Origin of the sequence: Streptomyces flavofungini (genome assembly GCF_014650815.1) — a bacterium.
In the GTDB taxonomy this organism is placed as follows: Bacteria; Actinomycetota; Actinomycetes; order Streptomycetales; family Streptomycetaceae; genus Streptomyces; species Streptomyces flavofungini.
The window spans coordinates 1-57,671 of sequence record NZ_BMVR01000014.1; the positions used below are offsets into that span (position 1 = coordinate 1).

36 protein-coding genes and 3 pseudogenes (1 of these 39 running past the window's edge) are annotated in these 57,671 nt (G+C 71.8%); 19 read left to right on the forward strand and 20 right to left on the reverse strand.

Going from position 1 to position 57,671, the window contains the following annotated elements; genetic code table 11:
- The first annotated feature begins 1,144 nt into the window (after positions 1-1,144).
- From IE274_RS30390 to IE274_RS30405, 4 genes are all read left to right on the forward strand, one after another.
- Positions 1,145-1,789, forward strand: a complete 645-nt coding sequence (locus IE274_RS30390; protein ID WP_190119140.1) for an N-acetylmuramoyl-L-alanine amidase — start codon at positions 1,145-1,147, stop codon at positions 1,787-1,789.
- A 181-nt stretch (positions 1,790-1,970) separates the two neighbouring features.
- Positions 1,971-3,251, forward strand: a complete 1,281-nt coding sequence (locus tag IE274_RS30395; protein WP_190119141.1) for a GAF domain-containing protein — start codon at positions 1,971-1,973, stop codon at positions 3,249-3,251.
- Between the two features lie 218 nt (positions 3,252-3,469).
- Positions 3,470-4,993 (forward strand): acetaldehyde dehydrogenase ExaC, encoded by a 1,524-nt coding sequence (gene exaC, locus IE274_RS30400; RefSeq protein ID WP_190119142.1) that lies wholly within the window; start codon positions 3,470-3,472, stop codon positions 4,991-4,993.
- 706 nt (positions 4,994-5,699) lie between these two features.
- Positions 5,700-6,104 (forward strand): FKBP-type peptidyl-prolyl cis-trans isomerase, encoded by a 405-nt coding sequence (locus IE274_RS30405; protein ID WP_190119143.1) that lies wholly within the window; start codon positions 5,700-5,702, stop codon positions 6,102-6,104.
- A gap of 769 nt (positions 6,105-6,873) precedes the next feature.
- Here the strand turns inward: IE274_RS30405 and IE274_RS30410 are convergent.
- Complete coding sequence (locus IE274_RS30410) at positions 6,874-7,752, reverse strand: sigma-70 family RNA polymerase sigma factor (protein WP_190119144.1); 879 nt, start codon at positions 7,750-7,752, stop codon at positions 6,874-6,876.
- Between the two features lie 82 nt (positions 7,753-7,834).
- Between IE274_RS30410 and IE274_RS30415 the strand changes: the two genes are divergently transcribed.
- Positions 7,835-8,284, forward strand: coding sequence for a carboxymuconolactone decarboxylase family protein (locus IE274_RS30415; RefSeq protein ID WP_190119145.1), 450 nt, complete (start codon positions 7,835-7,837; stop codon positions 8,282-8,284).
- 170 nt (positions 8,285-8,454) lie between these two features.
- Complete coding sequence (locus tag IE274_RS30420; RefSeq protein WP_190119146.1) at positions 8,455-8,757, forward strand: hypothetical protein; 303 nt, start codon at positions 8,455-8,457, stop codon at positions 8,755-8,757.
- An 81-nt stretch (positions 8,758-8,838) separates the two neighbouring features.
- Here IE274_RS30420 and IE274_RS30425 read toward each other — a convergent pair whose 3' ends face one another.
- Positions 8,839-10,242, reverse strand: a complete 1,404-nt coding sequence (locus IE274_RS30425) for an MFS transporter (RefSeq protein WP_190119147.1) — start codon at positions 10,240-10,242, stop codon at positions 8,839-8,841.
- Positions 10,243-10,556: 314 nt separating this feature from the next.
- Between IE274_RS30425 and IE274_RS30430 the strand changes: the two genes are divergently transcribed.
- Positions 10,557-12,245: a SulP family inorganic anion transporter gene (locus IE274_RS30430; protein ID WP_229909908.1), complete on the forward strand. Its 1,689-nt coding sequence runs from the start codon at positions 10,557-10,559 to the stop codon at positions 12,243-12,245.
- Between the two features lie 84 nt (positions 12,246-12,329).
- The gene (locus IE274_RS30435; RefSeq protein WP_190119149.1) at positions 12,330-12,827 is read left to right on the forward strand and encodes a DUF7144 family membrane protein; all 498 of its coding nucleotides are present in this window, start codon (positions 12,330-12,332) and stop codon (positions 12,825-12,827) included.
- Here IE274_RS30435 and IE274_RS30440 read toward each other — a convergent pair.
- The 5 genes from IE274_RS30440 to IE274_RS30460 form a co-directional block, all read right to left on the reverse strand.
- Complete coding sequence (locus IE274_RS30440; RefSeq protein WP_190119150.1) at positions 12,809-14,173, reverse strand: diacylglycerol/lipid kinase family protein; 1,365 nt, start codon at positions 14,171-14,173, stop codon at positions 12,809-12,811. The two genes, IE274_RS30435 and IE274_RS30440, sit on opposite strands and share 19 nt — an antisense overlap.
- Complete coding sequence (locus IE274_RS30445) at positions 14,142-15,626, reverse strand: alpha-amylase family protein (protein WP_190119151.1); 1,485 nt, start codon at positions 15,624-15,626, stop codon at positions 14,142-14,144. The genes IE274_RS30440 and IE274_RS30445 overlap by 32 nt, the downstream gene beginning before the upstream one ends.
- Complete coding sequence (locus tag IE274_RS30450) at positions 15,623-18,322, reverse strand: MGH1-like glycoside hydrolase domain-containing protein (protein WP_229909909.1); 2,700 nt, start codon at positions 18,320-18,322, stop codon at positions 15,623-15,625. Before IE274_RS30450 ends, IE274_RS30445 begins: the two co-directional genes overlap by 4 nt.
- 132 nt (positions 18,323-18,454) lie before the next feature.
- Positions 18,455-18,964: a hypothetical protein gene (locus tag IE274_RS30455; protein WP_190119152.1), complete on the reverse strand. Its 510-nt coding sequence runs from the start codon at positions 18,962-18,964 to the stop codon at positions 18,455-18,457.
- Entirely contained in the window at positions 18,961-20,343 is a 1,383-nt protein-coding gene (locus tag IE274_RS30460) for a hypothetical protein (RefSeq protein ID WP_190119153.1), read from the reverse strand. The genes IE274_RS30455 and IE274_RS30460 overlap by 4 nt, the downstream gene beginning before the upstream one ends.
- Before the next feature lie 158 nt (positions 20,344-20,501).
- Between IE274_RS30460 and IE274_RS30465 the strand changes: the two genes are divergently transcribed.
- From IE274_RS30465 to IE274_RS30475, 3 genes are all read left to right on the forward strand, one after another.
- Entirely contained in the window at positions 20,502-21,053 is a 552-nt protein-coding gene (locus IE274_RS30465) for a DUF1269 domain-containing protein (protein WP_190119154.1), read from the forward strand.
- Entirely contained in the window at positions 21,053-21,538 is a 486-nt protein-coding gene (locus tag IE274_RS30470; protein WP_190119155.1) for a DUF1269 domain-containing protein, read from the forward strand. Before IE274_RS30465 ends, IE274_RS30470 begins: the two co-directional genes overlap by 1 nt.
- Before the next feature lie 312 nt (positions 21,539-21,850).
- On the forward strand, positions 21,851-24,028 hold the full coding sequence (locus tag IE274_RS30475) for a winged helix-turn-helix domain-containing protein (RefSeq protein WP_229909910.1): 2,178 nt from the start codon (positions 21,851-21,853) through the stop codon (positions 24,026-24,028).
- Positions 24,029-24,062: 34 nt separating this feature from the next.
- Here IE274_RS30475 and IE274_RS30480 read toward each other — a convergent pair whose 3' ends face one another.
- Positions 24,063-24,524 carry a helix-turn-helix transcriptional regulator gene (locus IE274_RS30480; protein WP_229909911.1) on the reverse strand — a complete coding sequence of 154 codons (462 nt, stop codon included), beginning with the start codon at positions 24,522-24,524 and terminating at the stop codon, positions 24,063-24,065.
- A gap of 132 nt (positions 24,525-24,656) precedes the next feature.
- Positions 24,657-24,908 carry a DUF8691 family protein gene (locus IE274_RS30485; protein ID WP_190119158.1) on the reverse strand — a complete coding sequence of 84 codons (252 nt, stop codon included), beginning with the start codon at positions 24,906-24,908 and terminating at the stop codon, positions 24,657-24,659.
- 138 nt (positions 24,909-25,046) lie between these two features.
- Between IE274_RS30485 and IE274_RS30490 the strand changes: the two genes are divergently transcribed.
- A complete protein-coding gene (locus IE274_RS30490; protein ID WP_190119159.1) occupies positions 25,047-25,457 on the forward strand; it encodes a DUF7144 family membrane protein in 411 nt (136 codons plus the stop codon).
- 20 nt (positions 25,458-25,477) lie between these two features.
- Here the strand turns inward: IE274_RS30490 and IE274_RS30495 are convergent, their stop codons facing one another.
- On the reverse strand, positions 25,478-25,870 hold the full coding sequence (locus IE274_RS30495; protein ID WP_190119160.1) for an SHOCT domain-containing protein: 393 nt from the start codon (positions 25,868-25,870) through the stop codon (positions 25,478-25,480).
- Positions 25,871-26,022: 152 nt separating this feature from the next.
- Here IE274_RS30495 and IE274_RS30500 point away from each other — a divergent pair, with 152 nt between their 5' ends.
- Positions 26,023-27,426 (forward strand): DUF2252 domain-containing protein, encoded by a 1,404-nt coding sequence (locus IE274_RS30500; protein WP_190119161.1) that lies wholly within the window; start codon positions 26,023-26,025, stop codon positions 27,424-27,426.
- Between the two features lie 44 nt (positions 27,427-27,470).
- Here the strand turns inward: IE274_RS30500 and IE274_RS30505 are convergent.
- The 4 genes and pseudogenes from IE274_RS30505 to IE274_RS30520 all read right to left on the reverse strand — a co-directional run.
- A pseudogene (locus IE274_RS30505) lies at positions 27,471-28,445 on the reverse strand (YhjD/YihY/BrkB family envelope integrity protein); the annotation flags it as partial.
- Positions 28,334-28,780 (reverse strand): RDD family protein, encoded by a 447-nt coding sequence (locus tag IE274_RS30510; RefSeq protein WP_190119162.1) that lies wholly within the window; start codon positions 28,778-28,780, stop codon positions 28,334-28,336. The pseudogene IE274_RS30505 and the gene IE274_RS30510, both read right to left, overlap by 112 nt.
- Positions 28,777-29,649: a hypothetical protein gene (locus IE274_RS30515; RefSeq protein WP_190119163.1), complete on the reverse strand. Its 873-nt coding sequence runs from the start codon at positions 29,647-29,649 to the stop codon at positions 28,777-28,779. Before IE274_RS30515 ends, IE274_RS30510 begins: the two co-directional genes overlap by 4 nt.
- A gap of 265 nt (positions 29,650-29,914) precedes the next feature.
- Positions 29,915-32,782, reverse strand: a complete 2,868-nt coding sequence (locus tag IE274_RS30520; RefSeq protein WP_190119164.1) for an AfsR/SARP family transcriptional regulator — start codon at positions 32,780-32,782, stop codon at positions 29,915-29,917.
- A gap of 835 nt (positions 32,783-33,617) precedes the next feature.
- On the opposite strand from IE274_RS30520, the gene IE274_RS30525 reads away from it, so the two are divergent.
- Positions 33,618-34,580 (forward strand): hypothetical protein, encoded by a 963-nt coding sequence (locus tag IE274_RS30525; RefSeq protein WP_198897856.1) that lies wholly within the window; start codon positions 33,618-33,620, stop codon positions 34,578-34,580.
- Positions 34,581-34,688: 108 nt separating this feature from the next.
- On the opposite strand, the gene IE274_RS30530 is transcribed toward IE274_RS30525, so the two are convergent.
- Entirely contained in the window at positions 34,689-36,158 is a 1,470-nt protein-coding gene (locus tag IE274_RS30530; protein WP_190119165.1) for an MFS transporter, read from the reverse strand.
- Between the two features lie 145 nt (positions 36,159-36,303).
- Between IE274_RS30530 and IE274_RS30535 the strand changes: the two genes are divergently transcribed.
- Positions 36,304-36,870 (forward strand): TetR/AcrR family transcriptional regulator, encoded by a 567-nt coding sequence (locus IE274_RS30535; RefSeq protein WP_190119166.1) that lies wholly within the window; start codon positions 36,304-36,306, stop codon positions 36,868-36,870.
- Positions 36,871-36,935: 65 nt separating this feature from the next.
- Here the strand turns inward: IE274_RS30535 and IE274_RS30540 are convergent.
- Positions 36,936-37,259, reverse strand: a pseudogene (locus tag IE274_RS30540) (carboxylesterase family protein); the annotation flags it as partial.
- On the opposite strand from IE274_RS30540, the pseudogene IE274_RS30545 reads away from it, so the two are divergent.
- Together IE274_RS30545 and IE274_RS30550 are read left to right on the forward strand one after the other, a co-directional pair.
- A pseudogene (locus IE274_RS30545) lies at positions 37,234-38,849 on the forward strand (helix-turn-helix transcriptional regulator); the annotation flags it as partial. The pseudogenes IE274_RS30540 and IE274_RS30545 sit on opposite strands and share 26 nt — an antisense overlap.
- A 356-nt stretch (positions 38,850-39,205) precedes the next feature.
- Entirely contained in the window at positions 39,206-40,609 is a 1,404-nt protein-coding gene (locus IE274_RS30550) for a helix-turn-helix domain-containing protein (protein WP_229909912.1), read from the forward strand.
- Positions 40,610-40,696: 87 nt separating this feature from the next.
- Here the strand turns inward: IE274_RS30550 and IE274_RS30555 are convergent, their stop codons facing one another.
- Both IE274_RS30555 and IE274_RS30560 read right to left on the reverse strand, forming a co-directional pair.
- Complete coding sequence (locus IE274_RS30555) at positions 40,697-41,581, reverse strand: NAD(P)H-binding protein (protein ID WP_190119168.1); 885 nt, start codon at positions 41,579-41,581, stop codon at positions 40,697-40,699.
- 126 nt (positions 41,582-41,707) lie between these two features.
- Positions 41,708-42,766, reverse strand: a complete 1,059-nt coding sequence (locus tag IE274_RS30560; RefSeq protein WP_190119169.1) for a YncE family protein — start codon at positions 42,764-42,766, stop codon at positions 41,708-41,710.
- 144 nt (positions 42,767-42,910) lie between these two features.
- On the opposite strand from IE274_RS30560, the gene IE274_RS30565 reads away from it, so the two are divergent.
- Positions 42,911-43,804 carry a LysR family transcriptional regulator gene (locus tag IE274_RS30565; protein ID WP_190119170.1) on the forward strand — a complete coding sequence of 298 codons (894 nt, stop codon included), beginning with the start codon at positions 42,911-42,913 and terminating at the stop codon, positions 43,802-43,804.
- A 57-nt stretch (positions 43,805-43,861) separates the two neighbouring features.
- On the opposite strand, the gene IE274_RS30570 is transcribed toward IE274_RS30565, so the two are convergent.
- Complete coding sequence (locus tag IE274_RS30570) at positions 43,862-44,128, reverse strand: hypothetical protein (RefSeq protein WP_190119171.1); 267 nt, start codon at positions 44,126-44,128, stop codon at positions 43,862-43,864.
- A 532-nt stretch (positions 44,129-44,660) separates the two neighbouring features.
- Here IE274_RS30570 and IE274_RS30575 point away from each other — a divergent pair.
- Positions 44,661-54,536, forward strand: coding sequence for a non-ribosomal peptide synthetase (locus IE274_RS30575; RefSeq protein ID WP_229909913.1), 9,876 nt, complete (start codon positions 44,661-44,663; stop codon positions 54,534-54,536).
- A gap of 133 nt (positions 54,537-54,669) precedes the next feature.
- Here IE274_RS30575 and IE274_RS30580 read toward each other — a convergent pair whose 3' ends face one another.
- Positions 54,670-57,671 carry the final stretch of a non-ribosomal peptide synthetase gene (locus IE274_RS30580; protein WP_190119173.1) on the reverse strand. The gene runs 11,785 nt beyond the window's last position, so the window shows 3,002 of its 14,787 coding nt (coding positions 11,786-14,787); the start codon falls outside the window, past its right edge; it ends in the stop codon at positions 54,670-54,672.

Below are 57,671 nucleotides of genomic sequence, written 5' to 3' on the forward strand. Positions count from 1 at the left end.
CCATCGCCCAGGCCGCCCTTGCCCTCAACAACGCCTGGCGACCTTGAACGTTGCGGAAACCTCAGTGACGGTGCACAGCCGGATCGGCGCCGGATGTCAGCTTCTGCGAAGTCTCATGCACCGTCACGCCCCCGCCCATCCGCATCCGGATGCGCCCGCAGCCGCACACCGCCTGCCTCGCATCTACCGCTTTGACCCGATGAGGTTCCCCCTGCGAACAGACGGTGCACTCGCAGCGGGCCGGGCAAACCGCCGACAGCCGCGGTTACTTCCCGCGTCGCAAGTCGAGCTGCGTCACACCGTTACAGCCGTAGCTACAGAGCCTGTCCGGCACTGCCCTCGGGATTGCCCAGCGGGGCGGGGCGTTTTGTCGTCCGATGCGGACGGCACTCTCCCTCCCTCACCTCTTCGTGCCGCCGTGCCGCAGTCCCGCAGTCCCGCAGTCCCGCAGTCCCGCCGAGTTTGCGCCCTCACCCCTACCTCAAACGAGAACCAACCCCATCGACACTCGCCGGGGAATTCCTTTCGAGCTCACGTGAATGCCACCGGTTTAGCCCAATGGCAGGACTGCGTACGCGCCTTCAGTTCCGCTCCGCCGACAGGGCGACCCGTCCGCTGCGACCGCCGTGGGTGAATGCGGGGTTCCGCTCGCCGCCGCCAATGATTCCGGCGTATCCCCCACACGAGTGGCCGACTTATCCACACTCGCCGTGCCGTGCACAGATGTGGCTCCGGCTCTTCCACCTCAACCGACCAGGCCCGTAACGTAATTCACGTGACGTCACCAGCCCGCCGATGACGGGAGGGGAGCGCGGCCGCACGGACGAAGGCGAACCCACCGGATCACCACATGAGTTCATGCGGGGACGGCTCGGACAAACGAACCCGGACCGCGCACAAACGACTCAGGAAAGGGCCCAGACGAACAACTCAAGACCTACGCGAAACCCAGCACATGCAGCCGAGGAGGGGGCAGGAATTTCGCCTACCTCTCCCTGGACGCCCACCCATTCCCCACTCACACTGTGCATGCGCTGCACCCCGCCCCTCTCCCCAATCCCCCCACCACGGCCCCGCGCGCCACCGCCCTCCACCGAGGAACCGTGCCGTCCAGCTGCTCCCCCCACCGAGAGGCAGAACAGCCATGGATCGAGCAAAAGACCAAGCGAAGGACACGCCACAGGACGAAACACCAGCACGGACACCCGGCCCGGGCAGGCGCCGGATCCTGCAGGGTGCCGCTCTCGCCGCCATCCCCTCCGCACTCCTGACGGCCCGTCCGGCCACCGCACAAGCACGAGCCGTCGACTACCCCCTGGCCGAGTCAGTGCCGGCCAGCACCTCCAACTACACCGCCGCCAACCGTCCCACGACCTATCCAGTCGACTACGTGATCATCCACGTCACGCAGGAGACCTATGCCGACACACTCGCCATCTTCAAGAACCCGGCGAAGAAGGTCTCCGCTCACTATGTCGTCCGCTCGGCGGACGGGCACATCGCGCAGTGCGTCCGCGAACGCAACGTCGCCTGGCACGCCGGAAACTGGAGCTACAACACACGCAGCATCGGCATCGAGCACGAAGGGTGGGTGGACCAGCCGGAGTACTTCACCGACGAGATGTACGAACAGTCCGCAGCCCTGACCGCGTCGATCTGCAAGAAGTACGGCATCCCGAGGGACCGTGAGCACATCATCGGCCACGTCGAGGTTCCGGGCACGGATCACACCGACCCCGGCAAGTACTGGGACTGGTCGCGCTACATACGCCTGGTGAACTTCGCCTGATCGCGCCACCGGCAGCCCGACCGCGCAGCGGCCGACGACAGCAGAGGACCAGCACGGGACCCGGCCGGGGACCCGTCACAGAGTGGTCGAGGATCAGCCGACGTCAGTGCACGGACGCTTGTCGGCTTGAGTTCCCGGGGTGACGATGGCAGCACCGCATCGCCGCCCCGGGAGGACCGAGTTGACCGATCCATGGGTAGCTCTGGAGTTCGGCACCGACCCGGCCGAGCGGGTCCGGACGATGCGGAGCGCACATGAGCGGTTCACGGCGGCGGGCACCGTCACACGCCCCGTGCGCTCCGTGGTGGCCGAGTCCTGGCGCCGCTCGGTGCGGGCGCGGGTCAGCCCGGAGGACACCGGGGCGTCGGTCGAGATGACGGCCGGGGACCTGGGGGCGTATCGGGCGGAGCATCCGCTGTCCCGGGTGATGCCGGTGTTCCGCGAGTTGATGGGCGGCTTCGCCAAGGACGGGGAGCATCTGCTGGCGGTGTGCGACGCGCACGGCAGGCTGCTGTGGGTCGAGGGGCACCCCGCCACCCGACTGCGGGCGGGGCGGATGAACTTCGTCCCGGGCGCGCGGTGGGCGGAGTCGGCGATGGGGACGAACGCGCCGGGGACGGCGGTCGCCGTGGGCCGGCCGGTGCAGGTGTTCGCGGCGGAGCATTTCGTGCGCAGGGTTCAGCCGTGGACATGTGCGGCCGCCCCCGTGCACGACCCCCGCTCCGGCCGACTGCTCGGGGCCGTCGACATCACCGGTGGCGACGGCCTGGCGCACCCGCACAGCCTGGCGTTCGTGCAGGCCGTGGCGCGGGCGGCGGAGTCCCAACTGGCGCTGTTGGCCCCGCCGGTGGAGGCAGACGGCACGCTGGAGCTGAGGGCGCTCGGGCGGGATGAGGCGCTGCTGGTCGCGAGCGGCCGCAAGGTGCGGCTGAGTCGGCGGCACAGCGAGATCGTGGTGCTGCTCGCCCGGCATCCGGAGGGGCTGACGGGTGATGAGTTGCTGTGCGCGCTGTACGAGGACGAGTCGGTGACGCCGGTGACGTTGCGGGCGGAGCTGGCGCGGCTGCGGCAGGTGCTCGGGCCCGAGCTGTTGCGGTCGCGGCCGTACCGCCTGGCGGTGCGGGTCACGTCGGATGTGGATGTGGTGGAGCGGCGGCTGGGGTGCGGGGCGGTGACGGCGGCTGTGTCCGGGTACGCGGGGCCGCTGCTGCCGGGGTCGCAGGCGCCGGCCGTGGTGCGGTTGCGGCGGCGGCTGGCCGACCAGGTGCGGGCGGTGCTCATCGCGCGCGGGGACCCCGACCTCCTGTCGGACTGGGTGCACGCGCCGTGGGGCGAGGACGACGCGGAGGCGTGGCGGGCGCTGGCGGCGGTGCGGCCGACGGCGCCCGTGGTGGCGAGGCTGCGGTCCCTCGACAGCGAGCTGACGGCCGACGCGGCGGACACCACCTGCCGTCGCCCCTAGCCGTGCCCTCAACCTGAGGTCCCGGGCAACGCCCACACCCCCAGGCCCCGCGAGCGAGGGCATCGCCCCTGGGCACAGGGGTAGCGCCAGCGCCCTCGGCACACGTTCGCACCGTGGTGTCTCATCGGTGGCGCGCAACGTACTTGCAACCTCCGTGTCTCTAACCTCCGGCGGAGAGCTGCCCAATGGCGGGCGGCGTGTCCGGGGAGGCAGTCAAGATGGCCCGTTACGCAGCGCCCGGTACGGAGGGCGCAGTCGTCGCCTATGAGGCCCGGTACGACCACTTCATCGGCGGGGAGTATGTGGCGCCGGCGCGGGGGCAGTACTTCGAGAACCCGAGCCCGGTGAACGGGCAGCCGTTCACCGAGATCGCCCGGGGCACGGCCGAGGACGTGGAGCGCGCCCTGGACGCGGCACACGCGGCGGCGCCCGCGTGGGGGCGTACGTCCGTGGGTGAGCGCGCGGCCATCCTGAGGCAGATCGCCGACCGCATGGAGGCCGGTCTCGAAGCCCTCGCGGTGGCGGAGAGCTGGGAGAACGGCAAGCCGGTGCGGGAGACGCTGGCCGCCGACATTCCGCTGGCCATCGACCACTTCCGCTACTTCGCGGGAGTGATCCGCGCGCAGGAGGGCTCGCTCAGCGAGGTCGACGACGACACCATCGCGTACCACTTCCACGAGCCGCTGGGCGTGGTGGCGCAGATCATTCCGTGGAACTTCCCGATCCTGATGGCGACGTGGAAGCTGGCGCCCGCCCTCGCCGCCGGGAACACGGTCGTCCTGAAGCCCGCCGAGCAGACCCCGGCGTCGATCCATGTGTGGCTGAGCCTGGTCAGCGACCTGTTGCCGCCCGGTGTGGTGAACGTCGTCAACGGCTTCGGCGTGGAGGCGGGCAAGCCGCTCGCGTCCAGTCCGCGTGTCGCGAAGGTCGCCTTCACCGGGGAGACGACGACGGGGCGGCTGATCATGCAGTACGCCTCGGAGAACATCAAGCCGGTGACGTTGGAGCTCGGCGGCAAGAGCCCGAACATCTTCTTCGACGACGTGTGGGCCGCCGACGACGACTTCCGCGACAAGGCGCTCGAGGGCTTCACCATGTTCGCGCTCAACCAGGGTGAGGTGTGTACGTGTCCGTCGCGGGCGCTGATCCAGCGCGGTCACTACAGCGAGTTCCTGGAGGCGGCGATCGCCAGGACCGAGGCGATCAAGCCGGGGCACCCGCTCGACACGGGCACGATGATCGGCGCGCAGGCGTCCAACGACCAGTTGGAGAAGATCCTCTCGTACCTGGACATCGGTCAGCAGGAGGGCGCCAAGGTCCTGACGGGCGGACAGCGCATCGAGTACGACGGTGAGTTGGCGGGCGGCTGGTACGTGCAGCCCACCATCTTCGAGGGCGACAACCGGATGCGGATCTTCCAGGAGGAGATCTTCGGCCCGGTCGTCTCGGTCACGTCGTTCAACGACTTCGACGACGCCATCAAGATCGCCAACGACTCGCTGTACGGCCTGGGGGCCGGGGTGTGGACGCGGGACATCAACACCGCGTACCGCGCGGGCCGTTCGATCCAGGCGGGCCGCGTATGGACGAACTGCTACCACGCGTATCCGGCGCACGCGGCATTCGGTGGCTACAAGCAGTCCGGCATCGGCCGTGAGACGCACAAGATGATGCTGGAGCACTACCAGCAGACGAAGAACCTCTTGGTGTCGTACTCGCCGCAGAAACTCGACTTCTTCTAAGGACACGAGAAAAGGCGCCTGACACGGGCTTTTACCCGTCAGGCGCCTTCCGCTCGGCCCGCTCAGCCTAGGGACCGATTTACGTGATAACTCCCAGTTCCCCCACCGTTATCCCGCTCCCGACCAGCTGTTCCGGACCAGTCACGGACCAAGACCCCGGCTCACCCCGCAGGCGCCACGCCCTGGGGCCGTGTTCCGGTTCGATCGCATGCTCCAAGGCCGCTCACCACTGCCTGGCAGTTACGGTACAAGCTCCAGCCAGAGCTTTCCCGACAGACGATCACCAGTTCTGCGGGGCGAGATCGGCCCACGTATGTGGCCGTGTGAGCGCGCCGGGTCGTGTGTGAAGTGAGCCGCACACCAAAGCATCACGTCTGTTTCGACCAGAGCCTCGGCGGGCGAGCGCAGGGAGTCCAGGCGTGCTCGGGACAGCTGAGGATCGGTGGTGAAGGTCTGGCCGTCGTCGAGTTCGGCGGAAGCGTCGGCACTCTGCAACAGCTCATGGCCGCGTTCTGTGACGCGGGGACGAAATCGTCTTCGCTTGGCGCTCGTGGGACGGGGGCACCGAGCGGCGTTGCCAGCAGCATGGGAAGTGGCCTCCAGGCGGATTCGGCATTCCCGGTAGCGTGTCCATCTGCCGCATGGGGTGTCCATGTGTCCGGCCGGCCCGTGCGGAGGGCATTCGGCGGAGAGCGATGAGGATGCAATGAGTGAACTGACGAAGCCCGAGGTCGACGTCCCGGAGGGCGACGCGCCTACCGAGTTGGCCATCCGGGACCTGGTCGTCGGGGACGGGGCCGAGGCGAAGCCGGGCGTGGTGGTCAGGGTCCACTACGTCGGGGTGACCTTCGAGTCCGGGAAGGAGTTCGATGCCTCCTGGGACCGGGGCCAGCCGTTCAAGTTCGCCCTGGGCAGTGGCAGAGTCATCAAGGGCTGGGACCGGGGGGTGAAGGGGATGAGGGTCGGCGGCCGCCGCGAGATCATCATTCCCCCGCGTCTCGGCTACGGCAAACAGTCGCCATCACCGTTGATCCCGGCGGGCTCGACCCTTGTCTTCGTGGTGGACCTGCTGGACTTGTATTCCAGCACAGCCGGGTGGAGCAACACCTAGCTCTCCTGCGCGCGACTGCGCTACCTACGACGTCTGCCGCTTCGTGGATGGCGTTTCGTCTCTCCTGTCGGCAGGCCGTCTCGGCCTCACCGGCACGGAAGGGACCGTCGCATCCTTCCCGGGCGCTTCTCCAGAACCCGCTGGGAGTGGCCGCGCCTGGCGGCACGCTGCCGTCAATGACCACCGCACGGTTTCCCTGCGGGTGTTCCCGCATCAGGGCCAGGTCGACGCCGTCGGCCGTCGGCTTGCTCTGACAGGCCGTGGCGGAGGTTGGCGCGGGTCAGCACCAACTCAGCCGTCGGAATCGAGGCCTCACCCGGGCAGCCGAGGCAGCGGTCACCACTCGGCGGACGCTTGGGGGATTCCGCTGACCCGTGCTTGCCCGACCGGCCCCGCTCCCCCTCTGCGCCCCAAGCCTGCCTTCCCCAGCGCCACACGCGCCAAGATCCGGACCATCTCCGAAACCCCCCGGGAGCCACAGCTACCAGCGATTGTGCCGGTCAGGCCGGGTGCTGCCGCTGTACCGCCAGCACACCAAGTACCTCTTGGTGTCGTACTCGCGCCGCAGAAGCGGAGCTTCTTCTAGGGGCACGTGTCGCGGTTTCTCTCGCGCACCCTCGTGAAGCTCCCGCAAGGGCCTCAAGACCAATCGCGGGACCCGCTCGTCGCCTTCGGCGTCCCCAATCGCCGGACGGGCTCGTTGATGTCGAGCCCGTCCGGCGTTTGGTCTTCAGGCCATCAAGTGCCGGTTGACAAGCGCAGCAGGGACTCACGCAGGATCCGGGAGGTCCATCAGCGTGAGCTTGGCCGGGTCGATCACGGCCGTGATGCCGGTGATCCGGCCGTCGGCGACGGTGAACGCGAGGACCGAGAGCGGGGCACCGTCCTCGCGCCAGGACATGACCCCCGGACGGCCGTTGACGAGCACCGCCCGCCCGTGAGTGGCCGCGTCGGCGGACAGTCGCGCGCCGGTTGCGACCTGGGTGGCGCCGAGGGTGACGACCACGCCGGACGGGGTGTCGACGGTCAGTTTCACCTCGGGGTCGAGGACCCGCAGCAACTCCTCGAAGTCGCCGCGGCGAGCCGCCGCCAGGAAGGCCTGGACCACCTCTCGCTGCTCCCGTCCGACGTCGATCGGTCGCTCGATCGTCCGCACCTTTCTGCGGGCGCGGCTGGCGAGCATCTTGGTGGCGGCGGTGGACCTGCCGAGGATCTGGGCGATTTCGTCGAACGGCACCGCGAACAGGTCGTGCAGCACGAACGCCAGTCGCTCGCTGGGCCGGAGCGACTCCAGGACGACGAGGAGCGCGAGCCCGACCGAGTCAGCGAGCACTGCGTCGTCCTCGGGGGCGGGACCGTCGTCGAGTGTCACCACGAGTTCGGACGAGCCGTCGTCGTAGGAGGCCTCCGGGCGGGCCTGTCGCGACCGCAGGACATCGAGGCTGATCCGGCCGACCACCGTGGTCAGCCAGCCGGCCAGGTTGTGGATGGCCGCCGCGTCCTGGCGGGAGAGCCGCAGCCAGGCCTCCTGGACCACGTCCTCGGCATCCGCGTGCGATCCGAGCATGCGGTGGGCGACCGCGCGCAGCCGCTCGCGCTGGGCCTGGAACGCCTCGGCCATCGGGTCCGTCGGCCTTGTCTCGGACATGTTGTTACCTTCCTCGGGACTGCTCCGTCATGGGGATGACGGGCCCGCACGGGCTCAGGTAACCGATGAAGGAGCAGGACCGATGGAAGCACGCATGACAAGCCCGGCCAATCCCGATGTGATCACGGCAATCCAGCACCTCTACCAGGCGATTCACGCCGGGGGCGTCGACCAGCGGCTGCTGTCGCTGGTCCACCTGCGCGCCAGCCAGATCAACGGCTGCAGCCCCTGCGTATTCGCCACGATCCAGCCGGCGAAGAAGGCCGGTGAGACAGAGGAGCGGCTGCACAACGTGGTCGCGTGGCGCGAGACACCCTTCTACACCGAGCAGGAACGGGCCGCTCTCGCCCTGACCGAGGCCGCCACCCGGATCCAGGACGGCGCACCGGGCGTGACCGACGACATCTGGGACACCGCCGCCGACCACTTCACCCAGGAACAACTGGGCGCGATCACCCTGGAGATCGCGCTGACCAACTTCTTCAACCGGATCAACCGCACGATCCGGGAGCAGGCCGGCAAGACCTGGTGAGCCGGGCGGGGCGTCATCCCTCGGAGGCCGCGCCTGCCCGACGCCAAGGGATGACGCCCCCAAGATGTCGGGACGCTGTAAAGAAGTCGGGACGCCGTTCAGTACGGCCTCGTTCAGTAGTGTGTCAAGTAACCCGATTCGGTGAGCGATCAGTGAGAGGGATGAAGGCGATGAAGGCGTGCACCAGAGGCCAACTGGCTGTCGCAGGAGTCGTCCTGTCCGTCCTCGTGGTGGGCTCGCCCCTGGCTGTGGCCGACTCGAGCGCCCAGGCCAAGTTCTTCACGGGCGGTGGCCGCGGGCCGACAGCCGCTGTGGCGATTCAGAGTGCCGTCTGGGACGCGGAGGCGTCGGCCGGCGCCGAGCAGCTCTACACCTGCACGCTCGCCGGCGAGCCCCTCGTGTTCGAGAGCTTCAACGATCCCCACTTCGGCCACGTGTTCCGCGCCGAGGCGACCGTCGGCTGCACGCCCTGAGCGTCCACGCTCCTACCAGCCGATGCCCGGGATGCCGACTCCCCGGCCCTGACGCACCTCAGCAGTCGCCACGGCCCACCCTCATCGGGACCCCGTCTCCCGGGGAAGCATCGCCGCCGCGACGAACCCGCCGAGTCCGATGACGCCAAGGACGATCAGGGCGGCGGCATACGCGCCGACGGCCGGGTCGGCGACGATGACGGTGCCGGCGACCGCCGTGCCGAGCGCGGAACCAAGGTTGGACACGCTGCGAGAAAGACCTGAGATCTCGCTCTGCTGCTCCTCGGGGAAGCTCGACTGCACCACATTGACCGAAGGGGTCAGCATGACACCGAGTCCCAGACCGACCAGGAGCAGACCGGGCACCAGGGCCCAGGGGCTCGGCGAACCGCTCGCCAGGCCGAGGAGGACGCCGATTCCGCCGACGGTGAGCGCGAAGCCCACCATGATGAGGGACCGCTGCGCATAACGCTTCGCGAGGCGTTCGGCGCCGAGCGACGCCACGAGGAGACCGGCCGTGGCCGCCGTGAAGATCGCCCCGGTGCGGATCGCGTCGTACCCGCGCACCACCTGCAGGTAGGCGGACACCACGAAAGACACCCCCATGAGCACCAGCCATTGGGTGTGCTGGGTGACCAGGCCGAGGTTGGACGTCAGGTCACGGAACAAGCTCGTCGAAAGGAGTGGTTCCACGCCGGAGCGCTCTTTGGCGCGCGTCCACCGGAAGAACCACAGCAGCATCAGCACGCCGATCAGCAGCAGAGCGGCCATGAGCCAGGCGTTGTCGTCGGCCGCGAGGATTCCCATGACGAGGCAGACGAGGCCGACGGCCGAGAGGACCGCTCCACCGGTGTCGAAGTCGCGCGTCGGGTCCGGGGGCAGCGGGTCCTCGATCCGTCGGGCGAGCACGATGATCACTACGATCACGAGTGCCTGGAAGACGAAGGCCGCACGCCAGCTGAGTGCCGAACTGATGAGTCCGCCGATCAGCGGGCCCGCAGCGGCGCCGATGCCGCCGAGGGCCATGATCGCCCCGAACGCACGGGCGCGGGAGACGACTTCGGTGAACAGCAGCGTGGCGAGGATGTAGACGGGCGGGATCAGCAGGGCCGTGCCGATGCCCTCCAGAATCGAGTTGCCGAGGATGAGGACGCCGAGACCGGGCGCGGCGGCGCTGAGCAGGGCGCCGACGCCGTACACGGCGAGACCCGCCATGAGACACCGCTTCCGGCCGTAGCGGTCGGTCAGTTTGCCTCCCGGAATCATCAGCGCCGCCATCACGAGCAGGAAGACGGTGATCGCGATCTGCACCCCTTGCACGGTGGTGTCGAGGTCCTCGCTGATGTCGTTGATCATCACGTTCATGTTGGAACCGGCGAAGCTGCAGATGAACTGCGCCAGGGCGAGCGGTGCGAGCACCTGCCGGGCCGTGCTCGGTGCACGGCCTGAACCGCTTGCTCCAGTGGACGTGGGCGGCACAGTCATCACCTCGTCTCCGCTCGTAGTCGTCAAGACGTATGGAACCGGCCCCCGCCACACGGCACACGGGTGGGCCGGACGCCGTTCATCCTCGTGAGCCGCCGGGCCCGAGTCGTCACCCCCTGAGGGTGACGACTCGGGCCCCCGCCCAGGAGCAGGATCCTCGGACGCAGATGTGCGTCACCACACCAGCCCCGGAGACGGAGGCCCTTCCATGGCCACCATGACCGCGCCACACCGCCGCTCGACGACCCCGCGCGCGGCGACCGCCTGATGTCGGCCACCGGCGCGTGGTGACCGTGCGCGGCACACCGCCCGGCGTGCGGACGCTCTCGGACTACCGCCGTGAGTGGCTCGTCAAGGACGTCGTCGCGGGCGTCGTCCTCACCACTCTGCTGGTGCCGCAGGGCATGGCGTACGCGGAACTGGCGGGCCTGCCTCCGATCACCGGCCTGTACACCTCCGTGCTGTGCCTCCTGGCCTACGCCGTCTTCGGTCCGTCACGGATCCTGGTGCTCGGTCCTGACTCCTCGCTCGGCCCGATGATCGCGGCGACGATCCTGCCCCTGATCGCCGCCGACGGGGACCCCGAACGGGCGGTCGCGCTCGCCTCCGTACTCGCGCTGATGGTCGGGGCGATCACGCTCCTGGCCGGAGTGGCGAAACTTGGCTTCATCGCCGATCTGATCTCCAAGCCCACCATGATCGGTTACATGAACGGCCTGGCCCTGACCATCTTGATCGGCCAGTTGCCGAAGCTGTTCGGCTTCAGCACGGACGCCGACGGGCTGATCGGTGAAGTGGCCGACTTCGCGAGCGGTGTGGCCGACGGGAAGACGGTGCCCGCGGCCGTGACCGTCGGCTCCCTCGGAATCGTGCTGGTCCTGGTGCTGCAGCGCTGGCTGCCGAAGATCCCGGCCGTGCTCGTGATGGTGCTCCTGGCGATGGGCGCGTCGGCGCTCTTCGACCTGGACGACCACGGCGTACGCCTCGTGGGCGAACTGCCGCAGGGCCTGCCGCCGTTGACGATGCCCGACATCCGTTTCGACGACCTCGCCCCGCTGTCGGTCGGGGCGCTCGGCATCGCTCTGGTGTCGCTCGCCGACACGATCTCCAACGCCTCGGCGTTCGCGGCCCGTTCGGGCCAGGAGGTGCGCGGCAGCGAGGAGATGGTCGCGATCGGCTCGGCGAACCTGGCGGCCGGGCTTTTCCAGGGCTTCCCCGTCAGTACGAGCGGGTCACGGACGGCGGTGGCCGAGCGTGCGGGCGCCAGGACTCAACTGACGGGGATCGTGGGGGCGTTGCTGATCGTTCTCATGCTGGTACTGGTCCCTGGTCTCTTCCGCAGCCTGCCGCAGCCCGCGCTCGCCGCCGTGGTCATCACGGCGTCGCTGTCGCTCGCCGACGGCGCGGGGACCAGGCGGCTGTGGCAGCAGCGCAAGGCGGAGTTCCTGCTGTGCATCGCGGCCTTTCTCGGCGTGGCCCTGCTCGGCGTGCTGGCCGGGATCGCGGTCGCGGTCGGTCTCTCCATCCTCAACGTCTTCCGGCGGGCGTGGTGGCCGTACAACGCGGTCCTCGGACGGGTGCCGGGCGTGGAGGGCTATCACGACATCCGCTCCTACCCGGACGCCGAGCAGCTGCCCGGCCTGGTGATCCACCGCTTCGACGCCCCGCTGTTCTTCGCCAACGCCAAGTCCTTCCGGGGCGAGGTGCTGCGCCTTGCCCGCGGTGAGCCGCCACCCCGCTGGATCCTGATCGCAGCCGAGCCCGTGACCGACGTGGACACCACTGCCGCCGACGTGCTGGAGGACCTGGACCGGACGCTCAACGAGCTCGGCATCAACCTGGTGTTCGCCGAGCTCAAGGATCCGGTGCGGCGCAAGGTCGAACGCTACGAGCTGACCCGCACCATCGACCCGGGCCACTTCTTCCCCACCGTCGAAGCGGCCGTCGCGGCGTTCCGCGAGGAGACCGGCACGGACGCGGAGTGGACGCCCGGTCCGCGGTGACCGAAGGAAGCTCATCCTCTGGGGGTGAGCCGCGCGGACAGACCGGACGGGATGCTCTGAGCCCAGAGAACAGGAGGCCCACACATGGCTGAGCAGACTCCCACCGGAAAGACTCCCACCGGACAGTTCCCCCCGAGCTCACGTCGGACCGGCTCCGGCGCACCGGAGCCCGAGCCCCGCGTCCACCTGATCACCATCGGCGGTGTGGTGTTCGCCGTGTGCATCCTGGCCATCATCGGCCTGTTCCACATGATCGCGGGCCTTGCCACGGTCCTCGACCACAACTTCGCCCGCCAACAGGACGACTACACCTACGACTTGGACGTCGCCTGGCGGGGCTGGATCCAGATGGTCTCCGGCGCCGTCGTCCTGGTGGCGGCGTTCCTCATCTTCAGCGGCCGCACCTGGGCGCGCGTGGTCGGCATCGCCGTCGCGGGGCTCAGTGCGCTGGAGAACTTCATCTTCACCCCGTACCACCTGGCGTGGTCCGCGATCCTCATCTTCCTCGACGTCCTGGTGATCTGGTCCCTGGCGGTGTACGGGCACCGAGAGGCCCACAAGGTCTACGGGGCGCCTCTGTAGGCGAGTCGGCCGAGCAGCCGCCAGTCGAGCGGTGGACGGGCCCGGCGCACGCCCGGGCGGCTCCGGGGCACGAGCACCCGTAGAGCCAGCGGCCGTACCTCGCAGCGCACGGGGACGCGCAGCCGCAGAGCCTCACCGTCGAGGCCGACGGGAATCCACTCCCGGTCGGCCTCGACGACGACGTCCGTCGCGGTCGCCCGCGTCGTACCGGTGGACCGTCGGCCCCGCAGCAGCCCCGCGGCCTGCGCGGCGCTGGAGACGCTCACTCCGACGCAGCCCAGCTCACCGCTGTCCAGTCGCGCACGGCGCCCCAGGCCCGCGAAGTCGCCGGTGCCGTACGGGTTGTTGCTCACCAGCAGGGCCTGCGGCGCGGAGAACGTGTGCGCCCCGGCTCGGGCGGTGAGACATGCGCCTTCGTGGCCCTGCAGCAGATCGGGAAGCAGTTCCAGGGTGGTGCGCGTCTTGCCGTCGCGGTAGGCGGGGCTCTGCACGACCTCGGCGTAGGCCCCGAACGACACGTTGTTGACGAACGGCCTGCCGGCCGCGCGGCCGAGGTCGACGCGGAGCTCCACGCCGTCGCGCAGCGCGTCCAGCGCCTTGGCCGGGTCGTCGCGGTCGAGGCCCAGGTCGAGCGCGAAGTGGTTGCGGGTACCCGCCGGGATCACCAGGAAGGGGAGACCGAGCGAGGCGGCCACGTCGGCGACCAGCGCCTGGGTGCCGTCGCCACCGGCGACCCCGAGCAGGTCGGCGCCCTCCGCCGCGGCTTTGCGGGCCGCGTCGGCCACGTCGATCTCGACGGGCCCCTCAAGGAGCAGTACCTCGGCGCCCAGGGCCTCGGCCTTCTCGCGCAGGGCGAACCGGTTGACCTTGCCGCCGCCCGAGCGTGGATTCATGATCAGGAAAGGGTGCCGGACCTCGGACGCCGGATGCTCCGCCATCGGGGCCGACTCGCGCGACGAGGCCGTGGCAGCGGAAGCCGCCCGCCGCATCAGGGCGGCGCGGCCGGTGCCGGCCGCGACCAGCCACAGCGCGCCCGACACCGCCACGACCCACGTCAGATGGGCCCGGGTGTACGCCAGGAGGACCCAGGCCGGGGCGGCGAGCGCGAGGGCCACGGACAGGACGCGCAGCACACCTCGGCGGGTGAGGATCCACCAGACCGCCGCGGCCGTGACCGCCGTTCCGATGAGTCCGACGAGCAACAGCCCGAAGGTCCGTAGTCCCGCGAACGCGACAGGCACCACCACGGCCGCCGCGGCGCCTGCCAGTGACGCGCGCGCGAGCCACCTCGTCGAGCGAGGGGCACCACCCCGCTCAACCACGGCCCGCCTCGACCGAGAAGACATGGCTCCCCCATGCGTCGAGATCGACGTAGAGGCCGGGGGCGAGCAGTTCGTCGCCTTCGCGCTCGTACCGCGCCCCGTCCGCCAGGTCGCTCAACTGCCAGACAGCACCGGACAGTTCCGTCCATGGCAGCCGGATCCTGGCCTGCGCACGCTGGTCGGACAGGTTGACCACGATCACGTGCCGGCCCGCCTCGCCCGACCAGCACCACGCGAGCAACGACCGGTGGGTGGGGTTGTCGGGCCAGCCGTCGCAGCTCAGGAGTCGCCAGTCGCCCGTACGCATACGGCTCTTGTGCACGCGCGCGAGGAGCTGCTCGTGGAAGACCCGCTGCGGGTCGTCCGGCGTCTCGTCGGGACGACGCGTCAGGAAGACGGGCAGGTGGGTGCGGCGCCCGGTGAACTGGCCCTCGTGCCACAGCGTGGCGCCGGGCAGGGTGGCGATCAGTGTGGCCGCGGCCCGTTCCTTGGCGGGGCCGAGGGTCTGGGCGGCGCGTGGTTCGTCGTGGTTCTCCAGGAAGCGGACGAGGTGGCGCTGGTAGTCGATGTCCGCCTGGAGGTGGCCTCGCACCGACTCCGGGCTCTCATGGACGATCCGGTCGTAGAGACGCTTGTCGTAGCAGAAGTCGAAGCCCTGCTCCTTGAGCTGCCATTCGAGGTCCCAGTAGGCCTCGGCGACGAAGGTCATGCCGGGCCGCTGCTCGCGTACGGCGGTGAGGACCGTCGGCCAGAAGTCCCGCGTCGGGACCGGTCCGGCCCGCTCGCCCCAGGTCCTGCCGAAGACGTCGTTCATCATCAGCATCGCCATGTCGCAGCGGACCCCGTCGCAGATGCCGCCGATGCGCCGCAGCACGTCGGTGGTCCCTTCGCGCAACGAGTCGCTGTACGCGTTGAGTTGGACGACGTCGGGCCAGGGCGCGAAGAAGGGGTCACGGCCGCGCGCGTACACGGTGCCGCCGGTTTCGTAGTACGCGGCCGGATCGCGCTCCAGGTCGTCCCGGGTGCCCCGCACGAAGTAGTCGGGGTGCTCGGTGAGCCAAGGGCTGTCCGGTGCCACGTGGTTGGGCACGTAGTCGAGGAGGAGCCCGATGCCGCGCCGGTCCAGTTCCGCCCTCGCCACGGCGAGCCCGTCGGGGCCGCCGATGCGCTCGTCGACGGCGTAGCGGCGGATGCAGTACGGGGATCCGACGATGTCGTCCTCGCCGACGTCCGGCAGCGCGCCGGTGAAGGCGGCCCGGAGTGAGGGGTCGGCAAGGGCGATGCCCAGGCCTTCGGCGCTGCGTTCCCACACGCCCATCAGCCAGACGGCGTCGACGCCGTGCGGGGTGATCTCGTCCCAGGCGTCCTTCGACACATCGCCCAGACCGACGGGACGGCCGGTACGACGCTCCAACTCCTTGAGCCACACCCAGGTGTTGACCTCGTGGATCACGGGTTGCGGCGGCAGCGCGCTCATGATGCCCGCCCTCCGGGTCGAGAGAGAATGTCCTCGGCCGACAGGCGCCCGAAGACAACCATCAGGGTGGCGACCAGGCCGGTCCAGCCGGTCTGGTGGGCGGCGCCGATGCCAGCGCCGTTGTCGCCGTGGAAGTACTCGTGGAAGGCGATCAGGTCCCGCCAGTGCGGGTCGCTCTGGAACTTCTCCTGGCCCCCGTAGACCGGGCGGCGCCCGTCCTCGTCGCGCAGGAAGATGCGGCCGAGCCGGGCGGAGATCTCCTTGGCGACCTCGAAGAGGTTCAGCTGGGTGCCGGATCCTGTCGGGCATTCGACGGTGAAGTCGTCGCCGTAGAAGGCGTAGAGGTTGAGCAGGGCGCGGATGACGAGGGCGTTCATCGGGAACCACACGGGGCCCCGCCAGTTGGAGTTGCCGCCGAACATGCCGGAGTCCGACTCCGCGGGGAGGTAGCCGACGCGCAGCTCCTCGCCGTGCACGTAGAAGCTGTACGGGTGCTCCGCGTGGTAGCGGGAGAGGGCCCTGATGCCGTACGGGCTGAGGAACTCCTCCTCGTCGAGGAGGTGCCCGAGGACCCGGATCAGCTTCTTCTCGTCGACGACCGACAGCAGCCGCGCACCATCCGCCTTGCCCGCCTGTGCCGCCGCGAGGGTCGTGTTCAGGGACGGGTGCCGGCGCCCGAACTCCCGCAGGCGTTCGGTGATGTGGGGGATTCCGCTGAGCTGGTCGGACCGGAACACGGTCGCCGCGCACAGCGGCAGCAGGCCCACCATGGAGCGGACCTTGAGGCGTGTCGCCGAGCCGTCGGGCAGGCGCAGCACGTCGTAGAAGAATCCGTCCTCCTCGTCCCAGAGTTCGTCGCCCTGCTCGCCGATGCGGTCCATGGACGCGGAGATCCACAGGAAGTGTTCGGCGAACTTGACGATGAGTTCCTCGTACGCGGGATCCTCCTGGGCCAGTTCGACGGCGATCTGCAGCATGGTCTGGCAGTAGAGCGCCATCCAGGCCGTGCCGTCGGCCTGTTCGAGCTGGCCACCGGTGGGCAGAGCGGCGCTGCGATCGAAGACGCCGATGTTGTCGAGGCCGAGGAAGCCGCCCTGGAAGACGTTGCGGCCGTTCGGGTCCTTGCGGTTGACCCACCAGGTGAAGTTGGTGAGCAGCTTCTGGAAGGTGCGTGCCAGGAAGGCGTGGTCGGAGTGGCCTGTCAGGCGCTCCTCGATCATGTTCACGAAGTGCGCGGCCCAGGCGTGCACGGGCGGGTTGACGTCCCCGAAGTTCCACTCGTACGCCGGGATCTGGCCGTTGGGGTGCAAGTAGGCGTCGTTGAGGAGCAGTTCGAGCTGCTGCTTGGCGAAGCCCGTGTCGACCACGGCGAGCGCCACGGTGTGGAACGCCAGGTCCCAGGCGGCGAACCAGGGGTACTCCCACTTGTCCGGCATGGACACGATGGAGTCGCTGATCATGTGGAACCACTCGCGGTTGCGGACGCCGTGCGCCTCGGGGCTCCATGGATCGAGGCCGTGCTCGGCCAGCCACTGCTCCAGGTCGAAGTAGTAGTACTGCTTGCTCCACAGCATCCCGGCGAGGGCCTGGCGCAGGACCCGTGCCTCGTCCTCGCCGAGCGAGGGCGGGGTCAGCGCGGCGTAGAAGTCGTCGGCTTCCTTGACACGGTCGCGCAGCACGGAGTCGAATCCACGCCCCAGGGAGATGTCCGCCCCCTCGGGCGCGAGCCGCAGGCGGACGGACGCCGAGCCGCCCGCGGGCACGGTGAGCGTGTAGTGGGCGGCGGCCTTCGTGCCCGTCCGCTCGGGATTCACGGCGCCGCTCTCGCCGTCGACGACGCAGCGGCCGATGCCGTCCTTGACGTACGGCGAGGCGTTGGCCGAGCCGAAGAGCCGCTCGTGGTTGGTCTCGTTCTCGGTGAACAGGAGGGGCACGTCACCCTCGACGTGCAGTTCGTGGACGCCGAGTTCGGGGTGCGTCGCGCGGATGACCGACGTGCCCTCGGCACCCCCGACGGCGGTCAGTTCGGGTTTGGGCGCGCCGTCCGCCCAGGACCAGGTGTTGCGGAACCAGAGCGTCGGCAGCAGGTGGAGCGGGGCGTCTTCGGGGCCGCGGTTCTCGGCGGTGATCCGGATCAGTACGTCGTCGAGGTCCGCCTTGGCGTATTCGACGGTCACGTCGAAGTAGCGGTCGTCGTCGAAGATCCCGGTGTCGAGCAGTTCGTACTCGAACTCCGCACGGCTGCGAGCGCCGTTGGTGGCGAGGAGATCGTCGTACGGGAACTCGCCCTGCGGGTACTTGTACTGGTAGCGCATGTACGAGTGGGTGGGCGTGCTGTCGAGGTAGAAGTAGTACTCCTTGACGTCCTCCCCGTGGTTGCCCTCGCTGTTGGTGAGCCCGTACGCCCGCTCCTTGAGGATCGGGTCGCGGCCGTTCCACAGGGCAAGGGCCAGGCAGAGTCGCTGCTTGTCGTCGCTGATGCCGCCGAGGCCGTCCTCGCCCCAGCGGTAGGCGCGGGAGCGCGCGTGGTCGTGCGGGAAGTAGGACCAGGCGTCGCCGTTGTCGCTGTAGTCCTCGCGGACCGTGCCCCATTGCCGCTCACTGAGGTACGGGCCCCAGCGCCGCCATGCCGCGCCTTCCTGGCCGGTCAGCGCGGTGCGCTGCTGTTCCGTGCGGGCCTTCCTCTGCGCGTTCATTCGGCGTCCTCCCTGCCGGTTGCCTGCGCTGCCTCGTCCTGCGCACGGCCTGTGCGCGGCCCTGCTGGAGCGCAGCTTTCCGCCTCGGCCCGCGCCCTGCCTCACCTGCCGGGGGTGACATCCGCGGGGCCGCTAACCGTGGGTCAGGGATTTGAAGTTGGCGAGCACGACACCGACCGCGGCCGCGGCGGTGCCGGTCAGCAGGGCGTTCGTTCGCGACCGCCCGGAGAGTCCGCGTGCCGCGCAGCAGAACACGAACAGGAGGATCAGCGTGACCCAGCGGGAGAGCGTGAAGGCCAGGCGTTCGGCGAAGAGTCCGAAACCGGCGAGCACGAAGAAGAGGAGGGGCGCGACCACCGCCGTGAACGCGGCGGAGCGCTCCGCGACGGTCCGCCGCCACTCGGCCCGCGTGGGCGGGCGGCCGCGCTCCACTTCCTGCCCGATGAGCGAGGCGAAGGCCTCGGCTGCCACGATGCCGGTGAGCGTGGCCGCGAGGAGCAGCGCGGTCTCGAACGCGGGCGGCGGGTAGTCCTCCAGGGCCAGCAGGATCGACAGGACGACGATGCAGCCGTACACGCCCCGCGCGGCGAGCAGCCCGGCCGTCGCCACGACGAGCCCGCCGCGCCGCCCCCTTGGAGTCACCCCGGGGCTCCCGAGGGGACGCCGGGCTTCTCGACGGTCTCTTCCTGCTCCGTCTCCTCGGGCTCGGCCGAGCGCGCGAGGAGGGTGACGAGCAGGACGTATCCGCCGAGCAGCGCCGCCAGGACGAGCAGGGCGGTCCACGAGGAGAACAGCAGGGCCAGGACGGCGGCCACCACGACGCCCCCGACGCGCAGCGCGTCGACGTGCCGGTGGGCCAACGTCCTCAACCCGCCGCTGGTCGCCACCTGTTGGGTGGTACTAGAGGTGAACCGTCCGGTGGCCTTGGCCCCTTGGGCCGCGTACCGGCGCAGTACCTTGGGCAGGCGCCCCGGACCGACGAGATAGGCGAGGACGGCGAGAACGATGCCGAGCCAGAGCAGCTGGGTGCCCCGTTCGCGCAGGGTGGCGAACACTGTGTACAGGGCGGCCTGCACACCGTCGTGGTAGACGCCCTCCGGGAGCCCCGAGAGGAGCTGGTCCCGTACCGCGCGGATCACGCTGGTCAGCACCGTCACGGAGATGACGAGCCACAGGCCGAGCTGAAGTACCGTGCGGCGGCGGTTCGGTGAGATCCACAGCGCGGCGCCGAGCAGTACGAAGGTGCCGATGACCAGGCCGACCACGCCTCGCTTGAAGAGGAGCACGGCGTCCTGGAGCGGGCCGAGCTTGTCCCGGTCGTACAGGGTGATCTGCCCGAAGTCGGCGGGCAGCGTCACGCCGAGCGCGTTCTCGATCCTGTCGTGCAGGCCCGGCGGGATCTCCCCCGTGCCGATCTCCGGGAGGTCGAGCTTCTTGCCGAAGAGCGTGGGCAGTTGCTCCTCGACGGCCTTCAGGACGTCGTTCATGAGCGGCAACAGGTTCAGCGTCACCGTGGTGCCTTCCACCGACACGTTCTCTGCCCGGTCCTCCAGGACGGCGACGATGCGGTCGTGCGCGGTGCGGTTCGTCCGCTCCCACAGCGACTGGAACTTGTCCGTCCCGAGGAGTTCGGAGACCTTGTCGCGCACGAAGTCCCGTACGGCTCCGTTGACCGGCACGGCCAGGAACGACGCCTTGGGCGGCAGCGCCTCGGACAGGCGCGCCTCGACGTTCAGCTTGCCGTAGACCTCGTCGGTGAGGAACTTCGTCACCGCGGCGTGCACCTCAGGGTCCTGCGGCAGCGGCCCGACCGTCGCGACCCAGCGGTCCGTGTTCAGGGTGGTCCGCGCGCCCCAGACGCCGATCACCGAGGCGACCGTGCAGAAGCCGACCAGGGCGATGAGCACAGCGGCGATGGTCCTGCGGACGGTGAGCCCGAAGCCCCGTCGCCGGGAGCGCGCCGCCGCCTCGGCGCGCAGAACGGCGATTTCCTCCCGCAGTTGCTCCACTTCGCTTGGCATGGCTCCCCCTCTGACGCGGCGCCGAGCGGCTGCGCGCCGTCGGCGGTGCGGTCACCTTCGGGCCTTCGGGCCGCCCGTCCATCACCCCTTGCGGGTGACGCGCGGGCACGCGCGGTGCGACTGGATGAAGGGCGGTACCGACCGGAGGGAGACACACCATGGTCACGATCGGACCGGTTCAGATGCTGGCCGTCGAGTTCGGCCCCGACGCCAAGTTCGCGGGGAAGATCATCGAAGAGCTGGAGAGCTTGGAACGCTTCGGCTTCATCCGTGTCATCGACCTGTTGTTCGTCCAGAAGCAGAAGGACGGCACGCTCGTGAGCCGCGACTACCAGGCCGAAGGCATGGGCACCACGGTCGCGTCCCTGCTCGGCCTGGAGACCCGGACCCTGCGGGAAGTGGAAGCGCTGGAGGAAATGACCGACGAGGGCTATCCGTTCGGCCTCTCCCAGGACGACATCAGGGAGATGGCGTCCGCACTCGACCCCGGGGCCTCCGCGGGGTTCGTCCTGCTCGAGCACGTGTGGGCGAGGACCCTGCGGCGTGTGATCCGCGAGGCCGGAGGCGTGCCCATCGCGGAAGGGTTCCTCACCCCGGAGACCTTCGGTCCGGTGGCCGCCGAGGTCGCCGAGGCGGTGCGGGCGCTGGATGCGGCCGCCGCCGAGGAGACGTCGCAACGCCATGCCCGCAGGCGTCTGGGGAGGCTGTGATGACCGAGCTCGTCGTCCTCGGCTTCTCCGACAAGGAAAAGGCCGAAGCGGTGCTCCGCCTCGGAGCGGACCTGTCGCGTCAGGAACTGCTCGACCTCGAGGACGCCGCGCTCGCCTGGCGGACTCCGGACGGGAAGGTCCACGTCCAGCAGACGCACAGCACCACCGGGGCCGGAGCGGTGACCGGCGCCGTGTGGGGGACGCTGTTCGGCATGCTGTTCCTGATGCCGGTGTTCGGTGCGGCCGTCGGCGCCGCGGCCGGCGCGGCGGCCGGACGGCTCAGGGATGTGGGCATCGACGACGCCTTCATCAAGGAGGTCGCCGCGACGCTGGAGCCCGACCGGGCCGCGGTGTTCGCGCTCGTACGCAAGTCCACGCCCGACCGGGTCCGCCAAGCACTGCGTCCGTTCGGCCCCATCGTGATCCGGACGTCCTTGACCAAGGAGCGCGAGGAGGAGCTCATCGCGGCGCTGCACGGCCTCTGAGGGGCCGTTGTTCCTGGATCGTCGCCCCACTCTCACCCGGGTGAGACCATCCTCACCCGGGTGAGATGGCGGACGCGGACGATGCCGTCCCACCCCCTCCGGTCGCACACTGGTCCTTCGCACGACAGCCTGAGCAGTAGAGGCGGTGCCACGATGGCCGAGCGGTCGGAAGGGGTTCCCTCGTCACCCCTGCCGGGGCGATTCCCGACGCTCCACTCCAAGATCGGCGTACCTCCGCTGCCGACCTGGGCAATTCCCAGGCCACGGCAGACAGAGCGCCTCTACCGAGGGGCGCTCGGCCCGCTGACGGTCGTGACCGGGCCCGCAGGTTCCGGCAAGTCGGCCCTCGTACTGCTCTGGGCGCACACGGGGAGGGTGCCGGGACCCCTGGCCTGGATCTCCTGCGACAGCGGCGACGAACTGCCGGGCGTCTTCTGGCCCTGCGTCCTTGAGGCACTGCGCCATGCCGGCGTCGACGTCACCGCGGCCGGTGCGGCGCCGGTGCGCGGTGACGCCCTCGACTACGTGTTCCTCGCGCGTCTGGCGGCCGGTCTCGGCACGAGGAGCACGCCAGTCGTCCTGGTGCTCGATGACTTCCACCCCGCGGCCGGATCCGTCGTCGCCGAAGGCGTGGCCTATCTGCTCAAGCAGGCCGGGGCCGCGCTGCGCCTGGTCGCCGTGAGCCGCCGGGACCCGCCCCTCCCCCTGCATCGCTCCCGGCTGGTCGGTGAACTCGCCGAGATACGCATGGACGACCTGGCCTTCGACGACCGGGAGACCGCCGCACTCCTCGGCCAGCACGGCGTCTCACTGTCGAGACCGTCGGTGTGTGCCCTCCGGGAGCGCACCGAGGGATGGGCGGCCGGGCTGCGCCTCGCGGCCATGTCGATGGCCGGGCACCGCGACCCCGAGGGCTTCGTGCGGCAGTTCACGGGCGACGACCAGGCCGTGGCGAGCTATCTCCTCGAAGAGGTCCTCGACACCCAGTCGGCCGACATGCGGCGTCTCATGCTGGCGACGAGCGTTCCCGAACGCGTCAACGCCGAGCTGGCCACGGCGCTCGTCGGCCGCGCCACGGGCCGTCTGTTCTCCTCCATGGTCGAACGGAACGCCTTCTTCCGGCCGTTGGGGCACGGCTGGTACCGCTGCCACCAGATGCTCGTCACCTTTCTGCGGCTGCGCCTGCGCCACGAGACGCCCGGCCTCGCGGGCGAACTGCAGCGGAAGGCCGCCACCTGGTTCAGCGAGCAGGGCCTGCTCACGGAGGCCGTGCGCAGTGCGGCCGAGGCCGGGGACTGGCTGTTTGCCAGCCGGTTGATCGTCCATCAGCTGGCGATCGGTCAGGCTCTGGGGCTGACCGACGACCGCCACACCGCCGAACTGTTCCGGCACATGCCGCACCGTGTGGTGACCCGCTCCGCGGCCCGCCACGAACCGGAGCCGGCGCTGCTCCGCGCGGCGGCCGCCCTGTCCCACGGCGACACCGCCGCCTGCGAGGAGGCGCTCGGCCACGCCGAACGGGCCCTCGCGCAGCTGTCGGACGCGGACGGCGAGCACAGCGCGACGATCCGCCTGACGCACGCCGTGATCACGATCCAGCGCACGCGCACCAGCGACGTGCCCGCCGCCGTGAAGGCGGCCAACGCGGTGCAGGTCTGTTTCGGCGAGGTCTCACCCGAAATGCTCGCCGCGCGCCCCGAGTTGAAGGCGCTCGTCCTGTCGACCCGCGGCGGCGACGAGTTGCGCGGCGGGCGCCTGAAGGCGGCCGAGACCACGCTCCTGGCGGGCCTCTCCGCGGCGACCGCGGTCGGCAACACCGGCCTGCGCCGGGACTGCCTGGAGGACCTCGCGCTGCTCCAGGCGCTCCGGGGCCGGTTCCGTGCGGCCGCCGAGTTCGCGGCGAAGGCCGAACATCCCACACTGGCGGCCCGGTCCCGCCCGGACCGCTCCGGAGCCGCGGTGCTCGTGGCCAAGGGGTGGGTGGATCTGGCCGACGACCGGCTCGATGCCGCGGAGTGCGAGCTGAGCAGGGCCGAGACCGCGCTCCAGTCCTCGCCCGACCCGTTCGTCCGGGCGGTTCGCGCGCTGGTCCTGAGCCTGACGAGCATCGCCGAAGGGCGCCGCGACCGCGCGCTGCGCACCTTGGCGAGCAGCCGCGAGCCCGCGCCGGTCCCCTGGCTCGCCCAGCGGCTCGATGCCGCGGAGCGGGAGGCGCACCTCACGCGACCACGCCCCGCGGGCGGCTTCCGCACGGCCGGCGACCGGACGCGGGCAGACACCGAGGCGCCCCAGGTCCTCGGCACCCTCAGCGGGCGTGAACTCGACGTACTCGTCCACCTCGCAGAGATGATGACCACCGAGGAAATCGCCGCCGAGCTGTATCTGTCGGTCAACACGGTCAAGACCCATCTCAAGAGCGTCTACCGCAAGTTGGCCGTGACCCGGCGGACGGCCGCCGTACGGCGGGCACGCGAGATGCGTCTGCTGTGAGCGGCGCGCCCGCACAGGCGGTGCGGGCAGGGCGTCACAGGGCCTGGAGTCCGCGGGCCCTGCTGACCGCCTCACCGCGGGAGGTGACACCGAACTTCCGGTAGATGGACCGCACATGACTCTTCACGGTGTTCACCGAGACGAACAGGTCGGCGGCGATCTCCCGCAGCGACTGCTCACCCTGAAGCCGTTCCAGTACGACCGCCTCGCGCTCGGTGAGCCGGGGGGCGGGCTCCTGCGCCCCCACCCCTCCGGCAGGCGGCCCCGGCTGTCGCACCACCCGCTTCTGCGCAGGTGGCCGGACCGGTCGCACCAATGCCAACAGCGCGAACGCCTCCCCCGTCAACGCGTCGGCGAGCGTCCGGTCGTGCAGCGCGTACGCGATGTCCGCGAGCACATCGGCGACCCAGGACACGGACAGGGAGACGGCCGACTCCACGGCGGGGTGGTCACAGCCGAGCGCGCTGAGCTCCCCGCGCAGCGCGGCGACGCGCACGGAACCGATCTGTGCCCGACTCAACTCTGAGTGACGCACAGGTTGTTGGCATGTCGTAGGCATGTCCTCACCCCTCGAGGGGAATACCGGCATGCCCATATCCTCGGGTCCCTCCGCCCGGCCCGCCAGCGCCTAGGAACCCTCTGTTCCGCCGTCGAGGACCGGTCCGCCGCGACCGGGAAGCCTGCGCACCTCGACGAGTTCGAGCCCGAGCGACTGGATCCGGTCCAGGATCCCGTACAGCGCGGCCTGGTCGAGCGGGGAGCCGCGCAGCACGGTCTCCGCGGGGTGCACCGAGATCGCCAGCTCGCTGAACGCCTCCCGTAGCGACGCGCCCACCCGCCCCTTGATCCGGATCTCGAAGCCGTCGGCCGCCGCGGCCATGGCGTCACCTCCGTCCGGAGCGGGTGGTACGCACCGCATCCTCGTCCGGGCCCGGGGACCGGACATCACCCCGCGTGGGTGAGTGCGCCCGGGGTGCCACGCGGGATGCTCCCCCTCACCTCAAGGGAGGAGCCACTGATGACTCAGCGAACTCTGTCGGAGCAGAATCCGGCAGCCGTCGGATTCTCGGTGCTCGCCGGCAGCCTGATGCTGCTGGCCGGCTCGTACCACGCGCTCGTGGGTCTCGTCGCGCTCATCGACGACGACTTCTACGTGGTCACGCGCAACTACACGTACGAGTTCGACACATCGGCGTGGGGATGGATCCACCTGCTCTCCGGCCTCATCGTCGCGGCCGCCGCCTTCGGCGTCTTCACGGCGCGGGTCTGGGGGCGCGCCATCGGCATGATCCTCGCCGGGGCCAGCGCCATCGAGAGCTTCTTCTTCATCCCGTACTACCCGGTCTGGTCCATCGTCATCATCACCTTGGACGTGATCGTGATCTGGGCCCTCGCGGTGTACGGCAGGAAGCCGTCCGTTCGGACCTGACGGCTGCCGGGGAACCGTACTCAGGAGGCGAGGAACTTGGTCTTCGCCCGCTGGTACTCCTGATCGGTCAGCTCGCCGGTCCGCCGGAGCTCGGCGAGCTGCGCCAGCTCTCCCGCCCCGCCGTTCGCCGATCCGCGGGACGCTTCCCGTACGTGCGCGCGGAACGCGGCGTCACGCGCCTCCACCTCGCGCATGTCCCGTTCGCCCATCGTCCGGCCCCGCACGATGAGGTACACGAATACGCCGATGAAGGGCAGGACGAGGACACAGAGCAGCCAGCCGGTCTTCGCCCAGCCGCTGAGGTCGTGGCTGCGGAAGATGTCGGAGATCATCCTGAACACCAGGATCAGCCACGCCGTCCACAGGAAGAACCAGAGCATGGTGAGGAACAGGTTCAGCAGCGGATAGTCCATCGTGCGCCTCCTTGGCAGTCGGTGAGATGCACCGTGGTGCGCCCGGCTCCGCGTCGCCTCACCCTCGCCGGGTGATGTCCCCCGAGGGCGCCGGAGCGAGAGTCGGCGACACCAGCCCGAAGAGCGGGTGTGCCGAGAGAAGAGGCCTCGCCATGACCGGGAGCCGTACCGCGCAGCTCACTCCGCAGGAGCGGGCCGCCCGTGGCAAGGCGGCCCGTGGCCCCGTGCCGCGCTCCGCCCAGGCGGGATTCGCACCGCGGCCGGACCGCGCGGATCCCGTGGCCGTGCTGGAGGAGCAGTCGGCGTCGCGGCTGCCGGACCTGGTGCCCGTGCGGTACGCACGGATGCTTGAGTCCCCGTTCCGGTTCTACCGGGGCGCCGCCGCGCTCATGGCCGGCGATCTGGCGGGCACGCCGAGCACCGGCATCAAGGTACAGCTGTGCGGAGACGCCCATCTGCTCAACTTCCGGCTGCTCGCTTCCCCGGAGCGCCATCTGATGTTCGACATCAACGACTTCGACGAGACGCTCCCCGGGCCCTGGGAGTGGGACGTCAAGCGGCTCGCGGCGAGCCTGGTCATCGCCGGGCGGAACAACGGCTTCGCCGACGCGCAGCGGTCCGCCGTGGTACGCGGGGCGGTGCGGACGTACCGCGAGTGGATGCGCCGCCTCGCGGCGATGCGCCATCTCGATGTCTGGTACACGAAGGTCGACGCGGACGACCTCTTCCGGCTGCTTGGCGACAGGGGCGAATCCGTGATGCGCAAGAGGGCGGCACTGGCCCTCGCCAAGGCGCGCACCCGCGATCATCTGCACGCGTTCGAGAAGCTCACGCACATGGTCAAGGGCGAGCGCAGGATCACGCCCGACCCCCCGCTGATCGTCCCGGTCGACGACCTCCTCCCCGGTATGGCGCGCGATCAGCTGGAGGAGCAGATCAGGGGGCTGATCGAGCGGTACGCCCAGAGCCTGCCGTCCGACCGAAGGGCCCTGCTCGAACAGTTCCGCCTGGTGGACATGGCCCGCAAGGTCGTAGGCGTCGGCAGCGTGGGTACCCGATGCTGGATCATCCTCATGCTCGGCCGCGACGCGCAGGATCCCCTTCTTCTCCAGGCCAAGGAGGCCCAGCCCTCGGCCCTCGCCGAGTACGTGGGTCCGAGCCGGTACGAGAACCAGGGCGAGCGGGTCGTCTCGGGCCAGCGGCTGATGCAGGCCACGAGTGACATGATGCTCGGCTGGGAGCGGGTCGAAGGCATCGACGGCCGTGAACGTGACTTCTACGTACGCCAGTTGCACGACTGGAAGGGCATCGCCCTGCCCGACACGATGCGCCCGCGGGGCATGGGTCTCTTCGGGCAGGTCTGCGGCGCCACCCTGGCGCGGGCCCACGCCCGCTCGGGGGACCGCATCGCCCTCGCCGCCTACCTCGGTCGCGGCGACAGCTTCGACCGTGCCGTCGCGGACTTCGCCGAGGCGTACGCGGACCAGAACGAGGACGACTTCCGCGCCCTCGGCAAGGCGGTGCGTGCCGGGCGGGTCCGCGCGGATCCGTCCTGACGTGGACTCAACCACCTGTTGAACGGGGGCTGTTGGGCCAGGAGGTACCCCAGGGCGATGCCCACGGTGATGACGACGAAGAGGGCGATGAGCCAGGAGAGCAGCGTGAACACCGAACCGACGGGGCCGTATCGGTGGATGCTCTCGTTCAGGGCACGCGGCAGGTAGAGCCGGGACGTGGCATCGCAGACGGCGATGCCGCATCCGGTGAGCAGGGCTCCGGGCAGCAACGGCCCCCACGGCACTCGTCCGCCCAGCAGGAGGTGTTGAGTCCACCACCACATCAGGACGGTGGTGGCGAGCGCGAGCGGGAATCCGACCAGCGGACCCGCCCCGAAGCCGTCCCGGCAGGCACCGTGGAACACCAGCGAGGCGAGCCACCCGAACAGCCAGATGAGCCACCGCCACGCGGCCAGCCTGCGGCTCGTGGGCGGCAGGTGCCAGGCGCGCTCGCACAGCCGCTGCAGGGTGCGGCTGACGGCGGTGGCCGACAGCAGCGTCATGAGGATGCTGAACACCCCCCACGACTCACGGGGCGGCGTCCGGCCGGTGGTGAACTCCCGCGCCTGGTCGGCCGAGACGCCCGTAAGACCGAGGAACGAGCGCAGCGAGGAGAGCAGTTGCTCGCGCACGACCGGCGGCCCGAAGGAGACCATGACGAAGAGCACCGGCAGCGCGGCGAGAAAGACCTGCGCGGCCAGCCGGGTCGCCGTGTCGAGGACGTTGACGCGCGCCAGCTGCGCCGCCACCCGACGCGCCCCGCCGGACGGCTTCGCCACCGCGTCCCTCAACTCCCCCACCACGGACCGCAGGCGGGCATGCGGCCCCGTCGCACCGGCCCGGCGGTCCCCGTCCGGCTCGGGCTCCGTCGCATCGGCCCGCCGGTCCCCGTCCGGCCCGGGCTCCGTCACCTCGTACCCCAGTCGTAGAGCACCGCGGTGCGCACCAGCAGGTCCTGGAGCGAAGCGTTCCGGCGGCTGACGAGCACCCAGAGGAGCCCGCAGGGGAAGAGCACGCACAGCACGGCACGCAGGGCGGCCCGCCCCGCCGGCAGCGGACGCCCGGAGGCAGCGACCACGCGCAGGCCGGCGAACTGCATCCCCGGCGTACGGCCCGCCACGGCCCAGCCTCCGGCGAGGTATCCGGCGGCGACCAGAGAACCGGCCGCGGCGCCGCCGGGACCAGGAAGACGCGGAAGCTCGAACGGCACGCCGGTCAGCAGATAGTCGCCCAGGCCGTACAGGAGCAGAGCCGCGCCGCAGAGCGCGCCGACGAACCCGAGGTCGAGCGCGCCGGCCGCCGTCCGGGACACGATCCCCGCTCGCTGCCCCTGGGCCGCGGGCGCCCGGCTCACCGCTCCTCCGGCCGGTGTGGCGGTCCCGCCGTGTTCCGCGCGGTGGACCGCGACAGGACCCGGTCGGCGATCCGGCTCAGGATCCGGTCCGCGGTCACTCCCCGGTCCCGGAAGGCGTCCACCGTCTCGACCGCCATGGTGCCGCTGGACTCCCGGACGAGACGGGCGAAGTCGATCTCGTCGAGCACGCGCCGGACCAGATCGGCGAGGTCCAGACGCGCGATCACCGCGTCGAGGTCCGCCCGCGCCACCACCGCGTCGACATCGACGCGTGCGGCGACGCGGTCGACATCGATCCGCGCCGCGACACGGTCGACGTCAAGGCGGCTCGCGACCCGGTCGACGTCGAGACGGTCCGCGGCCAGGTCGAGGTCGAGCCTGCGCACCGCGCGATCGAGGTCGATGCGGTCGGCCGCTCCGTCCAGATCGACCTGGGCCAGTACGCCGGACGCCACCTCCTGGGCGACCGCCCGGACGAACCCCGCGGCCAGGTCCCGGTTGCGCGCCCGCTCCGCCGCCCCTTGTTCTCCCCACCGCACCAGGAGTCGCCACGACGAGACGAACGGCTCATGCGTCACCACCGGCCGCGCGGCTGACGCGATGGCCGCGCCCAACCGGGAACCGACGCCGCTGACCGCCCGCGCGGAGCGTCGCTGGGCGGCGACCCCGAGCGCCACGGCCGCGCAGGGCACCAGGCGGCGAAGTCCGGGCTGCCGCCCCGGTGCCGTGTCGTCGACGTCGACGTCCGTGGGCTCGGGAGGGCCGAGCAGGCGCCGCAGACCGGACCCGGTCAGGTCCAGGAGACCGAGCACCGTCCGTAACGCCTGCTCCGACAGGCCGTCCGGCTCTTCCACCCCGAGTGCACCCATGCGCGAACTCACCGCCTCCGACCACGACACCTTGGAGCAGAATCCGGCCGGGCGCCCTCACCCGTGGCAGGTGATCCTGCGCGGGGCCGTCTCCCGTCCTGCTCGGCGTGAGCGAGGCCGAGGCGGCACGTCCGCCGCGCACAGCGGACCAAGATCCGGACCGGGCGAACCGGCTTTCGGCGCCGGTCTCTGGGGTGGCCACGAGTTGATCATGTCCTGGTTCCCCGAGGCGGGGGGCTCGGTCTTTGTCATCGATGGTCGCGTCTCAGAGCTCCCTGAGGTGCCGCGCGATGTCGTCCGCGTCGGGCAGGCCGAGCTCGCGGAAGACGCCGTGCGCACGGCGGTAGTGCTCCTGGGCCCGGTCGGTGTCGCCCTGGGCCCGGTGGGCGTGGCCGAGCTGGGCGAGGGCGCGGGCGAGGATGCCCGCGTCGCCGCGCGCCTCGGCGATGTCCCGTGCCCGCGTGGCGTGTTCGGCGGCCTCCACAGGCCGTCCCGAGAGGTTGTGGGCCTCGGCGATCGCGCCGAGCAGGAGACCTTCACGGAAGCGGGAGCCGGTCTCACGCCACAGGCGCAGGCTCTCGTGCAGGCTGTCGAGGGACTCGGCTGTCCGCCCGGTCCGCAGGCAGACCTGGGCGAGGTTGTGCAGCGCGTTGGCCCGACCCGCGACGTCCCCGTTCGCCGTGGTGACGGCGACGGCCTCGCGGCAGTGCGCGAGCGCCTCCTCGGGCCGGCCGGTGGCCAGCAGGGCCAGGCCGAGGAAGCCGAGCGCGTACGCCTCGATGCCGCGGCTGGCCAGGGCCCTGCCATGGGTCAGCGCCTCGGCCAGCATGGTGTGCGCGGCGGTGAAGTCGCGCAGGGCAAGGGCGCCTCCGCCCCGGGTTATCAGGACGTGGGCGAGCAGCGTCCGGTCCCCGGCCTCCCGGCACAGCTCGATGGCGCGGTCCAGGGAGGGCGCGCCGAGCCGCATGGCGAAGCGGTGCTGCACGGAGCTGCCCAGCATGTAGAGGGCGCGTGCTTCCGCGGTGCGGTGACCGGCGGCGCGCGCGGCCTCGGCCAGGGTCCGGGCGGCGCGTTCGATGCCGTAGGGCTGCGCGCCGAGGCGGCCGAGCGGGTCCGCGGCGAGCAGCAGGTCCGCACAGACGGTCAGCGACAGGGAGGCGTCGCCCACCGCCTGTTCGACGAGCCCCAGGAGCGACGTCTGCTCGGCGAGCAGCCAGGCGACCGCCTCCTGCGGGCCGGTGAAGTCCAGGCCCTCGCAGCGCAGCGCGGCCACGTGCCCGGGGAACACGTCGTCGGGCAGCGATGCCCGGTGGGCGCCGAGGGCGGTGGCCAGGCTGAACTCGAGCAGGCGGGTGAGTGCGGCGGTTCGCTCGTGGGGCGGCACTTCGGCGTACGCGGTCTGGCGGGCGAAGAGCCGGAGCAGGTCGTGGTAGCGGTAGCGGCCGGGGGCGACCGACTCCAGCAGGCTCAGGTCGACCAGCGACTCGCACAACTCCTCCGCCTCCCGCTCCGGTCGGGCGAGGAGCGCCGCGGCGACGGGTACACCCAGTTCGGGCATCTCGGGCAGGGCAAGCAGCCGGAAGGCGCGGACGTGCTCGGCGTCCAGCAGTTCCATGCCGAGCCGGAAGGTCGTCTCCACGGCGGTGTCCTGCGCCCTCAACGCGCCGAGGCGGCGCCGCTCGTCCGCGAGCAGCGCGGCGGTCCGCGCCAGCGTGTGGTCCGGCCGCGCGACCAGGCGGGAGGCCACGATGCGGATGGCGAGCGGCAGGTGGCCGCAGGTGTCGAGCACCTCGGCGGCGGCCTCCGGCTCGGCGGACACGCTCTCTTCGCCGACGATCCGGGTCAGCAGTTCCAAGGCCTCTGGCCGCGCCATGGGCCGCAGGTCCACCAGGGTGGCCCCGGTCAGGCCGACGAGCCGGGAACGGCTGGTGAGCAGCACCGCGCTGCCGGGCGCGCCGGGCAGCAGGTCGCGCACCTGGGCCGGGTCGCGGGCGTTGTCAAGGACGACGAGGACCTGCCGGGTGGCGAGCAGGGAGCGGTAGAGGGCGGCCCGCTCCTCGGGCAGCCTCGGGACGTGACCGGCGCGGACGCCGAGGACGCGCAGGAAGCGGCCGAGCACCTCCATGGGCTCCGCGGGCCGGGGGTCGGTTCCCCGCAGGTCCGCGTAGAGCTGTCCGTCCGGGAAGCGGTGGCGCATCCGCCGGGCCACGTGGACGGCCAGGGCGGTCTTGCCGATGCCGCCCATCCCGCTGATGGCGCTCAGGGCGACGATCCGGCTCTGGTCCAGCGCGGCGCACAGTCGGTCGGCCTCGTCGTTCCGGCCTGTGAAGTCAGCGACGTCCTGGGGCAGTTGAGTCGGTCCGCAGGACCTGTCCGGAGCCCGGAGCCCGGCCGCGTCGCCCGTCTGCCACCTGGGCCCGTCGGTGAGGATCCGCTGCTGGAGCCGGTCCAGGCCGGGCCCCGGGCGGATGCCCAGCTCGTCGGCGAGCGCACGGCGGACCTGCGCGTGGACGTCGAGTGCGTCGGCCTGCCGTCCGGCGTGGTGCAGCGCTGTCATCAGCAGCTCGTGGACCCGTTCGCGCCACGGGTGTTCGGCGGCCAGCACGCGCAGCGGACCGATCGCGGAGCCGTTTCCACCCAGTGCGATCTCGGCCTCCCAGCGAGCCTCGACCGCCGACAGGCGCAGCTCCTCAAGATGGGTGCGCTGGGCCTCGGCATACGGTCCGGGCACACCGGCGAGGGGCCTGCCGCGCCACAGGTCCAGCGCGGAGACGAACAGTGACCGTGCCCGTTCGATCCGGCCGACGGCCCGGGCCCGCCGCGCCTCGGCCGTACGGAGCTCGAAGGCGCTCAGGTCGACGTCCTCCGGGGCGACGCGCAGAGTGTAGCCGTCGCCCGTCGTCAGCAGTGTGCGCGCGGCGGCGCGGGGTGCCCGGTCGGGCTCAAGGAGCCGACGCAGGGTGAAGGCGTGGGTGCGCAACGACCCCATCGCGCCGGGCGGGGCGGCGTCGCCCCAGACCGCCGCGATCAGTTCCCAGGCCGACACGGGGGTACGCGCCCGTAGCAGCAGGACCGCCAGCACCGCCTGCAGTTGGGGTGCGCCGACGGGCACCGCGGCCGACCCGTCGTACACGCGAAGGGGACCGAGAACGCTGAAGCGGTGGGCGGCGGTTCGCCCGGATTCGCCGGCGGAGGAATGGCCGGGCGAGGCAGTGGGGGGCATGGAGTGTCTCCACATGACGTGCGGACCATTGGGCTTGAGGGGCTTGTGGCGAGAGGTCAGAGGCCAGAGGTCATGGGAGGGGAGATCGCCCGTGACGCCGGTTCTCGCGTGCCGGGTTCGGCACGCGAGGAGAGCGGGCCTTCGGCACGCGAGGAGGGCAGGCCGCACCCGTCAAGAGGACCCGTGCCGGTTCGAACCCGTCCCAGCTCCCGGGCTCGTCGCCGAGCGGGGTGCGCACCCGGCCGAGCAGCACGAACCGCATCCCGGTGTCCCCGGTGACCATCTTCCGCCCCACCCCATTGACGCCTTCAGGCACGTGTGCCGTACGGCGGAACCGGCTCCGTCTTCCGCCGGGCGCTCGGCACGTCGTCCCCACGACGTGCGCCGGCCTGGATCCTACCTGGGCAAACCGTCCTTCAAACGACGCCGGACCGCCATCGGGCATGACCGCCGTGCAGGCGGGCCCGCGCCATCAGCCCCTGGTCAGCGCCCTGTTGCGGCTGCCGCAACGCGGGCCGCCCCGCTCGCCGACCTCGCCGACCGGCTCCCGCGGCCGCGCCGGGCCGCGCCTCGCCACGCCGGGCCGCGCCCCGCCGCCGCAACCAGGCACCCTCACGCGAATGTTATGGGTACATGACAGTAGGCGTGGGGCGTGCGGAGCCCTACCTTGCTTGGCGAGCGACAGGCGGTGCCGCTCCCGGCGCTTGTCGTGCCCCCCACGCGATCGCTTCGAGATGAGGTCCTCGTGAGCCGTAGGTTCTCCGCCCGTCTGCTGACGGCATGTCTTGTCCTGGCCCTGGGGTCGGGCACCGCAGTCGCCTCCGGCCCCCCGTCGGCCGGCCCCTCCGGGGACACCGGACGGAGCCGCCTCCCCGATCCCTACTGCTACGACGAACCGTCGCAGCCCAACGCCGACGTGAGCGACCTCAAGGCCGCCTTTACCTCCTCGAACTGGATGCGGACCCTCCAGGCCGTCTACAAGCGGCGCTGGCCCAGTGGGGAGGCGCTGGCGATCGCCCAGGTCAACGACAAGTACTGGGACCAGTTCGTGGACAAGCGGAGCTTCGACGGGTTCGCCGAGTCGATGATGGTGGCGATCCACGAGGAGACCCACATGTGGGACCTCGACCCGTCCCGGACGCGGTGGGACGTCCACATCGCGTCGTGGATCAACGGCAGTCAGCAGGCCTTGACGGTGCCCGTGCACGGCGGCTTCCCCCGCAAGGAGATCCTGCCGCTGATCAAGGACAAGCTCAGCTCCTCCATGGACGACATCTACCTGCGGGACACGACGCAGGGGGCGTACCGCCTCCAGGGAGTGCTGGCCGAGCAGAACGCCGGGCTGACCGGACTGCCGGCCGTGACGGTGCTCCAGGAGTTCATCAAGGGAGTCGGCGCCAGCAACGCCCGGGACATCGCCGCCACCAACCTGCGGTACCTGCTGCTGTACCTGCGCGTCGCCAAGGACAAGCACCCCGACTACTGGGCCCGCATCAAGGCCGAGCCCAAGCTGCGCGACCTGGTCCTCACCCAGTTCCTGCGCACGGCCTACTGGTTGGAGAAGTCCGCGCCCTACACCGGCAAGCTGGGCAGCAAGGACGCCGACAAGATCACCGCGACGAACTACGCCCCGGTGAACATCGCCGTCCTGGAGGAATTCACCGGCCGCAAGGTGCGCCTGGACGCACAGAAGCACTGCACCGCCTGAGCGGCCGCCACGGATGGTCCGAGCGTCCCTGGCGTTGCAGGACGAGCGGTCGTACGGGCCGGGCGGCGTCCCCGGCGGGACGCCGCCCGGCCAAGCCCGGTGTCGCCGTCAACGGCTGTTCGCGGATGCCTCGTTGGAGGTGGTGACCGCAGCTGGACCGGTGACGCCGCGCGGCACCGCGGAGCCTGGGGCGGGCTTGGACCTCGCCAGCCACAGGCCGGTGAACACGGCGGTGGCCAAGGTGATGGCGCCAGCCGCGACGAAGGCGCTGTTGAGGCCGGTCTCGAAGGAGGCACCGCCGGACTGCCGGGTGCGGACGATGGCTCCGAGTACCGCCACGCCGAGCACCGCGCCGATCTGCCGGGTGGTACTGCTGACGCCCGACGCGAGGCCGCCTTCCTGCGGGCTGACCGCCTGGATGGCGGCTCCCGTCAGGGGGGACATGGTCAGGGCGAAGCCGATGCCGACGACTCCCAGCCGCCACCACACGTTCCCGTAGCCGGTGTCGGCGTGCACCATGCCGAGCGCAAGCAGTCCCAGGCCGGCCAGGGCCAGGCCGGTGGTCACCACGACGCGGAAGCCGTACCGGGCGGCGAGCCGGCCCGCGTACGGGCTGACGACCACCATGGCGAGGGATACCGGCAGGGTCTGCAGGCCGGCGCGCAGGATCGAGCTGCCCTGGACGTACACGAAGAACTGGGAGAAGAAGAACGACGAACCCATGAGCGCGAACCCCACCACGACCATGGCGGTGTTGGACACGGTGAACAGCCGCTGCCGGAACAGTCCCAGCGGCAGCATCGGAGCGGAACGACGCGCTTCGACGGCGAAGAAGGCCCCGAGGAGGATCGCCCCGGCGGTGAAGCCGCCCAGGATCACCGGCGACGTCCAGCCGCGGGCACCACCCTCGATCAGCCCGTAGGTCAGCGCCCCCACCCCCAGAACGGACAGCACCGTCCCCGGGACGTCGATCGCGGGGGCGCTCGGATTGCGGGTCTCCTCAAGGCTGCGCAGACCGACCACCAGCAGGACCACGCCAATGGGCAGATTGACCAGGAAGATGGCGGGCCAGCCGAACGCATCCGTCAGCGCGCCGCCCGCCACGGGGCCCGCGGCAAGACCGATTCCGCTGAGTCCGGCCCAGAGCCCGATCGCCTTGACTCGTTCCTGCGGCACGGGATGGGCGGCGACGAGCAGGGCCAGCGAGGCAGGGCTCAGCGCCGCGGCCCCGATGCCCTGCAGCACCCGGCCGGCGACCAGCCAGCCGACCGAGGGCGCGAGGCTGCACAGCACCGACGCGGCGGTGAACACCACCACGCCGGTCAGGTACACCCGCTTGCGGCCGAACCGGTCGGCGAAGATGCCTCCGGACAGCAGCAGCATGGCGACCAGCAGTACGTACGCGTCGACGATCCATTGCAGACCGGTCAGCTGAGTGTGCAACCGGTGCTGCATATCGGGCAGCGCCGCTCCGACGATCGTGTTGTCGAGCAGGACCATGAATTGGCCGAGGCAGGTCACCGTGAGCAGCACGGCCCGGTTCGGTCGACTGCCTACGGCCGCAGGCGATGCCCCCATGGGGATTCCTCTCCCTCGTCAATTGCGCCTCTCCGCGGCCGACGTGGTCAGCCTCGGGGCGTCCTAAAGCAGTCAGCGACTGCGTTAGGAGACTGTAGGGAGAGGACCCCACAAACGCAAGTGACAACTGCGTTAAGGTGGGGGCATGAACGAGCGACAGCGAGCCCGGCGGCCCGGCGGGCGCAGCGCCCGCGTCGGCGCGGACGTGCACCAGGCCGTCACCGACCTGATCAGTGAGCGCGGCTACGGCAACTTCACCGTCGGCGAGGTCGCAGCCCGCGCGGGCGTGGCCGACAGCAGCATCTACCGCCGGTGGGGCAACCTGGCAACCCTGCTCACCGACACGGCACTCACCCGCCTCAACGCGCAGTCGCCGATGCCCGACACCGGGAGTCTCGCCGGTGACCTGCGCACGTACGCGGCCGCCGTGGCCCGCGAGATCACCGGCCCCGACGGCCTGTTGCTGGTGCGCCTGGCCGTCGCCCTGTCGAGCAACGGCCAGCAGGGTTTGCAGGCACGTGACGACCTACGCGACGAACGCACCCGGCAACTGCAGTCCATGCTCGATCGCGCCCGCGAACGCGGCGAGCACGCACCCGACGCGTTGGACGTGCTGGACCACGTCCTGGCCCCGATGTACATCCGTGTCCTGTTCGGCATGGACCCGCTCACCCCTGATTACGTCGACGGGCTGGTCGACCGATTGCTGTGACCTCGACCCGGCCCCCGGGGATCAGCCCTCGGACGCGCTGACTCTGTGATCCCGCCTGCTTCGGACCGCGTCCACTCGGTGTCGATGCGCATCGTCGACCTGCGTGGGTTGTCGTACGGGCCCCAGCCCGGGTTGCCCGTCCTCGCGAAGCGGACCCAGGTCGCGTGCATGCGGGCGGCGAGATCCGCAGGTGGCGTCTCGGGGCCGAGCAGGGTGGTGGGGCCGTGCAGTTCAGGCAGGTGTACGAGGTCGAAGACGAAGGGCAGCTCGACCGCGTGGGCGGCGCCGAGCTGCCCGTCCAGCGCGCGGGAGCGCCAGCCGAACTCGTACGTGAACGTGCCGGACTCGGAGTGCGCGGCATGCGCGGCGGCCAGGGCCCTGCGGCGCGCCGCGGACCTCGCACCGCGACGCGAGGACAGTGCCCGGCTCCTCGTCGAGGCCGCTGCGGAGGCCGTGTTCACCGGGGACATCGCCTGGGTCGAGGAACTGACCGCGGCGGCACGCCCGCGCACGGATGACCCGTCGCTGCTGACCGCCGCCGCCGTGCAGGCCGGACGCCTCGCGGTCCTGACCGTACGGCACACCGCGGTGTTCTCCCGACTGGCCGACGCGGCCGAGCAGTTGATCCCCACGCGGCCCTCCGCCGCCCTTGACCTCCTGTCCGGCGCCGCCGTGGTCCGCTTCTACTCCGGGCAGGACACCCAGCGGCACCGCATCCAGAGCATCCTGCGGCGCCTCCCCGAGGACGCCGCACCCACAGGCGTGCGCACCTGGGTGCGAGCCGTCACTGACCCCTTCGCCGACCGGGGCGAACTCGTCGCCCTGCTCCCCCGGTTGACCGCCGAGGCGCGGACCCGGCCGGAGCTGCTCACCACCGTCGGGATCATGGCCTGGCTCCTGGACGAGACCCCCGGGGCCGTCCGGGCTTTCGACGAGGCCTTCGACCGCTGGGAGACGCAAGGCGCGCTGCCGGAGGGTCTGGGCGGCGCGGTCGCCTGGGCCTCTGTGGAACGCGGACGGTGGGAACAAGCCCGGGAGGCCTGCGCCCGCACCACCGCGCTCGGCCGGGCGACCGGCCTCGACCACGCCGTGGCCTGCGCGGCCGCGGTGGACGCCACCGTCCTCGCCTTCCAGGGTGACGTGACGGCGGCCCGCACCCGGGTCGACGAGGCGCTCACCCTGATCGACCCGCTGGAAAGCCGCTCGGTCCACGTCTACGCCCGCCGTGCGCTCGGCGCCGTGGCGGCCGCGGAAGGCGCGTACGAGGCCGCGTACGACCAACTCCGCAGGGTGTTCACGGACGTTGGTGCGCCCGTGCACTGCCACGCCTCCTACCCGGCCGTCGCGGACCTGGCCGCTGCCGCGGTGCGCTGCGACCGCCGCGAGGAGGCGGTCCTGATCGTCGAGCGTTCCGCACGCGCGCTCGGGGACAACGCCTCCCCTCGCCTGCGCGCGCTGATCAGCCGGGCCCGCGGCCTCCTTGCGGCCCCCAAGGACGCCGAGACCCCGGGGGCGCCGAGGCCCCCGGGGGCGCCGAGCTGCACTTCCGGGCGGCCCTCGCGGACCTCGTACTGGAGCACTGGCCCTTCGAACGCGCCCAGACCCTGCTCGACCTCGCCGAATGGCTGCGGCGCCGACGGCGCGTCGCGGAGGCGCGGGCGCCGCTCGCCGAGGCCCTGGAGATCTTCCGCCGCCTGGGCGCGCACCCGTGGATCGAGCGCACCCGGGCCGAAGCGCGCGCCGCCGGCCTCGACGTCACGGACCCGGCCCCCGACGCGCTCGCCGAACTCTCCCCGCAGCAGCGGCAGATCGTCGCCCTCGCCGCCCGCGGCCTGACCAACCGCGAGATCGGCGAGAAGCTGTTCCTCTCCCCGCGCACGGTCGGCTCGCACCTCTACCGCAGCTTCCCCAAGCTGGGCATCACCGCCCGGTCCCAGCTCCGCGACCTCATCGAGGGCACCCGTGCGACGGGCGGGTAGGCGCGGGGGCTGATCTGCGCCGTCGAGCCCGCATGCACACCCCTGTCACACCGAGGACGAGCGGCGCCGACGAGCCACGGAAGCCCTGAACTGACGCTCCCGCCCCCTCACTCGCCCCACACCTCATGGGCGCCACCCCTCGAACCAATCGAAACCAACCGGAACCGCCGTGGAGCGTTTCAGCGTCTCGGCCCGGGAACAGGGTTGATCCCTTCGTGACGCGTGCCGGAAGTGGCGTGCTTGTACGACCGGTGCATATGCGGTGGTTCGCGTCGGCGGGCGGGCGTGCGGGGGACTGGGGGACGCTGGAACGTTCGTATCGGCTCCAGCCGGGGAACGGCGCCGCCCTGGCACACATGACCGGAATGAGGCAGGTGGAGATGGCGTCGCTCGCGGAGCTGCTTCGGGAGCTCAAGGAGCGGTCCGGGCTCAGCTATGGAGTGCTGGCCAAGCGGCTTCACATGAGCACGTCCACGGTGCACCGGTACTGCAACGGGGATGCGGTGCCCACCGATTTCGCGCCGGTGGAACGGTTCGCCCGGCTCTGCGAGGCGACGCCGAAGGAGTTGGTGGAGGTCCACCGGCGGTGGATCCTGGCGGACGCGGATCGAGGGCGGAAGACGGAGGCTCCCGCTGGCGGCGCCCCGGCGCCCGAGCCGAAGCCCGAGCCCGAGCCGAAGCCCCCGTCGAAGCCCCGGCCCGAGCCGAAGCCCCAACCAAAACCCCAGCCCAAGCCCCAACCGAAGCCCCAGCTCGAGACGGAGCACCAGCTGGAGGCGAAGCACCGGCCGGGGCCCGAGACACTGTGCGTCCCGGGCCCCGTGACCGCCTCCTCTCCGTTGTCCCTCTCGCGCAAGCGACGGACCCTCATCCTCGCGGCCGCCGTCACCGCGGTCCTCGGGATCGGCTCCGTCGCCCTCTCCATGAACGGCAGCGGCGACGGCGACAACCACAAGCGGAGCGCCGGACCCACCGCCTCGTCGGACCCGAGCGCCTCGCTGTCCGACCAGTCCGGCAAGAAGAGCGGCAAGGACACGTCCGGCAGCGAGAGCAAGGACGAGAAGGGTGGCTCGTCCGGTCCGCCGTCCAAGAACGGGAACCCGGCGCCCGGCACTCCCCGCGACGGCGGCAAGGGACCCGCGTCCGGTGCCGGGCAGGGCGAGGACACCGGCGTGCCGCTGACAGCGCGCACCAAGCCGTACGCGTACGAAGACGACTGCACGCACACCTTCCTGGTGAACCGGAAGCCGGACGAGGTGCCGGAGCCGCCCGCCGAGCAGGACGCGCCCGGCTGGGTGGGCGACCTCGGTGCCGTCACGTCCGGCAGCCAGTACATCGAGGTCACCGTGCAGGGCGTGGGCGAGGAAACCGTCGTCCTGCAGGACATGAACGTCCGCGTGCAGAGCAGCGGCGAGCCGCTGGCCTGGAACAATTTCCAGATGGGGACCGGCTGCGGCGGCAAGGTGGCCACCAAGTCCTTCGCCGTCGACCTCGACTCCGCGGCACCGCGCACCACGCCCGAGGCGGGCCAGCGCGACTTCCCGTACAAGGTCAGCGAGAACGACCCCGAGGTCTTCCACATCCTGGCCGACGTCAAGAGGCACGACGTGCGGTGGTACTTGGAACTGGAGTGGTCCAGCGGCAAGCGGCACGGCGTGCTGCGCGTCGACGACCAGGGCAAGCCGTTCCGCACCAGCAGCCGGGAGGAACGCCCCCTGTACAGCTGGTGGCGTCCCGGCTGGGAGAGGGAAGGGTCGTAGCGCGGCCGAGCAGGCCCACCGCTACGCAAAGGAGGCTCACCCGCCGGGCCGTGCACCTGGCCGCACGCCCTTCCCCCGCCACGTCGCTCAGTTCGTCGTGGCAGGCTTGAGCACCTCCTCGCACCACTGCCGGAACGTGGTCGGGGTCGTCGATTCGGCGGTGCGCGGCTCGGCGTTGTCGAGGCCTCGGTTCTTGGCCTCGAACATGTCCACCATTCCTTGCGCCATCGAGTCGCTCATGCCGAAGCCGGTCATGCGCGCCTTGAGGGCCGGGCCGGGGATCTGGCGGTAGTGGATCTCCCTGCCGAGCACCTCGGAGATGATCCGCGCCATCCCGGTGGGCGACAGGTCCTCGGGGCCGAGGCAGGCGACCTGGCCGGAGCCCGCCCAGGTGTCGTCGAGGAGCAGGCATGCGGCGGTGGCGGCGATGTCGCGGGTGGCGACGACGGGGGCCTTCAGGTCCGGGTCGATCGTCATGAAGAACGCGCCCTGCTCGTTGATGGCGCCGACGTGGCGCAGCAGGTTGTGCATGAACGACGGGCAGGCCACGGCGCGGAACGCGACGCCCGACGCGGCGATCAGGTCGCACATCGCCAGCGAGGACGTGACGAGCCCGGCGCCGTCCGCGAGCGTCGTGCCGCGGCCGAGCGCGGTGATGGCCACCACCCGCCGCACCCCGTGCCGGACGAACGCCTCGCAGGCGGGGCGGGTGAAGTCGACGTAGACGGTCTCGGCGCTCGGCGCGCCGCCGTCGTCCGGCGCGAGCCAGAAGACCGCGTCCGCGCCGGTGCACGCCCGGTCGATGACGGCGGCGTCGCCGTGCGAGCCCTCGACGACCTCGACGCGATCACGCATCTCGGGGGCGAGCCGCGAGGCGTCGCGGGTGACGAGGCGCAGCGGCGCCCCGCGGTCGAGCAGGTCGTCGACGAGCTGACGGCCGATGGTGCTGGTGGGGGCGGTGATGACGATCATGGTGGGGTCTCTCTGGTGCGTGGGTGAATGTGTGTCCGGTCGCGTCCGGGATCCAGGTCAGGCTGTGTCCGGGATTCGGGTCAGGCCATACGGGAGAGGAGAGTCAGGTCGTACGCGGGCTGCGGGTCAGGTCGGGCGCGGGATGTAGGCCAAGCCGTGCGCGCCGGACTCGCCGAACGACGCGTGCCGCAGGCTGGTCAGCGTCCGCAGCGTCTCCAGGTCGACGATCTCGACCGTGGACGAGGCGAAGCAGGCGACGTAGGCGAGACGACCGTCGGGCGACGACGTGATGGTCAGCGGGACGACCCCCACTTCGACCTCGCCGAGCCGCTGGTGGGTGTCGGTGGCGAACACGGTGAGGCGGCCGGGTGTCATGCGGCTGGTTCCGGTCGCCCGGTCGTGCTCCGCGCGCACCTCGCCCGCGAGCAGCTTCCCCGTCGAGGTGAGGTGGAGGGGCATGGCGGCGTGTTCCATGAGGAGGGTGTCGACGGCGCTCGCCGTGCGGGTGTCAATGACGGTGATGCCGGGGAGTGTCGCGTCCTCGGTGGCGAAGGAGCCGCGGTACGGGGCGGCGACGTAGGCGTGCGTGCCGTCGGCCGCGACGGCGATGCCCTCGCTGCCCGGTACCTCGACCTTCCCGGTGAGGGTGTGCCGTTCGAGGTCGAGGACCGAGACGTGCGGTGCCTCCTTGTTGGCGACGTACGCCGTCGTTCCGGCCGCGTCGATGGCCAGCCAGTGCGATCCGGGTGCGTCGGTGTCGATCCTGCCGAGGGGGCGGCGGGTCCGTGTGTCGATGACGACGACGCCGCCGGGGCGGTCGTCCGAGCCCTCCACGGTGACGTACAGCCGACCGCGTTCCGCGTCCAGCACGAGGCCGTGCGGAGCGTGTTCCGGGGCGAGGTCGACGACCTCGACGACGCTGCGGGTGCCGGGGTCGATGACGGTGAGCTCGGTCCGGCGGCCGGTGTTCGCGTGGTAGAAGCCCGAGTGGTACGTCGTCGTGCACCACAGCAGGCGCTGCGTCGGGTCGAAGCACAGCTCGTGCGGCTCCGCCAGGGTCTCGACCGAGCCGAGGTGCCGGTCGGACGCGGCGTCGAAGAACGAGACCGAAGGCCCGCTCTGGCTGACCACGGCCAGCACATCGCCCTCTCGACCGGCCCGTGGGGACTCTCGTGTCGCGCACATGGTGAACTCCTCGCACTCTGCAGCTGGTTGGCTCCCGCTCTCGTGGGCCCGTCTCCACTCTCCGCAGAGGCGGGCTGCCGAGCCATGCAAGAATGTGCACTCAATTATTGACTCAGGCGTAAAGATGCAGCTCAGGAGCCATTCATGGATCTCAATCTGCTCCGCGTCCTGGACGCCCTGCTCCAGGAGAACAGCGTGACCCGCGCCGCCGAGCGCCTCGGCACCTCACCCGCGGCGACCAGCCGCACCCTGGCCCGGCTCCGTCGCACCGTCGGCGATCCGCTCTTGGTCCGCGCGGGGCAGGGCCTGGTCCCCACGCCCCGAGCCGTCGAACTCCGGGACGAGGTCGGCGTGTTGCTGCGCGGCTGCGACAACGTGCTGCGGCCGGGGGCCGGGTTCGAGCCCGTCCATCTTCAGCGCACCTTCACCGTGCAGGCCACCGACCTGCTCCTGGCGGGACTCGCCGGTCCCCTGACCGAGCGAATCCGCGGGGAGGCGCCGCAGGTGGACGTGGTGTTCCTGCCCGAGGCACTGGAGGGCGGCCCCGCGCTGCGGCAGGGCGCGGTGGATGTCGAGTTCGGCGTGCTGGGGCCCATGGACCCGGAGACCCGCACCCGGAGCATCGTCCAGCGGCCACTGGTGGGGGTCGCCCGCAGCGGGCACCCGCTCTTCGAGAAGCGGATCGACGCCCGGCGCTTCGCCGCCGCCGACCATATCGGCATCTCCCGGCAAGGCAAACGTCTCGGCCCCATCGACCACGCCCTCGCGGAACGCGGGCTGCGGCGCCGTATCGCCGTCGTCGTCCCCAGCCACACCAGCGCCATGATCCTCGCCCGGGACACCGACCTCGTCGCCCTCACCATGGCCGACTGGCTCCCCGACGCGACCGGCGCCCTGGGACTGCGGACGTTCCCCATCCCCCTCGATCTGGCACCCGTCGATCTCGGGATGGCCTGGCACCCCCGCAACTCGGCCGATCCGGGGCACCGTTGGTTCCGCGAGCAGGTGGCGGCCGCCGTGCAGGAGGCGTCCGGGTGACGCCGTGCCGGTGACCGCCGTCTCAGCCGTGCCGGGCGTCCAGGGGTGCCGCCCGGGTCAGCACCCCACTTCCCACGCGGACGGCGGCAGCGTCGCCGCCCGCGCGTAGACCCCCACGGCCCACGGCGACAGGCAGCACAGCGGGTGCAGCCTCGCCTGCGGCAGGCTGGCGAGTTGTCGCGCGCTGTGCGCCACGCAGCCGGTCATCTCCTTGCCGTCGGCGGTCAGGACCGTGACCGCCATGAGAGGCCCTTCGCACGGAGTCAGGTCCTTCGCGTCGGCCGCCCCGCACCGCTTCCCCTGCTCCGCGTCGTGCTGTCGCATGCTGCCCACCCCCACGTAGTCGCACCGCAAGAGGTTGCCCGGATCAGGCCCGTTCACGGGCGAGTTGACCAGCTCGTCGAGAATCCTTTACGAGACGCGCGCGGGAGCACCACCGCCGGAGCAGACGCCTCTTGCGCGAACAACTGCGGCCCGGACAGCGCGGACAACTCTCCCATTGACAGACGCATACGCCCTGATCGATCATCACAGCGGGCGGCCTCATCGACAGGCGATTAACCTGTCGCTTTGTTTCGCATGGCGGTGGCGGCTCCTTCGACTGTCTGGACGTATTCACGCTCTACTCGGAGGTAAGCACGCTCTACAGCAGGTCACACGGCATGCCGAGCCTCCGAACGGCACGTCATGTCACATCTGTGCACGGTGAATACACCCTGCGTGATGAAGCGGCCGGCCATTCGCTCTTGGATTGCAATGCGTAACTTCCCCGGGGCCCGACCGACCCTGCTGAGCGAAATCCCGCGCCTATTCAAGTCACCCCTGTGAATAAGCCCCAAGAGTGGAAGAGTTCAGCTTGTCCGCGAACCAAGGTCTGGCCACCACCGTCCTCGCGCAGGCCCGTCGCCGCCCCGCTGCCGTCGCGCTCGTCGACGGCGAGCGGACCCTCACGTACGCGGAGCTCGACGCGGCGAGCGCGGCGGTCGCCGACGCGCTGCGCCACCACGGACTGCGGCCGGGGCAGGCCGTCGCCGTCTGTCTGCCGCGGTCGTGGGAGCTGGTCTGCGCCATGCTCGGCATCCTGCGGCTCGGCGCGACCGTCGTCCCGCTCGACGCCCAGAGCCCGCCCGAGCGCCGCCGCCACATCCTGACGGACTCGGACTGCGCGGCGGTGGTGCACGGCGCCGCCGCCCTGGACGAACCGCCCGAGGGGGTCCGCCCGTTCGACGTGTCCGCGCTGCTCCAGGGTGCGCCCGGCGAGGCAGGTGCGCCTGGCGAGGCCGACGGTGACAGTGGCACGCGCGACAACGCTGTCAAGGACAGCACCGGCGTCTCCTTCGTCTTCTACACCTCCGGCAGCACCGGCCACCCCAAGGGCGTCGAGGTGCGGGACGCCGGAATCCTGCGCCTGGCGCGCCCCGGCTATCTGCGGCTCGACGAGGGCGCGCGCTTCGCCTGCCTGTCCAACCCGGCCTTCGACGCGATCAGTTTCGAGGTGTGGGTGCCGCTCCTGACGGGCGGCCGGTGTGTGATCCTGCGCGACGAGACGGTGCAGACCCCCGACGTCCTCGCGGCCGAGCTGGAACGGCGGCGCGTCGACGTCCTGTTCATCACCGTGGCGCTGTTCAACGCGATCGTCGACAAGGTGCCGCACTGCTTCGCCGGCATCGGCCAGGTCCTGGTGGGCGGCGAGCAGCTCAACGCCCGGCTGATCCGCCGCTGGTTCCGCCACAACCCCGACAGCCCCACCCGGCTCCACAACGTCTACGGCCCCACCGAAGCCACCACGTTCGCCCTCTGCCACCCGATCCCCCGCGACCTGGCCGGCGAGGTGATCCCGATCGGGCTCCCGCTGCCGGACACCGGGGCACTCGCGGTCGTCGACGGCACCCGCGCCGCCGAACCGGGCGAGGTGGGCGAGCTGTATCTGTCCGGCGAGGCGCTCGCGGCCGGGTACCGCAACCTGCCGGAGGAGACCGAGCGCCGCTTCGTGAGCCTCCCCTGGCACGATGCCGGACCCGACGCCGGGCGCGACTGCGGGCACCCCGTCGGGCCCGACACCGAACGCCACGCCGGGCCCGACCGCCATTACCGCACCGGCGACTTGGTGCGCGTCGACGCCGACGGCCGCGTCGAGTACGTCGAGCGCGCCGACCGCCAGGTCAAAGTGCGTGGCTTCCGCGTGGAGCCGGGCGAGCTGGAACGGCAGATCGTGGCCCACCCGGCGGTGCGCCAGGCGTACGTCTGCACCCGCCGCGACCCGGACGGCGTCAATGAGCTCCTGGCCTATCTGGTGCTCGGCGCGCACCTGTCGTACGACGACTTCGACCGCCATCTGGCCGCGAGCCTGCCCGCGTACATGCGACCCCACCGCGCCTACCGGGTACCGGAGTTGCCGCTCAACGCCAACGGGAAGGTCGACAAGTCGGCTCTCCTGCGACGGACCGACGCGCCCTGGACCGCCGCGGGTGACGGGCGTGGCGAGGACGCGGCGCCCGTCACCGACCAGCAGCGTGAGGTGCTGGTGCTGGCGGGCCGCATCCTGGGCGTCGGCGATCTCCGGCTCGGTGACCGGTGGGTGGCGAGCGGCGGTGACTCGCTGAAGGCACTGCGGCTGCGCTTCGAGGTGCGGCGGCGCTGGGGCCGCGAAGTGCCCCAAGCCCTCGTCCTGCGCGCCGACTTCGCCGAGCTCGCCGCCGCGATCGAGGCGGGCCGGGCCGGGGACGGCGTGCCCTACCCGCCGGTCGCCGCCCCCGCCGGGGCCGCCTCCGCACCGGCCACCTCCGAGCAGCAGCGCCTGTGGCTGCTCCAGCAGCGGCAGCCGGACTCCCGCGCCTACCACGTGCCGCTGGCCTTCCGCCTAGACGGCGCCGTCGACACCTCGGCGCTCCGGCACGCCCTGCGCGCCCTCGTGGCACGGCACCCGGCGCTGCGTACCGCCTTCGAGTCCACGCCCGCCGGACTGCGGCAGGTGGTGCGCGACGCCTACGACCCCTGGGCCGAGCCCACGGACGAAGCGCTCCGCTCCGACGACGGCCGCCGCGCCTTCACCGACGACTTCTTCGCCGCCCCGTTCGACCTGGCCGTGCCCCGGCTCCTGCGCGCCTGCTGGCTGCCGTCCCCGGGCGGTGGCGAACTCCTGCTGCTGGCGCACCACATAGCGGTCGACGGCTGGTCGCTGAACGTACTGTTCGGTGAGCTGTCAGCGGTGTACACCGCGTACGCGCAGGTGGCGAGCAGTGAGCCGGAGGATGCGGCAGAGCACCCGCCCGCCCCGACCGCGCTCCCCACCCCGCCCCAGGACGCCCCGCCGGTCCCGACCCCCCTCGACTACGCCGCCTGGCAGGCCACCTGGTTCACGCACGACGCGTACCGGGCCCAGCGCTCCGAGCTGCGCCAGCACTACGCCACGTCGGCGAGCGAATCGACCCCCCTGGAGCCGGTCCGCGCCGCCGGGCACACCCCCGACGGCCGCCTGCTGCGCAGCACGCTGGACGCGGGCCGCCGCGCCGCCCTCGACCGGCTCTGCGCCGACCTCGGCCGCACCCGCTTCCAACTGCTCCTGAGCGTGTACGCCTGGAGCCTGTACGGGGTGACCGGTCGCACCGCGCCCCGGATCGCCGGGCCGGTCGCCGGACGGCCGGTGCAGGAGTTCGAGGCGAGCGTCGGCATGTTCGCGAACACCTTGCTGCTGCCGCTGGAACTGGCGCCGCGCGAGCGGCTGCGCGCCCAGTTGCGGCGGCACGCCGACACCGCGCAGGCGGTGCTCGACCGGCAGGACGTCGCCCTCCCCGATGTCGTGGCCGACCGGGAGGCGGGCGCCGGGCAGGCGCCGTTCGACTTCCTCTTCGTCCTGGAGAACACCGACTTCGGCGCCCTCGCGCTGCCCGGCTGCACGGCACGGCCCGAGTGGCCGACGCCGAGCGAGGCGAAGTGTCCGCTGACCCTGTCGGTGGTGGAGCACGGCGGATACGTCGACTGCCTGTGGGAGTACGACGCCCGGTACTTCGACGCCGACGAAGTGACCGCCCTCGACGTGCTGTTCCGCCGCGCCCTCGACCTGCTGGCCAGCGGAGCGGACCCCACCCTCGCCGAGCTGGTGGCGCCCCACCGCCGCGGCCTGCCCGAGCCCGGCCGCGCCGCCCCGGCGCGACCCGACTTCACGACCGTCGCCGAGGGCTTCGCCGATCAGGTCCGCCGGACCCCCGACGCACCGGCGCTGGCCTCGGCGGACCGTACCTTCACCTACGCCGAACTCGACGCGCACGCCGCCGCGTTGGCCACCGAGCTGCGGCACGAGCACCCGGCACCGCCGGACGCCGACGGCCCTCGCCATGTCGCCCTGTACCTCGACGCCTCGCCCGAACATGTGGTGGCGCTGCTCGCACTGGCCCGGCTGAACCTGACCGTCGTGCCCCTCGACCCCTCGTACCCGCCCGCGCTGCTGCGGCAGATCCTGGACCAGGTGCAGCCGCTGTGCGTCCTGGTGCCGCCGGACGGGGCGCCCGCGCTCGACGCGTTCGCCCCGGCCGGGCTGCCGCGCCGACCGGTCGTCCTCCCGGAGCGGGCGCCGACGGCCGACGGCGTGTTCGTGCCGCATGACGGACGGCAGCCGCTGTACACCCTGTTCACGTCCGGCTCCACGGGCGTCCCCAAGGGCGTGCGGGTGCCCGACCGGACGCTGTGCAACCTGCTCCAGTGGCAGCGGGAGTCCGGTGGTCTCGCGGCGCCCGCGGTCACGCAGCAGTTCGCCATGCTGTCCTTCGACGTCTCCTTCCAGGAGATCTTCGGCACGCTGTGCGGGGGCGGCCTGCTCCGTCTCGTACGTCCCGGTCTGCGCCAGGACGCGCCCGCGCTCCTCGACCGGCTCGAAGCGGACGGGATCGAGCGCCTCCACCTGCCGTACGTGGCGCTCCAGGTCCTCGCCGAGCACGCTGTCCGCCTCGGCCGCTACCCCTCGCGGCTGCGTGACGTCATCACCGCCGGTGAGCAGCTGCTGTGCACGGACGCCATCCGCCGCTGGTTCGCCGGGCTGCCCGGCGCACGTCTGTTCAACCACTACGGGCCGACCGAGACGCACGTGGTCAGCGCGCTGTGTCTGGACGGGGACCCGGCGGGCTGGCCGGAGCGTCCGGCCATCGGGCGGCCGGTCGCGGGCGCCTGGCTGCGCGTCGTCGACGACGCCGACGAGGCCCTGCCGCCGGGACGCCCCGGCCGCCTCCTCATCGGCGGCCCCATGGCGGCGCCCTGCTACCTGGGCGACCCCGCGCTGAACGCGGAACGCTTCGTGGACGTGCCCGGCCTCGGCACGTTCTACCGCAGCGGTGACATCGCCCGCTTCGACGCGGACGGGCTGCTGCGCTACCTGGGCCGCGACGACCAGCAGATCAAGGTGAGCGGCCACCGCCTGGAACTCGGGCAGGTCGAGGCGGCGTTGCTGCGGCATCCGGATGTCGTCAACGCCGTGGTCGTACGGGACGAGGACGCGCTGGTCGCCTGTGTGCAGGTGCGGGACGGGGCCTCGGGCACGGGATCGGCCGAGGGCGCGAGCACGGAGGGCGCGGGCAGCGCGGGCAGCGCGGGCAGCGCGGGCAGCGCGGGCAGCGCGGGCAGCGCGGGCAGCGCGGGCAGCGCGGGCAGCGCGGGCAGCGCGGACGACACGGTGCCACAGGGGCTCACCGCAGGGGCGCTGTCCCGGCATCTGGCGCCGCTGCTGCCCTCGTACATACGTGTCGACCGCTTCCGGCGCGTGCGGGCGCTGCCGCTCACGCCGAGCGGCAAGCTGGACCGGCGGGCCGCGCTCACCGCTCCCGGCGAGGAGTTGCGGCACACCGGCAGCGCGGCCGGGCCGGTTCTCTCGGTGTACGAGGCCCGGCTCAGCGAACTGTTCCAGGAGGTGGTCGGGCGGCCCGTCGGGCCCGAGCAGCGCTTCTTCGACGCCGGGGCGTCCAGTCTGGACCTGATGCGGTTCCATCTGCGGTGCACCGCGGAGCCGGAGCTGCGGTTCACCATCCCCGATCTGTTCGAGCACGTGACGGTGCGGCGTCTGGCCACGTTCCTGGAGTCCACGCTTCCGGCTGTGGAGGACGCCGGGACCCCGCCCGTGTCCGTCGACGAGCCCATCGCTGTCGTCGGCATGGCGGTCCGGCTGCCCGGCGCCGACGATCTCGCGGCCTTCTGGGACCTGGTGCGTACCGGGGCCCGCGGCATCGAGCACTTCGACGCCGCCGATGGGCTGGTCGGGGCGCGCAGCCAGATGTCGGGCCTGCTCTCCTTCGACCCGGAGCACTTCGGCATCAGCCGCCAGGAGGCCCGGCTGATGGACCCGCAGCAGCGGCATCTGCTGATGAGTTCCGTGCAGGCGCTCACGCACGCCGGGATCACCGACCCGGGCGCCCGGCGCGTCGGGCTCGTCGCCGGGTGCGGCGAGAACACCTACTTCCAGTCGCTGCTCCGCGAGGCCGATCCGGAGCAGGTGCCCGACAGCTTCCAGATGGCGCTCCACCACGACAAGGACTTCCTCACCACCAAGGTGGCCTACCACCTCGACCTGTCGGGCCCGGCCTTCACCGTGCAGGCGGCGTGCGCCAGTTCACTGGTGGCGGTGCACGTCGCGGCCGGGCTGCTGCGCCAGGGCGACGCCGACGTGATGCTCGCGGGCGGGGTGCTCGTCGACACGCTCCTGACCGACGGCTACACCTACCGTCCGCAGCACATCTTCTCCAAGGACGGGCACTGCCGCCCGTTCAGCGACGACTCCAGCGGGACCGTCGGGGCGAGCGGCGTCGGCGTGGTCGTCCTCAAGCCGCTGCGCGCCGCCCACCGCGACGGCGACACCGTCTACGCGGTGATCACCGGCTCGGCGCTCAACAACGACGGCTCGGGGAAGCTCAGTTACAGCGCGCCGTCGCTCGCCGGGCAGCGTGAGGTCATTCGTGGTGCGCTGCGCCGCAGTGGGCGTGACGGCGGCGATGTGGGCTATGTCGAGGCGCATGGCACGGGTACGCAGCTGGGTGATCCGGTGGAACTCGGCGCTCTGCGGCAGGCGTTCGGGGTCTCGGAGGCGGGCGCGGGCGCCTCGGGCGACGTGGACGGCTCGGGCGGCTCGGGCGGCGCAGACGGTTCGGGTGGTTCGGGCGGCGTGGACCGCGCAGGCGGCTCGGACGGTTCGGGCGGCTCAGACGGCGCGGCCAGCCCGGGCGGCTGCGCGCTGACGTCGGTGAAGAGCCAGATCGGTCATCTGGGCGCCGCGGCAGGCGTGGTCGGTCTCGTACGGGCCGCCCTCGCCCTGCACCACGAAGTGATCCCGCCCAACGTCGACTTCCACCGGCTCAACCCCCGGCTCGGCTCCGACGCGGCCCCCTTCTACATCCCGACCGAGGCGCACCCCTGGCCCGCCGGGCGCCCCCGGGTGGCGGCCGTCAGCAGCTTCGGCATCGGCGGCACCAACGCGCACCTCGTCCTCGAAGCGGACGGGGCACCGGCGCCGGGCGGGGCGCCGAGGCCGGACGAGACACCGGTACCGGCCGGCCCCGCGCCGCACCGTCCCGTCGTGCCCTGCCTGGTGCTGTCGAGCAGCAGCGCGGCCGGGCTGCGCGCCGACGCCGCCCGCATCGCCGACTACCTCGAAGACCGGCCCGAGGCGTACGGCCACGTCCTGCGCCATCTGCAGGCCGGGCGACCGGCGCGGCGCCGACGGGCCGCGGCGGTCTGCGCCGACGCCGGGGCCGCCGTGGCGTGGCTGCGTACGCTGTCCGCCGTCGAGGCGCCCGGCATCGACACGACGGCCCAGGAAGGCCCCCGCACCGGCGGGGACCCTACGGCCACGGAACGTGTCGACGCCTGGCTTGCGGGCCGGACCGTCCCCTGGCCCACAGGACCCGCGCAGGCCCCCTGGGACTTTCCCCCGCCCGCCTTCCACCTCGCCGAGTACGACTTCCCGCGCGCCGCTCCCACCGGCGCCACTCCCCCGAGCGCCGACCCGCGCACGGCGGAGGCCGAATGGCCGCAGCGGCTGCCCGAAGCCGACTGGCTGCACCAGCCGCACTGGGTACGCCTCAGCCGCGCCCGCACCCCCGCCGGTCCGCGCACCCCCGCGACGCTGGTGGCGCTGACCGCCGCCCCGACGCCGCCCGAGGCACTGCGCCCCTTCGCGGACGTCTACGAGCGGGTGGTGCGGGTCAGCGCGGGCCGCGCCTTCGCCCATCTCGCGGACGACGTGTACGAGGTGGATCCCGCCGACCCCGGTTCGCTGCGGCAGTTGCTCACCGCGCTCACCGAGGCGGGACCAGCAGGGCCGTCCATGCCAGCAGGCCCCGTGGACATCGACTGGCTGCACGCACTGCCGCTCGCCGTCGCCGGGCCCGTCGGCGACGACACCCTCGACCGCGCCCGTTGGGCCTGCCTGGACACCCCGGCGGCCCTGATCCGGGCGGCGGCGGACCTGCCGGACTCGCTGCGCCTGCGCCCCTGGTGGCTGTCGTACCGCGCCCAGCCAGTCGAAGGTGACGTACTGCGGCCGGAGTTGGGGCTGCTCGCGGGCGCCGCCGAAGTGGTGCCGCAGGAGTGTGGCGTCGACGGCCGCTGGCTGGACCTGCCCTCCGGGGACCCGGGCGACTGGGCCGCCGCGCTGGCCGCGCTCCTCGCCGAGGCCGACGCCTCGACGGGCCCGCCCCGGCGGCTCGCGCTGCGCCAGGGCTACTGGTGGCGGCAGGCGCTGCTTCCCGTGCCCGCTGCCGAAGTGCCCGACGCCACGGAGCCCGGCATGCCGTCGGCCGAGGCCGACACCCATGTGGTCCTCGGCGGCACCGGCGGGATCGGCGTCGCCCTCGCCGCCTGGCTGCTCACGCGGTCCGACTGCCGGGTCGTCCTCACGTCCCGGCACCCGCGGCTCCCCGCCGATCTGACGCCGTGGGCGGACCGCGTCGAGCTGGTCGAGGCCGACCTGGCGACGGAACCGACCGAGGCGGTCCTGGAGCGGGTCGAGGCGCGTGCCGGACGGATCGGCGGCGTGGTGCACGCCGCGGGCGAGGCGGGCGGCGGGCTGATCGCGCGCCGCGACGGCGCCGCGATGCGACGGGTCACGGCGGCCAAACTGCGGGGCGCACTCCTGACGGAGCGTCTGATAGAGCGCCACCGGCCGGACTTCGCCGTGTACTGCTCGTCGATGGCCGCGCACTTCGGAGGCATCGGCCAGTTCGACTACGCCGCCGCGGCCGGTCTCCTCGACGGCTTCGCCCGCCACCGCTCCGGCGCGGGCGAGACCACGGCGCGCCTCGGGATCGGCTGGGACATCTGGAGCGAGGTCGGCATGGCCCGCGACGCCCTGCGGTCCGACCCCCGGCACCAGGCGCATCTCGCGGTCGGCCTGGCGGTGAAGGAGGGGCAGCGGCTGTTCGCCAGGGCGTTGACGCTGGGCCTGCCGCAGCTCCTGGTGTCCACCACCGACATCGGGCGGGCACGTGACTTCTACGTCGCGCCTGCGGGCACCCGGCCGGGGGTGCGGCACGAAGGTGCCACTGCGGCAGGCTCGGCCGCTGGTCAGAGCGCTGGCCAGGACGCCCGTCAGCGCGCTGGCCACAGTGCGGGGCAGGAGCCCGATCAGGTCGCCGCCCGACTCGGCGGCTGGGCCCGGTCCCTGCTCGGTCTGGACGACATCGACCCGGCCGCCTCGCTGTACGACCACGGCGCCGATTCCCTCATGATGCTCGACCTGATCGCCAAGGTGGAGGAGCACTACGGAGTCGACGTGGAGCTGTCCGAGCTGAGCCACCGGGTCAGCCTCAACGAGGTGGGCTCCCGTGTCACCGGTGCCACACGGCAGGCGGCACCGACACCGGCGGCGGCACAGGCGGCACAGGCGGCACAGACAGCACAGACAGCACAGACAGCACAGACAGCACAGACAGCACAGACAGCACAGACAGCGGATCACGCAGCCGCAGCGCGAGCCGTCGCAGACGATCAGCTCGTCTCCGTAGAGGTCTGGCAGCAGGGCACCGGCCGCGACCTGATCTGCCTCGTCCACCCCGTCGGCGGCGACATCCAGGCGTACCGCGCCCTGGTCTCCGAACTCGCCCCGCACCTCACGGTCTGCCTGATCGCCGACCCCGCGCTGCGGCGAGCGGACCTGCCCGGCTGGTCGATCGCCGACCGCGCCCGCCGCTATCACGCGGCGCTCCAGGCGCGCTTCCCGCACGGCGAGTGGCAGTGGCGGCTCGCGGGCTGGTCGTTCGGCGCCTGGGTGGCGCACGCCATGGCCGCGGCGGCGGAGGCGTCCGGCCGTCCGGCCGCCCGGCTGTATCTGCTCGACCCGCCGCCTCCGGGTGCCGCGCGGCACTTCCAGGCGTACGACGAGACGCAGTTGGAGGCGGTGTTCGCGCACGAGCTGGGCCAGGGTGACGCCGGGGGTCCGGCGAGCCCGCAGGCGGCGGCGTACGCGGAGCGCCTCGCCCGCTGCTGCCGCGCCAACATGGCGGGCCTGGCTCGGCACGAGCTGCCCCGGCTGACCGGCACGCCCACGCGCGTGTGGCTCGCGGGCCGCGCGGTGGCCGGGCTGCCGCCCATGGGCCCGCCGGACGCCCAACGGCGTGCCTGGCAGACGGAGTTGCCGCGACTCACCTCCTGCGACGTACTGGACGCCACGCACTACGGCATCGTCCGGGCCCCACAGGCGCGGGTGGTGGCCACCACGGTCAACGCCGACTCCCGGCCGGACACGGCGCCGCGCTGAGCGGGCTCCCGGCGCACGCGTCCGCCGGGAGCACCCGCGCCACCCGTCCAGCCACCACCGCACCGCTCCCCGCCCGAGGAACCCGCCCTGAGGGGGCGGTACGGAACGCCGTCCGCCCCCTGCTCCCCCGCTGCTACTCCCCGTCCCCGCCCTCGTCCCCGCGGGCAAGGCCCAGTTCGGACCGTACGAGCGCCGCCACCCGCCGCACCTCGTCGCTCTCCAGCATCTCCCAGTGGTCGCAGGGCAGCGGCTCGACGAGGTAGCCGCCACCGGCGCGGCGGCCCCAGAACTCCCGTACCTCCTTGCGGTAGGCCTCGGGCGCCTCCTCCTCGACGGCCTGAACGAAGACGGTCCTGGCCGGGGTCGGCGGCGGGGCATAGGTCGCGATGGCGCCCCGGTTGTTGTTGTAGACGTCGAAGTACCGCTCGATCTGGTCGTCCTCGATGCCGGGGTACATGCCGTTGAACTTGACGAGCTTGTCGCGGAAGTCCGCCATGCCGACCGGGCCGACGGCGGCGCGCGCCGCGGCGTCCTCCGTGCCGGGCGCGTCGAGCAGCACGACGCTCAGGCGGGTGTGGCCCGCCGCGGCGAGGCGGCGGCCCAGCTCGTGCGCGACCAGGCCGCCGAACGACAGCCCGACCACGACCAGCGGGGCGCCGTCGAGGAGCGGCTCGGCCAGCTTCTCGTACGCCTCGGCCATCTCCTCGACCGTCGGCAGGAACGACTCGCCGGGGTGCAGGCCGGGCGACTGGATGCCGTACACCCCGACGGTGTCGGGGAGTTCCTTGGCCAGCGAGAGGTAGCAGAACGCGGTGCCGCCCGCCGGGTGGACGCAGAGCACGCGCGCGTGGCCGTCGCCCGCGCGGAAGGAGATGAGGTCGCTGGGCGGTGCGCCGGAGGCACCGCCGCGCAGCCGCTCGGCCTGTTCCTCGATGGTCGGGTGGAGCAGGACGTCGCGGACCGAGACCTCCTCGCCGAGTTCCTCGCGGATGGCGTGGGAGAGCTTGATGGCCGAGATGGAGGTGCCGCCGACGTCGAAGAAGCTGTCCCGGATGCCGATGTCGGCGGTGAGCAGGAGCCGCCGCCACAGTTGGTAGAGGGCCCATTCGGCGTGGTCACGCGGGTTGGCGCGGTTCACCTGGACGGGTCCTTCGGCGTTCGCCCGCTCGACGAGGGCGGCCCGGTCGAGCTTGCCGTTCGGGGCGAGCGGGAGCCGGTCCAGGGTCAGGAAGAGCGACGGCACGAGATACGTCGGCAGGCGCTCGCCGAGGAACGCGCGCACCTGCCCGTCGGACGGCCCGCCCACGGCCGGGTCGACGGGGACCACGCAGGCGAGCAGTTGCGGAGCGCCGTGCTCCGCGCTGACCACGACGGCGGCCTGGGCGACGCCCGGGTGCTGGATGAGGGCCGCCTCGATCTCGGCGGGCTCGACGCGAATCCCGCGGATCTTGGTCTGGTCGTCGGCGCGGCCCGCGTACACGAGTTGCCCGTCGGGGGTCCAGCGGGCGAGGTCGCCGGTGCGGTACATGCGGGCGCCGGGCGGCCCGTACGGGTCGGCGACGAACCGCTCGGCGGTCAGGGCGGCCCGGCCGTGGTAGCCGCGGGCGACCTGGCCCGCCACGTACAGCTCGCCGATCGCGCCGGGTGGCAGGGGCGTGAGGGCGGGGCTGAGGACGTGGGCGCGCATGTTGCCGAGCGGGGTACCGATGGGCGTGGCGCCCGTGTCCGCTGGGCACTCGTCGGCAGCGGCCTCGCCGGTGAGGCGTTCGTCTGCAGGGCTGGTGAGGCGTTCATCTGCACGGCTCTCGCCGGTGCGGCGTCCGGCGGCAGGCCCGTCCCCGGCAAGGCCCTCCTCGGCGACACGCCCCGCCGCCGTGAACGTCGTCGCGTAGAACGACTCGGTCTGCCCGTACGCGTTGACGACACGGGCACCCGGCACGGCCCGGCGCACCCGCTGGACGAGCGCGGCGGGCAGCGCCTCCCCGGCGAGGACGACGGAGTCGGCGCGCAGCGCCCCGTCGTCGAGCTGGTCGAGGAGTTCCGCGAGGACCGAGGGCACGGCGCTGATCAGGCCGCCGCTCCAGCCGCCGCGCTCGCCGACCGTGAGGACGTCGCGGACGACCTCGACGGTGCCGCCCGCGGCGAGGGTGGTGAGGATCTCGAAGACGGACACGTCGAAGTTGACGGACGTCGCGGCCAAGGTGCGGGTGTCGGCGGTGACCCCGGTGGCGTCGGCCAGGCGCAGTGCGCCGTTGACGAGGGCGCGGTGCGTGAGCGTGACGCCCTTGGGGGTGCCGGTGGAGCCGGACGTGTACATCACGTACGCGGCGTTGTCGGGCCGCGTCACCGCAGCCGCCACGTCCGGCCCGGGAGCGGCGAAGTCGACGTCCTCGACGCACAGGTGCGGGACGTCGTCGACGGCGGGCAGGACATGGGCGGTGGCGGTGCTGGTCAGGACGAGGGTGCAGCGGCCGTCGGCCAGGATGTGGGCGAGGCGGGCGCTGGGGTAGGCGGGGTCGATGGGCAGATAGGCCGCGCCCGCCTCCAGGACGGCGAGCATACCGACGACGAGGTCCGTGCTGCGGGGCAGTGCCAGGCCCACCACGGTCTCGGGGCCCGCGCCCCGGGCGACGAGCTCGCGGGCGAGCCGCCGGGTCCGCGCGCCCAGTTCCGCGTACGTCAGGGAGACATCGCCCCCGGTCACGGCGGTGGCTTGCGGGCACTGGGCGGCCCGCTCGGCCACGAGCCGGGGGACGGTCCGGTCCGGTACGTCGACGGCGGTGCCGTTCGCCCGGTCGAGGAGCAGCTCGCGTTCGGCGTCGAGCAGGAGGTCGAGGCGGGCGAGCGGGGTGTCCGGGTCGGCGGCGATCTGGTCGAGGACGCGGGCGAGGCGGGCGGCGATCGCCTCGACGGCGGCCCGGTCGAAGGTGCCGTCGCGGTACTGGAAGTCCATCCGCAGGTCCGGCTCCGCGATCACGGTCAGCGGGTAGTGGGTGCCGGAGATCGCCCGCGTGCCCGTGACGTTGACCCCGGCCGCCGCGAGCGCGGAGGCGAGTCTGGGCCGGTCGACCGGTATGGACTCGAAGACGAGCATCGTGTCGAAGAGGGTGCCGAGTCCGGTCCCCTTCTGGATGT

Bases quoted from the DNA above. Each gene is read 5' to 3' on its own strand.
- IE274_RS30390 (WP_190119140.1), top strand. From the start codon at position 1,145: ATGGATCGAGCAAAAGACCAAGCGAAGGACACGCCACAGGACGAAACA.
- exaC (WP_190119142.1), top strand. From the start codon at position 3,470: ATGGCCCGTTACGCAGCGCCCGGTACGGAGGGCGCAGTCGTCGCCTAT.
- IE274_RS30405 (WP_190119143.1), top strand. From the start codon at position 5,700: ATGAGTGAACTGACGAAGCCCGAGGTCGACGTCCCGGAGGGCGACGCG.
- IE274_RS30410 (WP_190119144.1), bottom strand. From the start codon at position 7,752: ATGTCCGAGACAAGGCCGACGGACCCGATGGCCGAGGCGTTCCAGGCC.
- IE274_RS30415 (WP_190119145.1), top strand. From the start codon at position 7,835: ATGGAAGCACGCATGACAAGCCCGGCCAATCCCGATGTGATCACGGCA.
- IE274_RS30420 (WP_190119146.1), top strand. From the start codon at position 8,455: ATGAAGGCGTGCACCAGAGGCCAACTGGCTGTCGCAGGAGTCGTCCTG.
- IE274_RS30425 (WP_190119147.1), bottom strand. From the start codon at position 10,242: ATGACTGTGCCGCCCACGTCCACTGGAGCAAGCGGTTCAGGCCGTGCA.
- IE274_RS30435 (WP_190119149.1), top strand. From the start codon at position 12,330: ATGGCTGAGCAGACTCCCACCGGAAAGACTCCCACCGGACAGTTCCCC.
- IE274_RS30440 (WP_190119150.1), bottom strand. From the start codon at position 14,173: ATGTCTTCTCGGTCGAGGCGGGCCGTGGTTGAGCGGGGTGGTGCCCCT.
- IE274_RS30445 (WP_190119151.1), bottom strand. From the start codon at position 15,626: ATGAGCGCGCTGCCGCCGCAACCCGTGATCCACGAGGTCAACACCTGG.
- IE274_RS30450 (WP_229909909.1), bottom strand. From the start codon at position 18,322: ATGAACGCGCAGAGGAAGGCCCGCACGGAACAGCAGCGCACCGCGCTG.
- IE274_RS30460 (WP_190119153.1), bottom strand. From the start codon at position 20,343: ATGCCAAGCGAAGTGGAGCAACTGCGGGAGGAAATCGCCGTTCTGCGC.
- IE274_RS30465 (WP_190119154.1), top strand. From the start codon at position 20,502: ATGGTCACGATCGGACCGGTTCAGATGCTGGCCGTCGAGTTCGGCCCC.
- IE274_RS30470 (WP_190119155.1), top strand. From the start codon at position 21,053: ATGACCGAGCTCGTCGTCCTCGGCTTCTCCGACAAGGAAAAGGCCGAA.
- IE274_RS30485 (WP_190119158.1), bottom strand. From the start codon at position 24,908: ATGGCCGCGGCGGCCGACGGCTTCGAGATCCGGATCAAGGGGCGGGTG.
- IE274_RS30490 (WP_190119159.1), top strand. From the start codon at position 25,047: ATGACTCAGCGAACTCTGTCGGAGCAGAATCCGGCAGCCGTCGGATTC.
- IE274_RS30495 (WP_190119160.1), bottom strand. From the start codon at position 25,870: ATGGACTATCCGCTGCTGAACCTGTTCCTCACCATGCTCTGGTTCTTC.
- IE274_RS30500 (WP_190119161.1), top strand. From the start codon at position 26,023: ATGACCGGGAGCCGTACCGCGCAGCTCACTCCGCAGGAGCGGGCCGCC.
- IE274_RS30515 (WP_190119163.1), bottom strand. From the start codon at position 29,649: ATGGGTGCACTCGGGGTGGAAGAGCCGGACGGCCTGTCGGAGCAGGCG.
- IE274_RS30530 (WP_190119165.1), bottom strand. From the start codon at position 36,158: ATGGGGGCATCGCCTGCGGCCGTAGGCAGTCGACCGAACCGGGCCGTG.
- IE274_RS30535 (WP_190119166.1), top strand. From the start codon at position 36,304: ATGAACGAGCGACAGCGAGCCCGGCGGCCCGGCGGGCGCAGCGCCCGC.
- IE274_RS30550 (WP_229909912.1), top strand. From the start codon at position 39,206: ATGACCGGAATGAGGCAGGTGGAGATGGCGTCGCTCGCGGAGCTGCTT.
- IE274_RS30555 (WP_190119168.1), bottom strand. From the start codon at position 41,581: ATGATCGTCATCACCGCCCCCACCAGCACCATCGGCCGTCAGCTCGTC.
- IE274_RS30560 (WP_190119169.1), bottom strand. From the start codon at position 42,766: ATGTGCGCGACACGAGAGTCCCCACGGGCCGGTCGAGAGGGCGATGTG.
- IE274_RS30565 (WP_190119170.1), top strand. From the start codon at position 42,911: ATGGATCTCAATCTGCTCCGCGTCCTGGACGCCCTGCTCCAGGAGAAC.
- IE274_RS30570 (WP_190119171.1), bottom strand. From the start codon at position 44,128: ATGCGACAGCACGACGCGGAGCAGGGGAAGCGGTGCGGGGCGGCCGAC.